Raw genomic sequence first — 47,347 nt, forward strand, 5'->3', positions numbered from 1 at the left:
GGCCCGTACCGGAACCTCCGGCAGCGGCGAAGCCGCTGGGCCCTGCTCGACCGCGCCGGTCAGGGCATTGAAGCGGCTGCCGTGGCAAGGGCAGGAGACGGCTGTGCCCTCAACGGTGTCCACCACGCACCCCGCGTGCGTGCAGACCGCGCTGAACGCCTTGTACGTCCCCTTGGTCGGCTGAGCGACGACAACCTTGTCGTCGCGGAACAGCATGGCGCCGCCGACCGGGATCTGGTCGGCGGATCCCAGCTCGGTGGGCGCGGTCGGAGCCGACGACGGCGTACCGCCGCCGGAGCAGGCGGTAAGGCCGAGGCCAGCTACCCCGGCGAGGGCTGCTCCCTGCAGCAGGGTGCGGCGGCAGGTGTGCTGTTCGGTCATGGTGAAGCTCTCCGCGCTCGGTACCAGGCCGCGCGCGGCAGCGTGCGCGCGTACTCGCCGACGCGCGGAACGCGTCACGTCGGCGAGTCGTACCCTACGCCTCGCGGCTGGGGGCCAGCGCTCAGCCCTTGCCGCCGTTTCCACCGGACCGCTTGCGCGGGGCGGGCACCTTCTTGGTCGCGGTGGCCACGGCCCGCCCGGCAGCCGCCTTCTTGGCCGAAGCGGCGGTCTTCGCCGCGCCCGTGGCTTTGTTCACGGCAGTGCTCTTCACCCGCCTGGCGTTCTTGGCGGAGCCGTCCTCCGCCGCGGACGCGCGCCGCCTGGTGCCCGTCCCGGACTGCGAGGCGCTGTCGCTCACCCGGTCCCCCAGGATCTCCCGGAGGAACTTGCCGGTGTGGCTGGACGGCACGCTGGCGACATCCTCGGGAGTGCCCTCGGCGACCACCAGGCCGCCGCCGCTGCCGCCTTCCGGGCCCATGTCGACGACCCAGTCGGCGGTCTTGATCACATCGAGGTTGTGCTCGATGACGATGACCGTGTTGCCCTTCTCGACCAGGCCGGACAGCACCTTGATCAGCTTGCTGATGTCCTCGAAGTGCAGACCGGTGGTGGGCTCGTCCAGTACGTAGACCGTGCGCCCTGTGGAGCGCTTCTGCAACTCGCTGGCGAGCTTGACCCGTTGTGCCTCGCCGCCGGAGAGCGTGGGCGCGCTCTGCCCGAGTCGTACGTATCCCAGGCCCACGTCGTGCAGGGTGCGCAGGTGTCGGGCGATGGCGGGCACCGCCTCGAAGAACTCCAGCGCCTCCTCGATGGGCATGTCCAGCACCTCGGAGATGGACTTGCCCTTGTAGTGGACCTCCAGCGTCTCGCGGTTGTAGCGGGCGCCGTGGCAGACCTCGCACGGAACGTAGACGTCCGGGAGGAAGTTCATCTCGATCTTGATGGTGCCGTCGCCGGAGCAGTTCTCGCAGCGGCCGCCCTTGACGTTGAAGGAGAAGCGTCCTGGCAGGTAGCCGCGGACCTTGGCCTCCATCGTCTCGGCGAACAGCTTGCGGATGTGGTCGAAGACGCCGGTGTAGGTGGCGGGGTTGGAGCGCGGGGTACGTCCGATCGGCGACTGGTCGACGTGGACCACCTTGTCGACCAGGTCGTCACCGTCGACCCGGGTGTGTCGGCCGGGTACCGCCCGGGCGCCGTTCAACTCGCGTGCCAGGTAGGTGTACAGGATGTCGTTGACCAACGTGGACTTGCCGGATCCGGAGACTCCGGTGACTGCCGTGAACACGCCGAGCGGGAACGACACCGAGATGTCGCGCAGATTGTTCTCCCGCGCGCCATGGACGGTCAGCTTCCGCTTGGGGTCGACGGGGCGGCGGACCTCCGGTGTCGCGATCTCCCGCTTGCCGGAAAGGTACTGGCCGGTCAGCGACTCCTTGTTGGTGAGCAGTTTGTCCAGCGATCCGGAGTGCACGACCTTGCCGCCGTGCTCGCCCGCGCCGGGGCCGATGTCCACGACCCAGTCGGAGGTGCGGATGGTGTCCTCGTCGTGTTCGACCACGATGAGGGTGTTGCCCAGGTCCCGCAGCCGGACCAGGGTTTCGATCAGGCGGTGGTTGTCCCGCTGGTGCAGGCCGATGGACGGCTCGTCCAGTACGTACAGCACGCCCACCAGGCCGGAGCCGATCTGGGTGGCCAGCCGGATGCGCTGTGCCTCGCCGCCGGAGAGGGTGCCCGCCGCCCGGTTGAGCGAGAGGTAGTCCAGGCCGACGTCGACCAGGAACCGCAGCCGCTCGTTGACCTCCTTGAGCACCCGTTCGGCGATGGTCTTCTCGCGCGGAGTGAGCTTGAGGGAGCGCAGGAACTCGGCGCAGTCGCTGATGGACATGGCCGAGACCTCGGCGATCGAGCGCTCGGCGACGGTGACCGCCAGCACGATCGGCTTCAGTCGGGTGCCGTCGCAGGTGGGGCAGGGCACCTCGCGCATGTAGCCCTCGAAGCGCTCCCGGCTGGAGTCGGTCTCGGCTTCGGAGTGCCGTCGCCGCACGAACGGGATGACGCCTTCGAAGGCGGTGGTGTAGGAGCGCTCGCGTCCGTACCGGTTCCGGTAGCGCACCGCGATCTGGGTCTTGTGCCCGTACAGCAGGGCTTTCTTGGCGCGTTGTGGCAGTCCGGCCCAGGGGATGTCGGTACGGAAGCCGAGTTCGTCGGCGAGTGCGCCGACGAGCCGGGCGAAGTAGTCCTTGGTGTGTCCGAGCGACCAGGGGGCGAGGGCGCCGTCGTCGAGCGACTTCTCCTCGTCGGGGACGATCAGCTCGGGGTCGACCTCCATGCGGGTGCCGATGCCGGTGCAGTCGGGGCAGGCGCCGAAGGGCGAGTTGAAGGAGAAGGAGCGCGGCTCCAGTTCCTCGAAGGATAGGTCGTCGTAGGGGCAGTAGAGGTGCTCGGAGAACATCCGCTCGCGCTGCGGGTCATCCTCGGGCAGGTCGACGAAGTCCAGGATCACCATGCCGCCGGAGAGCCCGAGCGCGGTCTCCACCGAGTCGGTCAGCCGCCGCTTGGCGCTCTCCTTGACGGTGAGGCGGTCGACGACCACCTCGATGGTGTGCTTCTCCTGCTTCTTGAGCTTGGGCGGGTCGGTGAGCTGGATAGTCGTTCCGTCCACCCGGGCCCTGCTGTAGCCCTTGCTCTGCAGGTCGGCGAAGAGGTCGACGTACTCGCCCTTGCGCTCTCGGACCAGCGGGGAGAGGACCTGGAAGCGGCTGCCCTCCTCCAGTTCGAGCACCCGGTCGACGATGGCCTGCGGGGACTGCCGGGAGATCGGGCGGTTGCACTGGGGGCAGTGTGGTTTGCCGATGCGGGCGAACAGCAGTCGCAGGTAGTCGTAGACCTCGGTGATGGTGCCCACGGTCGAGCGGGGGTTGCGCGAGGTGGACTTCTGGTCGATCGAGACGGCTGGGGAGAGTCCCTCGATGAAGTCGACGTCGGGCTTGTCCATCTGCCCGAGGAACTGCCGGGCGTAGGAGGAGAGCGACTCGACGTAGCGGCGCTGCCCCTCGGCGAAGATCGTGTCGAACGCCAGGGACGACTTACCGGATCCGGAGAGTCCGGTGAAGACGATCAGCGAGTCCCGTGGGAGGTCCAGTGAGACGTTCTTGAGGTTGTGCTCGCGAGCGCCGCGGACAGTGAGTCGATCGGCCACGCCGGTCCGTACCTTTCGTAGAAACGGAGGGGCAGCACCCCCCGATCAGCGTAGCCGGGGCGCCTTCCGTTCTTCCTGTCGTCTTCTTCGAGTCTGTCATCGATGTGCTTCCATCGAGCCTATAGCACGCGCATTCGATTTACGGCCGTCTCGCGCCATGTTCACCCGACCGAGTGAGCCGCGCTAGCGTCGTACGTGATCGGGATCGTTCCGTGCGGATCGTCCGTTGAAGATCGGCAGAGGGCGACGAAGATCGCAGAGCAGAGCCGACGAGCGGGAGGCCTCCGTGTCCGTCCAACGACCTGATCCCGTCAGCGACGCGGCCGCCGTGCGCGACGCCACGCGGCAGCTCATCGACGCGGTATCGGCACTCGACCCGCCAGCCGTCGCCGAGCCCTCGCTGCTCCCAGGCTGGACCCGCGGCCACGTACTGGCCCATCTCGCCCGCAACGCCGATGCCCTGGTCAATCTGCTGACCTGGGCGCGCACGGGCGAGGAGACGCCGATGTACGTCAGCGAGGAGGCGCGGGACAAGGACATCGAGGACGGTGCCGGACGCGCCCTGCCTGAGCAGTTGGACGACCTGCGGCGCAGCGCCGAACGGTTCGACGAGGCCGTCGCCGCGTTGCCGCCGCAGGCGTGGGCGGCCCAGGTCCACACCCGGCAGGGCGGGGTGCTCCCCGCCGCCGAGATTCCGGCGAAGCGGCTCGCCGAGATCCATCTGCACCACGTCGACCTCGGCATCGGCCGTACCTGTGAGGATCTGCCTGAGGACTTCGCGGCCCGCGAGGTCGCCTCGATCATCGACCGGCTCTCCGGTCATGAGGGGATCGCCGCGGTGCGGCTGCACGACACCCGCACCGGCGAGACCTGGGACATCGGCGCGGCCGAGACTCCCGAGCTCACCGTCAGCGGGAGCACCCACGCCCTGCTCGGCTGGCTCAGCGGCCGCGGCGGCGGGGAGTTGAGCCGCGATCCCGACGTGCCCCTGCCCACACTCCCACCGCTAGGGTGACGCCATGTCATACACCGGAGCAGTAAAGGTCGGCGGCCCGCCCGACGTGCACGAGCTCACCGACCTCATAATCTCCAAGGTCGCCGTGGGTCCGATGGACAACAACGCCTATCTGTTGCGCTGCCGTGCGACCGACGAGCAGCTGCTGATCGACGCCGCCGCCGAGCCGCACACCCTGCTGGCCATGATCGGCGACAGCGGCATCGCGTCCGTGGTCACCACGCACCGGCACGGCGACCACTGGGGCGCGCTGCGCGAGGTGGTGGATGCCACCGGCGCGCGTACGTATGCCGGGCGGTATGACGCCGAGGGCATTCCGGTTCCGACCGATGTGCTGGTGGACGACGGTGACACGGTGCTGGTCGGTCGGGTGGAGCTGACCGCGCGGCATCTGGTGGGGCACACCCCGGGCAGCATCGCGCTGGTCTACGACGACCCGCACGGTCACCCCCATGTCTTCACCGGTGACTGCCTGTTCCCGGGAGGGGTGGGCAACACGCACAACGATCCGAAGGCGTTCACCAGCCTGATCGAGGATGTCGAGACGAAGCTGTTCGGTGAGCTTCCCGACGAGACGTGGGTGTATCCGGGGCACGGTGGCGACACCACGCTGGGCGCGGAGCGGCCGCATCTGGCGGAGTGGCGCGCCCGGGGGTGGTGAGCTGCGCGGCTGGGGAGCCAGCCGCGCCGCGCGGAAGGGGTCGCTTACTTGAACCAGTAGCGGACGCCGCGGTGGTGTGAGCAGGTGCCGGAGAAGTGGGCGGAGTAGCTGAAGGTGCCGTCCTTGCACTGGGCGGTGGCGCCGCGCGGATGCCTGATCCAGGGGGCGCACTTCCCGGTGGTGTGGTGTGCGCAGTGGGCGACGGTGCGGGTGGTGGCCGCGTGCGCTTCGCCCGCTGGCAGCAGGAGGGCCGCTGCGGCCATGGCGGCCGCTGCGGCCTTTGTGAGTTTGCGTGCCCGGGGAAGGGCGCGGGTGGATATGACGGTGGATATGGCGCTTGGGTACGCGCGCTCAGACGGTGTGCTGGTGCGGCTCATGGCCATCCCCCTTCGGGTGGTGTCGAGGCACCGATCCTCGTCGCACCGCCAGGTCGAGAGTGGGGGAACTCCGCGGTTGTGATGGTTCGGTGACGGTGCCGCGACCGTGTTGTGCCCGGTTGAGGTCGCGGCGGTAAGGGGTTTGACTTGCAGCCGCGGCGCTGCGGGTTCCAGCCTCCGTCGGGGCAGGGCGCCTATCGGCGGCCGGTGTTGCGGCGGACGCGTGCGGCCACCTCGCCGCCCTCGGTTTCCCACCAGGGGCGGACCATCTCGGGGGCGGCGGCAGGAGCGGCCGCGCCCGCGGGGGTGGCGGTCGTCGTGGCGGCCGGGACGGTGACCAGTTCGCGGTCCAGCCGGGCGTCCAATTCCGCGGTCTTGGCACGTTCGGCGCGCCACCACTCGGTGAACACGGCGAACAGGAACGGCAGTCCGACCAGTTCGGCGATGGTCAGCATCAGTCCGCCGCCGATCTGCTGGTCCCGTTGCAGGGTGGGACCCCAGTTGCGGGGGTGGGTGGCGTACCAGTGGCCAGCCACCAGGGTGCCGCTGAGCATCACCACGATGCCGGGGATGGAGTCGAACAGTCCGTCGACGAACACCAGCAGCGCCCGTACCGGATGGGTGCACCAGCGGGGCAGCATCTCCTGCCGGGTGAGCATCGGCAGTACGAACAGGCAGCCGGTGACCAGCAGTTGAAGGTGCATGAGCTGGCGTACGACGTCATCGCGCAGCGCCGTCTGGAAGTACGGCGTGAAGTAGATGGACAGTTCGGAGGCGAGCACCAGGACCGTGCTGACGAACGGGAAGGTGAGCAGCCGCACCACCTTGCTGCCCATCGCGGCGTCCAGTCGGCGTCGTCCGGGTTCGGACAGTGCGCGTCCGGCCAGGGCCAGTGGGTCGCCGAGGGCGAGGCCGAGCGGGGCGATCAGGTCGAGCACGATGTTCTGCACGGCGGCGGGCCAGAACAGCACTCTGCTGTACACCATGAGGGCGCCCATGGTGGCGAAAGCGATCATGCCCAGGCCCATGATCGCGAAGGCGACCGTCCGGGCGAGCGGCCAGCTCTCGCCGCGCTGGCGCAGCCATACCAGCGCGGTCGCGTACAGCGCGCCGAGCAGCACGATGAACGCGAGCGCGACCGGGTCGAGTTCCCAGCTGCTCAGGAAGCGGGAGACCGTCAGTTCCGGCAGACTCCGCACCGCCACTGTGCTCACCGGCGTCCTCCTGCCCTCTTGTGGGATGTCTGATTCGGCTGGATTGCCGCATCCACGTTAGACGCTGGGCGGCGCCGCACTGTACGCGACCCTACGGTTGGGCGTCGGCTGCGTTCTTCTTGGAGGTCAGCAGGCTGGTGGCGGTGGTCACCGCGAGGACGACGATGATGACGCCGAGCGAGACGGGGACGGAGATCTCGGGTGCCGGTACCCCGGACTCGTGCAGGGCGTGCAGCACCAGCTTGACGCCGATGAAGCCGAGGATGACGGACAGCCCGTAGGACAGGTGCACCAGCCGCTTGAGCAGGCCGCCGATGAGGAAGTACAGCTGGCGCAGTCCCATCAGGGCGAAGGCGTTGGCGGTGAAGACGATGTACGGGTCCTGGGTGAGGCCGAAGATGGCGGGAATGGAGTCGAGGGCGAACAGGATGTCGGCGCTGCCGATCGCCAGGACGACGATGAGCATCGGCGTCATCAGCCGCTTGCCGTCCTGGACGACGAGCAGTCGGGTGCCGTGGTAGGCGCCGGTGGACGGCACCCGCTTCTCGATGGCCTTGAGGACCTTGTTCTCCTCGTACTCCTCGTCGGGCTTGTCGGCTCTGGCTTCCTGGATCAGCTTCCACGCGGTCCAGATGAGGAAGGCGCCGAAGATGTAGAAGACCCAGGAGAAGCTGGCGATGAGCGCGGCGCCCGCGGCGATGAACGCGGCGCGCAGCACCAGGGCGATCAGTACCCCGATGAGCAGGACGCGTTGCTGGTACCTGCTGGGCACGGCGAACTTGGCCATGATCAGGACGAAGACGAAGAGGTTGTCGACGCTGAGTGACTTCTCGGTGATGAAACCCGCGAAGAACTCTCCGGCTGATTGTCCGCCCTTGAAGGCCAGCAGACCGAACCCGAAGAGGACGGCGAGCACGGTCCACACCACGGACCAGATCGCGGCTTCCTTGATCGAGACCTCGTGCGGCTTGCGACCGATGAAGAAGTCGACCGCGATCAAGGCGCACAGCCCGAGGATGGTCGCGACCCACAGGCCGAGAGAGACGTCCATCCCCGAGACAGTACAGGAATCACCAAGTCAAGGTAAAGTAAACGCCAAATGCGCAGGTCATATGGCGCGTCGATGGTTCATCAGGCCACTCCGGCCTCCCGCATCTGCCGCAGTTCCTTCTTCAGCTCGCCCACCTCGTCGCGCAGCCGAGCCGCCACCTCGAACTGCAGGTCGGCCGCGGCGGCATGCATCTGCGCCGTCAACTCGCCGATGAGGTCGGCGAGTTCCTCGGCGGGCAGGCTCTTCTTCCCGGCGCGCTTCTCGCCGGCCCTCGCCGACAGACCAGGCACCGGGGACTTGCCGCGGGAGCGCTGCCGCCCGGATCCCAGAAGCTCCTCGGTGTCGGCGTCCTCGCGGGCGAAGGAGTCGAGGATGCCCGCGATCTTCTTGCGCAGCGGCTGCGGATCGATCCCGCGCTCCGTGTTGTAGGCCATCTGCTTCTCGCGGCGGCGGTTGGTCTCCTCGATCGCCCGCTCCATGCCCGGGGTGATCTTGTCCGCGTACATATGGACCTGTCCGGAGACGTTGCGCGCCGCACGGCCGATGGTCTGGATCAGCGACGTGCCCGAGCGCAGGAAGCCCTCCTTGTCCGCGTCGAGGATCGCCACCAGCGACACCTCGGGAAGGTCCAGGCCCTCGCGAAGCAGGTTGATGCCGACCAGTACGTCGAACTCGCCCGCCCGCAGGTCGCGCAGCAGCTCGACGCGGCGCAGCGTGTCGATGTCACTGTGCAGGTACCGCACCTGGATGCCGAGTTCCAGCATGTAGTCGGTGAGGTCCTCGGCCATCTTCTTGGTGAGCGTGGTGACCAGTACACGTTCGTCCTTCTCCGCGCGCACCCGGATCTCGTGGACGAGGTCGTCGATCTGGCCCTCGGTGGGCTTGACGATGACCTCGGGGTCGACCAGGCCGGTGGGGCGGATGATCTGTTCCACGACGCCGTCCGAGCGGGAGATCTCGTACGGCCCCGGGGTGGCCGACAGATAGACGGTCTGGCCGATCCGCTCCAAAAACTCCTCCCACTTCAGCGGCCGGTTGTCCAACGCGGACGGCAGCCGGAAGCCGTGCTCGATCAGGGTGCGCTTGCGGGACGCGTCGCCCTCGTACATCGCGCCGATCTGCGGCACGGTGACATGCGACTCGTCGATGACCAGCAGGAAGTCCTCGGGGAAGTAGTCGAGGAGGGTGTTGGGCGCGGAACCGGGCTCACGGCCGTCGATGTGCCGCGAGTAGTTCTCGATGCCGGAGCAGGTACCGATCTGCCGCATCATCTCGATGTCGTACGTGGTGCGCATCCGCAGCCGCTGGGCCTCCAGCAGCTTGTTCTGCTTCTCCAGCGTGGCGAGGGTGCCCTCCAGCTCCTGCTCGATCCCGGTGATCGCCCGCTCCATGCGCTCGGGCCCGGCCACGTAGTGCGTGGCCGGGAAGACGTACAGCTCCTGGTCGTCGGTGACGACCTCACCGGTGAGCGGGTGGAGCGTGGACAGCGCCTCGATCTCGTCGCCGAACATCTCGATGCGCACGGCGAGTTCCTCGTAGACCGGGAAGATCTCGATGGTGTCGCCGCGCACCCGGAAGGTGCCCCGGGTGAACGCCATGTCGTTGCGGGTGTACTGGATGTCCACGAAGCGGCGTAGCAACTGGTCGCGGTCGATCTCCTCTCCCACCCGCAGCCGCACCATCCGGTCCACGTACTCCTGCGGGGTGCCCAGGCCGTAGATGCAGGAGACCGAGGCGACCACCACCACGTCGCGCCGGGTGAGCAGCGAGTTCGTGGCGGAGTGGCGCAGCCGCTCGACCTCCTCGTTGATGGAGGAGTCCTTCTCGATGTAGGTGTCCGTCTGCGGGACGTACGCCTCCGGCTGGTAGTAGTCGTAGTAGGAGACGAAGTACTCGACCGCGTTGTTGGGCAGCAGCTCGCGGAACTCGTTGGCGAGCTGGGCGGCGAGCGTCTTGTTCGGGGCCATGACCAGGGTCGGCCGCTGGAGCTTCTCGATCATCCACGCGGTGGTCGCCGACTTGCCGGTGCCGGTGGCGCCGAGCAGCACGACATCCTTCTCTCCCGCGCGGATCCGCCGGTCCAGCTCAGCGATGGCCGCTGGCTGGTCCCCGCTGGGCTGGTAGGGGCTGACGACCTCGAAGGGCGCCACCTTGCGTTCGATATCAGATACGGGCCGCATGGATTCACCGTACGACCCACCACTGACAACGGGCGTACCAAGCCACTCGATTGTGATGCTGGTGGGGCTGAAGTGACGGAAGACAACGCGGCGGCCGTTGTCAGTGCCCGGTTCTAGGCTGGCCGCGTGACGGAATCGAACCGGACCGTGAGCTGGTCCGTGCAGGACACCCCGATCGGGCCGCTGCTGCTCGCCGCGACGCGGGAGGGCCTGGTCAACGTCGTCTTCCGGGCCGGGGAGGAGACGGCGCGGGACGCCGTGGCCCGGCTCGCCGCCCGGTTCGGCACCGAGCCGGTGCGCGACCGGTCCAGCCATCTGGACCAGGCGATAGGTGAGCTGCACGGATACTTCTCCGGCACGCTGCGCCAGTTCACGGTGGCACTCGACTGGTCGCTGTGTGCCGGGTTCAACCGCCGGGTGTTGCATGAGCTCGCCGACGGCGTCCCGTACGGCACGGTCGTCGGCTACCAGACGCTGGCCGACCGGGTGGGCGAGCCGGGCGCGGCCCGCGCGGTCGGCATGGCGATGGGCGCCAATCCGCTTCCGGTGGTCGTGCCGTGCCACCGGGTGGTGGAGAGCGACGGTGGGATCGGCGGCTTCGGCGGCGGCCTGGAGATCAAGCGGGCGCTGCTGGCGCTGGAAGGGGTGCTGCCGGAACCGCTGTTCTGAACGGCCGCGCGGCGGGCGACGGAGCGGGCGGGAGCGGACTCGGGGGCGTAGCCTGCCCCCGAGCCCTCGGAATGCCGCCGTACGTGGGCACACCGAACCGGTTGAGAGCGCGGATCAGTTTCATGTCGTCGTGTTCTGCCTTTGAACTACCACGCATCGTTGGCTGCGCGGGCCGGACTTGAACCGGCATCCGACGACCAAGCCCGGCTCGGTCGGTTCGGCGATCGGCGGCGAATGCTGAGTCTGGAGCGAGAGTCTGAGATTGATCGTGTTCCGGTTCGAGTGCCCGGAGCACGCCGTCACGACAAGCTTCAGCTTCAGCTTGCGCTCCTCGCGCACCCCAACCGCACTGGGGCGGCCGGGGAGTTCACCACGGTATACGAGGTGCTACCCGAAGAGGTAGCCGAATACCTTCTCGCCGACGCGCTGGTCGGTGACCTCGGTGCCGTTCGCCTCCTCTCGGGCGAACTTCACCGCCTGCTGCAACTTCTCCACCCGGGCCAGCAGTTCGTTGACCCGTCGGGCCGGGAGCGCGCCGGAGAACTTCACGGTGGTCCAGTAACCCACCGGCACGTCCTCGTAGTACACCTCCACCTGAGCCGGATGCTTGTCGGTGGCCTCGGCCTTGACGTGGTTGCGCGGCACCTTCTTCGTCCGCACGGTGCGCACCGGCTCGGTGCGCCACCAGTCGGTGGACGGGTCGAGCGACCAGGACTCGGCGCCGTCAAGCACCGGCAACTTGCGCAGGAAGGTGGCCAGTTCGGCCAGCTGCTTCTCCAGGAACAGCAGGTAGGACACGGGCACCTCGCGCAGCAGTACCTGTCCGTCGACGGTGATGTCGGCGCGCGCGGTGCGGTTGGCCCAGTCCTTGGTGGCGGTGATGTCGAACAGCCGGGTCAGCGTGGTCGCGGTGTCCCGCAGTACGTCCTCGGCCTTGACCTGCACCCGGGTGGACTCCGGCGGCAGTTGCTCGCCCTCCTCGTCCTTCGGCTGGTAGGTACGGGATATCCCGGCCAGCAACGCGGGCTTGGTGAGCCCGTGGTGAGCGGCCGCCAGATCCTGGTGGGAGCTGGCCTTGACGCCCTTCTCGACTGCGATGATCTGATTGAGTTTCGCCACGCCATGGACGGTAGCAGGCATGGCCGAAACGCATCGAACGGTTATCCACACGGTCGCCAGCCCGACGTCCGCACCGGAGGTCCGGGACTGCTCCTCGGCGGGTGCGCGGCAGCGGACCGGGTACTCGGCGCAGCGTCCGCCGCGACCCGTCCGCCTGGTATCCGATGCGCGACGGCGGCCCCGGCCCTGGCAGCGGGACGGATCGGCCGCCGTGTGGTAGCCGCCCGATCAGCTCTGTCCGCCGAACCCCGCCGCCTGCACGTACTCCGGTTTCGGGTCGAGGGCGGCGGCCAGGCGGAAGTGGCGTTTGGCCTGGTCGGCCCGGTTGGCGCGCTGCAAGGTACGGGCCAGGGCGAAGTGGGCGTAGGCGTTGGTCGGCTCGCGTTCCAGCACCATCTGGAAGTCCTCTTCGGCGGAACGCAGTTGGGCGGCCATGAAGTAGGCCCGGGCGCGCAGCAGCCGAGCGGAGATGCTTTCCGGATGGGCGGCTATGACCGCGTCCAGTAGCTTCACCGCCCCGCGCGGATCGCGGGCAGCCAGCAGCCGCTCCGCGGCGCGGAAGTCTATGACGTTGGTCTCCGGGGTGCGCTCGGGCACGTCCGCCTCCTTCCAGGGGCGCGGCCGACTGCCGTCCACCGTCCCAGCACTACCCAACATCGACTCGCACAACCGCATTCCCGGCCGACTGCCAGGGGTGCCCCATCTGGAGCAACGCCCACGACCGGCTCGCGGCGCCCGGCGCGGCCCGCTCCGGGGCGGGCCGCGACCGCCGTACCGCGCTACTAGCCGGTGCGAGGAGCTAGCGTCCGTCGCACGGTGGGCCCGTGAGCCTGAACGCACGGGTCACCGACTGCGCACATGAACATGCGCATCGTGGCCGGGTCGGATCGAGGAGCACCTCATGGGCGACGTGGGCTGGGACCGTCGACACTTCCTCGGGGCCGCGGCCGGCGTGGGCGTGGGGGCGCTGGCCGCCGGATGCATCACAGGTGGCAGCACGGGCGGCGGGTCGACGCGGCCGGGCCACGCGGACCCGCTGGCGGCGGAGAACGCACTGCCTGGCGACCACGACTGGGGGCTGGCCCGCCGGGGCACCGACCGGGCGGTGGAAGGCTACGCGGACCGGATCAGCGTGCTGCCCGGCGAGACGTTCCACCTCCATGTCTCCACCACCGCCAAGGGCTTTCGCGCCGAGGCGTTCCGGATGGGCTGGTACGGCGGTGCGCAGGCGCGCAGGGTATGGGCCAGCGAGCACATACCCGGCGGCGCCCAGCCGGTTCCGGCGGCACACGGCGACACCCGTACCGTCTCGGCGGGCTGGCAGCCGTCCCTGGCGATCAGCACCCGGGGCTGGCCAGAAGGTGCCTATCTGATCCGGCTCACCTCGGACTCCGGGGAGCAGCGGTACGTGCCCCTCACCGTCCGCTCCGCGTCCACCGCGGGCAAGCTGGTGCTGGTCAACGCGGTCGGCACCTGGCAGGCGTACAACACCTGGGGCGGACACAGCCTCTACCAAGGGCCCGGCGGCAAGTCCGACTACGACAACCGCTCGCTGGCGGTCAGTTGCGACCGTCCGTACGACCGGGACGGCGCGCCGCTGTTCACCACCTACGAGCAGCCCGCGATAGCGCTCGCGGAGAAGCTGGGCCTGCCGTTGGCCTATGTGACGAACATCGACATCGACCGCGACCCCCAACTGCTGTACGGCGCGAGGGCGATCGTCTCGCTCGGCCATGACGAGTACTGGACCCCGGCGATGCGGGACCGGGTGACCGCCGCCAGGGACGCCGGGTGCAACCTCGCCTTCCTGGGGGCGAACGCCTGCTTCCGCCGGATCCGCCTGGAGGCCACCCCGGCCGGCCAGCGCCACCTGGTGGTCTGCTACAAGACCGACTGGCCGCACGACCCGATGAACGGCAGGGACGACGCGGCCGTGACCACCGACTGGCGGGCAGCTCCGCACCCCCGGCCGGAGAACTCGATGACGGGCACGCTGTACGAGTCCAATCCGACCTCCGCGCCCTATGTGGTGGCCGATCCCGGGCACTGGCTGTTCGAGGGGACCGGCGCCAGCCGTGGCACGAGCTTCGCCAACCTGGTCGGCACCGAGTACGACCGGGTCAACTCCGGTCAGGACACACCCCGCCCGATGGAGATCGTCGCCCACTCCAAGCTGGTGTGCCGTGGAGTGCGCTCCTACGGGGATTCCGCTTACTACACCACGGCCAGCGGCTCCGGGGTGTTCAACACCGGCACCATGCGCTGGGTCGAGTCGCTCACCGACGACCCGGGGCACGGGATTCCGCCGCACACCGCCGAGTTCACCTCACGGGTCACCGCGAACCTGTTCCGCGTCTTCGCCGCGGGGCCCGCCGGGCACACTCATCCGGCGAGGGACACCGTGGAGCAGTACCACCCGTACGACGGTGATCCCACCTGGACCAAGCAGAACCTGTGGTGACACCTGGAATGAAGCGCTCACTAACTTAGCGTTCGCTGCTTTGACTTAGCGCTCGCTGCTTTCCGGAAAGTTGGCGTCTGTGCTCCAACGACCGTTATCCCGAAGCCCGTTGACACCTTTCGCGGTTCCGGCCACCGCGCGCGGCCTGGGAGTAGACCTCGGTGTTCAAGGTCAGTTGGGGCGGCTGGGGTTCCCGGCGCGCTCCCGCAACGCTTCCCAGACCTTGCGCACCTGCGGTTCCAGGGCTTCCAGCGGTCCGTCGTTGTCGATCACGAAGTCGGCGATGGCGAGCCGCTGGCCCCGGTCGGCCTGGGCGGCCATCCGGGAGCGGGCCTCGTCCTCGGCCATGCCGCGCAGCCTGACCAGCCGGTCGAGTTGGGTCTGCGGGGCGGCGTCCACCACGACCACCAGGTCGAAGAGGGGGGCGAGGCCGTTCTCGGTCAGCAGGGGGACGTCATGGATGACGATCGCGTCATCGGCCGCGGCGGCTTCCAGTTCGGCGGAGCGGTCGCGGACCAGGGGATGCACGATGGCGTTGAGCGCCTTGAGGCGGTCGGGATCGGCGAACACGATGCCGCCGAGCTTCGGGCGGTCCAGGCTGCCGTCGGCGGCCAGTACCGCTTCCCCGAACTCGGCCACCACGGCGGCCAGGCCGGGCGTGCCCGGCTCCACCACCTCCCGGGCGATCCGGTCGGAGTCGATCACGACTGCGCCGTATGAGGCGAACAGCCGCGACACCTCACTCTTGCCGGCGCCGATTCCGCCGGTCAGTCCCACCTTCAACACGACCCCAGCGTATTGCCCTTCCGGCGGATCTGGGGGGTCGGGGTGCGAAGACCCGGCCCCGCCGGACCCCCGAGGCCACCGCGGCCCAAGCGCCGCACCGCCGACCGACGTGTCAGCCGCCGTCCGCCTCACGCTCAGCGAGGAACCGCTCGAACTCCGCCCCCAGATCGTCGGCGGTCGGCAGATCCGTGGGCTCGGCGAGCAGGTTCTCTCGGGCCCCAGCGCCCGCCAGGGCGTCGTACTGGTTCTCAAGCCCGCGCACCACCGACGTCAACTCCGCGTCACCCTCGGCGATCTGCCGCTCGATCTCCGCCTGGACGGTGTATGCCTGGGCGCGCAGCGCGTGCGCCGGGCCGGGCAGCACCAGTCCGGTGGCGGCGATGATCGCCTCCAGCACCGCCAGCGAGGCGTCCGGATACGGCGAACGGGCCAGATAGTGCGGCACATGGGCGGCCAGGCCCAGCACGTCGTGACCGGCCTGAGCCAGCCGCAGTTCGATCAGCGAGTCCGCGCTGCCGGGCACCTGCGCCTCATCGAACCAACTGCGGTGCCCGGGTGTGAGATCGGTGCGGTTGCCGTGCGGAGTCAGCCCGACCGGGCGGGTGTGCGGCACACCCATCGGAATGCCGTGGAAGTTGATCGAAAGCCGCACCCCGAACCGCTCGACCAGCCCGCCGACCGCCTCGGCGAACCGCTCCCACTGCACGTCCGGCTCCGGCCCGGACAGCAGCAGGAACGGCGTGCCCGTGGCGTCCTTCATCAGCCGCAGCGCCAACTCGGGCGCCGCGTAGCCCGACCAGTGGTCGCGCTGGAACGTCATCAGCGGGCGGCGGGCCCGGTAGTCCAGCAACTGGTCCACGTCGAACCGAGCCACCACCTGGTGTTCGAGGTTCTCCAGCAGCTCGTCCACCAGTTGCTCGCCGGTGTCACCCGCGTCGATGAAGCCCTCCAGGTGGTAGAGCAGCACCAGCCCACCGGCGTCCGCGGTATCGACCGCGTGGACGCCGTCCGGCTCGAACTCGTAAAGGCTCTGCGGATCCAGCACCGTGACCGTCCCTTCCACTCTCCCCTGTCATCAACGTAAGACGCGGCACTGACATTCCCGGGCCGTCAAACCGCGGACCGTCAGCCTTAGTTGACGCGACCTTGACAGTGCAGGTCAGCGGGGCCGAAGATCCACCGAGCAGCTGTGCGCTACCCCGGGACTGACAACGTTGTCGCCATGAAGGGACGCCGAGCCTTGAGCCATCGACCGACGCACCGCGGCATCATCGGACCGTTCGCCGTCCGGCACGACAGAACCCCGCGCCGGACGAGATCCCCGCACAGCGTGAGAGCACTCGGCCGACACCTGAAGTCGCCTCTGGTCGCCGTCTTCGCGGCGGCCTTCTTCACAGGCACACTGATTCCCATGGCGCACGCCGCACCCCCCTCGCAGAGCCAACTCACCAATCTGGTCAACCCGTTCATCGGGACGCAGAACGCGGGGAACACCTTCCCGGGCGCCGCCGTGCCGTTCGGGATGGTGCAGCTCTCCCCCGACACCGGGCACGACACCGGCTACGACTACGACCAGAGCGCCATCCGCGGCTTCAGCGCGGTACACCTGTCGGGGGTGGGCTGCGGGATCGGCGGCGACCTACCGGTGCTGCCCACCACCGGAGACATCTCCTCCACCGACTACGCGAAATACGCCGCCTCGTACTCTCACGCCCAGGAGCAGGCCTCGCCGGGCTACTACCGGGTGGGCCTGTCCTCGTACGGCGGCATCACCGCGGAGTTGACGGCCTCCACCCGCACGGGGTGGCAGCGCTACACCTTCCCCGCCACCACCAAGGCCAATGTGCTGCTCAACAGCGGGCAGGCGCTGCACGCCGTCAGCACCAGCACGGTCACCGTGCTGGACGACCGCACGGTGGCCACGGCCATTACCGGCCATGGCTTCTGTCAGGACACCAGGCCCTACACCGTATACACGGTCACCCGCTTCGACCGGCCGTTCACCGCTCACGGCACCTGGAGCGGCGGTACGGTCACCGACGGCTCCAACTCCTCGTCCGGCGGCGGGCCGCGCGGCGCCTACGTGCGCTTCGACACCACGTCGCAGCGCACGGTGACCGCCACCACGGCGATCAGCTATGTGAGCGTCGACGGCGCCAGGCGCAACCTCGCGCAGGAGGGCCGCGGCACCTTCGACAGCACCGCCCAGGCGGCACAGCGGTCCTGGGAGCAATGGCTGGAGCGGGTACGGGTACAGGGCGGCAGCGACGAGCGGCGCCGTACCTTCTACTCCTCGTTGTACCGCGCGCTGCTGTCCCCCAACACCGGCAGCGACGTGGACGGTTCCTACACCGGCTGGGACGGCCGCGTACATAGAGCCGCTGGGTTCACGTACTACCAGAACTGGTCGCTGTGGGACATCTACCGCACCCAGGCGCAGTTGCTGTCCCTGCTCGCTCCCGCGGAGATGCGGGACATGGCCATATCGCTGCTGAAGGTGAACGAGCAGGGCGGCTGGCTGCCCAAGTGGGCCTACGCCACGGTCGAGACCAACATCATGACCGGCGACCCGGTCACCCCGTTCCTGGTGAACGCCTACAACCAGGGGCTGTTGGCGGGCCATGAACAGGAGGCGTACCAGGCGCTGAAGAAGAACGCCGATTCGGTACCGCCGGCCAGCTCCCCCTACGAGGGCCGTGGCGGCAACCCGCGCTACCTGGTGGACGGTTACGTACCGCTGGACCCCAACGCCCCCCACAAGCCAGGCGACTTCGACTACGACCACGGCCCCTCGGCCACCTTGGAGTACGCGTTGGCGGACGCCGCCCTGGGCACGATGGCGCACAAGCTCGGCCACGAGGCGGACGCCCGGCGCTACCTGGCGCGCGGCCAGAACTACCGCAATGTCTTCGACCCGCGCACCGGGTTCTTCCGGGCCCGCGACCCGCAGGGGGTGTTCACCGGTCCTGCCGACCCCAAGAAGAGCGTGGGATTCCACGAGGGCACTGCCTGGCAGTATCTGTGGCTGGTTCCGCAGGACATCCCGGGGCTGGCGAAGCTGGTGGGCGGCTCGGAGGCCACCAACAAGCGGCTGGACTCCTTCTTCGCCTACCCGCAGTTGCTCAAGGACCCGGCCGGAACCGCCCGCAATATCTGGGTGAACGGTCCCTACACCTACTACAACCAGGACAAGTACAACCCTGACAACGAGCCGGACATCGTCGCCCCGTACACCTATCTGTCCACCGGACAGCCGTGGAAGACCACGGACGTGGTGCACGCGGCGCTGACCCTGTTCAGCGACACCCCGGACGGTATCACCGGAAACGACGACCTGGGCACGATGTCCGCGTGGCACGTGCTCTCCGCGATCGGGATCTTCCCGGTGACTGCCGGGATGGACACCTGGGGCCTGACCACCCCGGTCTTCGCCCGGATCGACCTGGCCCTGGACCAGCGGTACTTCCCGCACGGACATCTCACCATCACCGCGCCGGGCACCTCGGACAGCAAGCGGTACATCCAGTCGGTGCGGATCGATGGTCGGGCGCATTCGGCGACGTATGTCACGACCGGTGAGCTACGGGCGGGACGGGATATCGCCTTCACCGTGGGAGGTACACATTCCGCCTGGGGGACCAAGCCCTCCGACGCTCCTCCGGCGATCGTCGGCCGCCCGGTCGACCAGCACCACCTGGCGCTGGGCCTCACCCCGCCGACCGCGACAACACCGGCGGGCGGCACCGTGACCCTGACCGCCGACGCGGTGTTCACCCAGCCCGGCACCGCGACCGGCACACTGACCGTCTCCCCCGGTGGCCCGCTCACCGCCGACCCGGCGCAGCGGCGGCTGAGCCTGCGCTCCGGCAATCTGCCCGCTACGGCCGAGGTGCCGGTTCAGGTGAGCGTCCCAGCTGACACGGCGCCCGGAACGTACCAGGTGGTGGCTCGGCTGAAGGACGGACAGGGCACGACCGTCGACCGTACCGTCACCATCACCGTCACCTGAACGGGCGAACAAATGACGAGGTCCCGCCTCCCTTTCCGGGAGGCGGGACCTCGTATCAGCTAGCCCTCAGAGAGAAGCTTCAGCTCTGGCCACCGGCGAGCTTCTCACGAAGCGCGGCGAGCGCCTCGTCCGAAGCCAGGGCGCCGGAGTTGTCGGCCGACTCCGAGGAGTACGAGCCGCCGGACGCCTGGCCGCCGCCCTGCGGAGCGGCCTGGCCAGCCTCGGCCGCAGCCTCGGCGTCGGCCTCGCGGGACTTGATGACCTGCTGCTGGTGCTGCTCGAAGCGGGCCTGCGCCTCGGCGTACTGGCGCTCCCACTCCTCGCGCTGCTTCTCGTAGCCCGGCAGCCAGTCGTTGGCCTCCGGGTCGAAGCCCTCGGGGTAGATGTAGTTGCCCTGGTCGTCGTAGGACGCGGCCATGCCGTAGAGGGTCGGGTCGAACTCGACCGAGGCCGGGTCGGCGCCGAAGGACTCGTTGGCCTGCTTCAGCGAGAGGCTGATGCGGCGGCGCTCCAGGTCGATGTCGATGACCTTGACGAAGATCTCGTCGTTGACCTGGACGACCTGCTCCGGGATCTCCACGTGGCGCTCGGCCAGCTCGGAGATGTGGACCAGGCCCTCGATGCCCTCGTCCACGCGGACGAACGCACCGAACGGCACCAGCTTGGTGACCTTGCCCGGAACGACCTGGCCGATCTGGTGGGTGCGGGCGAACTGCTGCCACGGGTCTTCCTGGGTCGCCTTCAGCGACAGGGAGACGCGCTCGCGGTCCATGTCGACGTCCAGGACCTCGACCGTGACCTCCTGGCCGACCTCGACGACCTCGGACGGGTGGTCGATGTGCTTCCAGGACAGCTCGGAGACGTGCACCAGACCGTCGACGCCGCCCAGGTCCACGAAGGCACCGAAGTTGACGATGGAGGAGACGACGCCGGAGCGCACCTGGCCCTTCTGCAGGGTGGTGAGGAAGGTCTGGCGGACCTCGCTCTGGGTCTGCTCCAGCCAGGCGCGGCGGGACAGGACCACGTTGTTGCGGTTCTTGTCCAGCTCGATGATCTTGGCCTCGAGCTCCTTGCCGACGTACGGCTGCAGGTCGCGGACGCGGCGCATCTCGACCAGGGAGGCGGGGAGGAAGCCGCGCAGGCCGATGTCGAGGATGAGACCACCCTTGACGACCTCGATGACGGTACCGGTGACGATGCCGTCCTCTTCCTTGATCTTCTCGATGGTGCCCCAGGCACGCTCGTACTGGGCGCGCTTCTTCGAGAGGATCAGGCGGCCTTCCTTGTCCTCCTTCTGGAGGACCAGGGCCTCGATCTCGTCACCGACGGCGACGACCTCGTTGGGGTCGACGTCGTGCTTGATCGACAGCTCACGCGAGGGGATGACGCCCTCGGTCTTGTAACCGATGTCGAGCAGGACCTCGTCCCGGTCGACCTTCACGATGACGCCGTCGACGATGTCGCCGTCGTTGAAGTACTTGATCGTCTCGTCGATCGCGGCGAGGAAGGCTTCCTCGGAACCAATGTCGTTGACCGCCACCTGCGGGGTGGTACGAGGGGCCTCGGTGCTGCTCGTCATTAGGGAAAGGACTCCGGTACGGACAGTAAGTCGTAGGTACTGCTACGCCGAGAGCCCGTATCGCCTCTGCCGATTCCGGACAGCTTCGAGGCGGGGATCCGAGATCTGGAATCTACGGACATCGCCTCAACAACCGAGAGGTCTACAACAGATGCGAGCGCGGCCTGCTCCGTCCGAGGCGCGCAGGCCCGCAGCGCAACTTGTAGCATACGGGGGCAGCCGGGCATGGTCAATGCGCGAAGAGGCATACCAGGGACGCAACGCCCCATACCCGGCGCAAACCGCCCAGCTGAAGCTTCCTCAGGCCCGCGACCTGCGGAGCCGAGAATCCTCCGATGAGAGTACGACGACCGCCGCGATGATCCAAGACTCCCCGTCCGACACCGTCGACGAGCCCGAACCGGAAGCGGTGCGGCGCACCGCGGACGCCGCCGAGAGCAGCCGGGCGAGCCGGGGCTGGTGGGACCGCAACGCCGACGAGTACCAGGCCGAGCACGGAGCGTTCCTGGGCGACGACCGGTTCGTGTGGGGCCCCGAGGGCCTGGACGAGGCCGACGCCGCGCTGCTCGGCCCGGCGCGGGAGCTGGCCGGACGGTCGGTGCTGGAGATCGGCTGCGGCGCGGCGCAGTGCTCGCGCTGGCTGGCCGGGCAGGGCGCGCGGCCGGTGGCGCTGGACCTGTCGTACCGGCAGTTGCGGCACTCCCGCCGGATCGGCGGCGGCTTCCCGCTGGTGCAGGCGGACGCGGGCGCGCTGCCGTTCGCGGACGGCTCGTTCGACCTGGCGTGCTCGGCGTACGGCGGGGTGCCGTTCGTGGCCGACTCCGCACGGGTGATGCGGGAGGTGCACCGGGTGCTGCGGCCGGGCGGGCGCTGGGTCTTCTCGGTCACCCACCCGATCCGCTGGGCCTTCCCCGACGAGCCGGGTCCGGAGGGGTTGACGGTCAGCGCGTCGTACTTTGACCGCACCCCCTACGTCGAGCAGGACGAGCACGGCGCCGCGGTGTACGTGGAGCACCACCGCACGGTCGGGGACCGGGTGCGGGAGATAGCGGCGGCCGGGTTCCGGCTGGTGGACCTGGTCGAGCCGCAGTGGCCGCGGTGGAACACTCAGGAGTGGGGCGGCTGGTCCCCGCTGCGTGGCGCGCTGCTGCCGGGCACCGCGATCTTCGTGTGCGTACGGGACTGACCGCGTGATCCGGACCGCGGCACTCGACCTGCCGGTACGCGAGGCGCTGCCCGCGCTGCTGGCCGCCTTGGACGAGCACGGCGGCGCGGTGCTGGCGGCACCGCCTGGCACCGGTAAGACCACGTTGGTGCCGCTGGTGCTGGCCGGGCTGCTGGACGGCGCCCCGGCGCGGCGGGTGCTGGTGGCCGAGCCCCGGCGGATGGCGGCCCGGGCGGCGGCCCGCCGGATGGCCTGGCTGCTGGGTGAGGACGTCGGGGACCAGGTCGGTTTCACGATTCGCGGCGAGCGGAGGGTTTCGCGCCGCACCGTCGTAGAAGTGGTGACGACGGGCGTGCTGCTGCAGCGGCTGCAGCGCGATCCCGAACTGCCCGGGGTGGACGTGGTGCTGCTCGACGAGTGCCATGAACGGCACCTGGACGCGGACACCGCCATGGCGTTCCTGCTGGACGTCCAGGCCGCGCTGCGGCCGCGGTTGCGCCTGGTGGCGGCGTCGGCGACGACGGACACCGCGGCCTGGGCGCGGCTGATGGGCGGGGTGCCGGTGGTCGAGGCGCGGGGGGTGCCGCACCCGGTGGACGTGGTGTGGGCGCCCCCGGCACGTCCGGTGCGGCCGCCGCACGGGATGCGGGTGGATCCGGCGCTGCTGGAGCACACGGCGGCCGTGGTACGGCGTGCGCTGCGGGAGCGCGAGGGGGATGTGCTGTGCTTCCTGCCGGGCGTCGGGGAGATCGCCAAGGTCGCCGCGGCGCTGGGGTCCGTCGAGGGGGTGGAGGTGTCGCAGCTGCACGGGCGGGCGCCCGCCGCGGTGCAGGACGCGGCGCTCGCGCCGGGCTCCCGGCGCCGGGTGCTGCTGGCCACCTCGGTGGCCGAGTCCAGCCTGACGGTGCCGGGCGTGCGGGTGGTGGTCGACTGCGGTCTGGCCCGTGAGCCGCGCACCGACCACGCGCGCGGCCTGGGCGCGCTGACCACCGTCCGGGTGTCGCACGCGGCGGCGCACCAGCGCGCCGGCCGGGCGGGGCGCGAGGGGCCGGGAACGGTGTACCGCTGCTGGTCGCAGGCCGACGACGCGGGCCGTCCGGCCCGGCCCGCGCCGGAGATCGCGGTGGCGGACCTGGCCGCGTTCGCGCTGCAGGCGGCGTGCTGGGGCGACCCGGACGCGTCGGGGCTGGCCCTGCTGGACGCCCCCGCGGCGGGCGCGATGGCGGCGGCCCGGGAGACGCTGCGGGCGGTCGGGGCGATCGGCGCGGACGGCCGGGTGACACAGCGCGGGCGGCGGATGGCCGCGATGGGTCTGCATCCGCGGTTGGCGCGGGCGCTGTTGGACGGCGCGCGGATGGTCGGCGTGCGCCGGGCGGCCGAGGTGGTGGCGCTGCTCAGCGAGGAGCCGCCCCGGGAGTACGGGGACGACCTGGCCGCGGCGTGGCGCTCGGCCCGCCGGGGCGGCGACGGCTACGCCGGCCGCTGGCGGGTGGAGGCCAGGCGCCTGGCGGCGGCGGTGGATCAGGACGTCTCCGCCGGGGAGCGCGAGGTCGTGGACGACCTCGCCGCCGGACTGATCGCCGCTTTGGCGTTTCCGGAGCGGGTGGCCAGGAAGCGTGGCGGCGGGTATCTGATGGCTTCGGGCACGGCGGCCGAACTGGCTGACGGCACCCGGCTGTCGGGGGCGGACTGGCTGGCGGTGGCGGTGGCGGACCGTCCGGTTTCGGCCGCTTCGGCGCGGGTGCGGCTGGCCGCGGTGATCGACGAGGAGACGGCGAGCACGGCGGCGGCGCCGTTGCTGTCCTCGTACCAGGAGGTGGCGTGGGACGGGGACGTGGTGGCGCGCGAGGTGCGGCGGCTGGGGGCGATCGAGTTGTCGTCGCGGGCGCTGCCCTCCCCCGCTCCACAGGCGGTGCGGACGGCGCTGCTCGACGGGCTGCGCCGGGAGGGCACCGGTGTGCTGCGGTGGACCCGGGAGGCTAAGGGGCTGCGGCAGCGACTGGCCTTCCTGCACCGGGAGTTGGGCGAGCCGTGGCCGGATGTGTCGGACGGGGCGCTGCTGGAGCGGGTCGAGGAGTGGCTGGGCCCGGAGTTGGCGGCGGCTCGGCGGCGCGCGGATCTGGAACGGGTGGACGCGGGTGCCGCGCTGTCCCGGCTGCTGCCGTGGGCGAGCGGGGACGCGGCACGGTTCGAGGAACTGGCGCCGGAGCGGATCGAGGTGCCCAGCGGGTCCCGGATCCGGGTGTCATACGGCGATGGCCAGCCGGTGTTGGCGGTCAAGCTCCAGGAGTTGTTCGGCTGGCAGCGGACACCGCGGATCGCGGGCGGCAGGGTCCCGCTGCTGGTGCATCTACTCTCCCCCGCTGGGCGTCCGGCGGCGGTCACCGCGGATCTGGCGTCGTTCTGGCGGGACGGGTACCGGTCGGTGCGGGCGGAGTTGCGCGGCCGCTATCCCAAGCACCCCTGGCCGGAGGATCCGTCGTCGGCGCGGGCGACCCGCCGGACGAACGGGCGGGCGTAGCGGCTGCCCGGCGGCGCCGAACCATCGGCGAGTCCACCGGGCCCTAAGCGGGCACCGGTTCGGGTGCGGGCTTAGCGGTCCTCGCGGCCCCGGGGCGGCCGCGGACCTCCAGCAGGAGGGCGGCGGTCAGCAGTGCGCCGCCGAGTCCCAGGAGTCCCCACGGCAGGTAGCTGGTGAGCGCGAGCACCAACTGCCGCTTTTCCTTGACGAGTTCGACGGTCGAGCCGACGTAGTCGGGTCGCATTTTGACGTCGCCCGCGAAGGCGACCAGCGGTTTCTTCTCCGGGTGGCCGATGTAGCGCATCTCCTCCTGGTGGATTTCCTCGCCGTTGACCGGTGCGCCGGTTACCGGGTCGACCCAGAACATCCGCTTGGTGGTGTACCAGCGCTCCATTCCGGCGGCGGTGACGACGGCTGGTGTGACGCCCAGCGGCATCTTCTTCGGCAGCGGCACCTTCGTCCACGGAACGGTCTGTTCGAAGTAGTAGACCTTCAGCCCGTGGAATTGCTCAGTGTCCCGGTAGTGGATGGGTGCCGAGGTGCGGGTCTGGGCGTCGAAGTAGTAGTAGTCGCGTTTCTGGGTGAGGAAGGGCCACTTGAACTCGATGCCCTGGCGGCGCACCGGGTCGCCGTCCACGCTCTCGCCACCGGCGTGTACGGGTGCCTGGGAGTGGGCGTCGAAGACGTAGCGTTCGGGGATTTCGGAGACCATGGCGCCGTGCGGGTCGGCGATGTAGGACAGCGCGTCCCAGACGACGACATCGCGGCCGGTTTCCTTCCTTACCTGTTTCGCGGCCGCCACATTGCCGCGCAGTGTCTGCACGATGCTCACTTCGGGAACGGTGACGTCCTTCATCCGCGTGTAGTCGAGCAGGGTGGGGTTCTTCGCCTGGAGGACGACGGCCTGGTATTCGTTGGCGGGGATCCTCGCCAGCCGGGGAAAGGCGTACCAGCGCAGCAGCGGTGACAACGCGGTGCAGAACGCGGCGATTCCGAGGAGTACCAGGCTGGCTTTGCGGCGCATTCTCCCGGCCCCCTTCACGGATGCCGCGGAACGGTGGTCAGCAGCGGCTTGGGCGAGGTGCTGCCGGTCGGCGCGCCGATCGCCGTGACCGTCAGGATCAGGGCCAGCGCTGCGGCGAGTCCGATGACCGCGGCGATCAGTGCGCGCATGGGCGGCCTCCCGGTGTGGGCTGGCTGGCCCGTCGCACGGTAGCAACCGGAACACCAAAAGAGAACACGTTCGCTGACGCAACGTCAGGAGGGCCGGGTCGTTTGGACCCGGCCCTCCTTATGTGCCCGTGCGTCAGTGCGCCGACTGGCTGGGCGCCGCGGAAGGGGACGGCGACGGGCTGGCGTCGCCGCTCGGCTTCGGGGTGGGACACAGGCCACCGCTCGGCGACGGTGACGGCGAGGGCGACGCGGACGCGCTGCCGCTCGGCGAGGGCGACGGGCTCGGCGACGGCGAAGCACTGGCGCTACCGGATGGCGAGGGCGACGGGCTGGGCGAACCGCTGGGGCACCCGCCAGAGGGCGAGGGGCTGGGGCTGCCGCTGCCGGACGGGTGCGGCGAGGGGCTGCCGCTGGGCCCGGGGCCGATGCTGCCGCTGGCTGAGACGGTAGGCAGCGGGCTGTGCGACGGGGGCGCTGACGGTCCGCCGCCCGGTCGGCCACCGCCGCTGGGCGATGCCGACGGCGACGGCTGCGCAGACGGCACCCGGCCGCCCCCGGCACCGGTCGCCGAGCCGCCACCGGAGCCGTCCGGGACCTCGTGCGTGCCGTTGAGGTAGTACTGGTACCAGTCCTTGACGGTGTTCAGATAGTCCTGGGAGTGGTTGTAGCCCAGGATCGCGCGGTCCAGGCCGTTCGGGTCGGCCAGGTCGCCGCCCGCCGCGCACAGGTAGCCGGCGGCGGCGAGCGACGCGTCGTAGATGTTGTTGGGGTCCTTGATGCCGTCGCCGTTGCCGTCCGCTCCCCACTGCGCCCAGGTGGACGGGATGAACTGCATGGGGCCGACCGCGCGGGCGTACGCCAGGCCGCCGTCGTAGTAACTGGTGCCGCTGGCCGCGATGTTGGCGTTGCCGCCGGTGCCGTCCAGCACCGGGCCCAGGATCGGGGTGCGGGTGGTTCCGTTGGCGTCCACGTTGCCGCCGTCCGCCTGGCCGGACTCCACCTCGCCGATCGCCGCGAGCAGTTGCCAGCGCAGCTGGCAGCCGGGGCTGCTGCTGCGGAGCGCCGCCTCGGCCCTCTGGTACGCGGCTAGTACCGTCGCGGGGATGCCCGCACCGCCCGCTCCGACACCCGTGCCAGGACCGGTGCCGGGCTGCCCGCTACCGCCGGGCCGCACCGGCGAGTTGAGCGGCGGCAGATTGGTGATGTACGGCTTTCCACCGTCGATCGGCGGTCCGGGAGGCGGGGCCACGGTACTGCCGTGTGCCACCCCCAGGGCCACGCCCGGGGCCTGTGAGGCGGTGAGCGCCGCCATCGCCAACGCCGCGATCGCGGTGCCCGCCGCCCCCTTGCGTATCCGTCGGCCGAACGGCACAGACATACGCCTTTTCCCTCCCGAATGGTGTGTCGTGTGCGCTCCCCAGCGCGACAACGAAACGGACACTACGGCAACTTGTGAACCGGAGCCACCGTCCGTGACGGAGATGGTGATGAACAGTGCGAAACACGGCGACGGGAGGCACGGATGCCCTTCACCTTCAGCCATCCCGCGGCGGTGCTGCCCCTGCTGCGCACCGACGCCTCGGGCACCGTACGGGGGCGTGGGCCGCTGCTGGCGGCGGGGCTGGTCGCCGGGTCGCTCGCCCCTGACGTGCCGTTCTTCCTCGACTCGTTGCTCCCCGGAACCGGCCAAAGCGGCCGTGCCACCCACGCGTTGGCCGGTGCGGTCGTGCTCGACCCACTGCTCGCGGTGGGGCTCGCGGGCGGCTGGTGCGCGGTGCGCGGGCCGTTGACCGCCCTGCTGCCGCCGCGGCTCGGCGGCCGAGCGGCGCTGCTGCTGGGCGTGGCGCCGGGCGGGGTGCGGATGCCGACGGTTCGGGACGCCGGATGGTTCTGGGTCTCGGCGGCGACCGGCGCGGCCACTCATCTGGGCTGGGACGCCTTCACCCATCAAGGGCGCGGCGGCGTACGCCTGTTGCCGGTGCTGGACCGCACGGCGTGCGGCGTACCGCTGTACCACTGGGCGCAGTACGCGGGTTCGGCCGCGGGGCTGGCCGCCCTCGGGCTGTGCACGGCACGGGCGTTGCGGCGCGCGCCGCGCGTACCGCCGCCCGCGGTGCCGCGGTTGACGGTGCGGGGCAGGCGGGCGGGCGGCGGGGCGCTTGCGGTGGGCGCGGTGGCGGGGGCGGCGCTGCGCTGCCGACGGGACCGGCCGCGTGACATGGCGTCGTTGATCGCCTCCGCCACCTTCGGCGCGGGCGCGGGCCTGGCGCTGGCCACGGCGGCGTTCACCGCGGTGGTCCGCGCCGGGCGAGTGCGCTCGCGCCGAAGGGGCGGTCAGTGCGCGGCGGACTCCCAGTCGGGGCCGTGGCCGACGGAGACGTCGAGCGGGGCGCGCAGCGGGTAGGCACCGGCCATCTCCCGGCGGACCAGTTCCTCCACCTGCTCACGCTCGCCGGGCGCCACCTCCAGCACGATCTCGTCGTGCACCTGCAGCAGAGTGCGGGACCGCAGCTGCTCCTTGGTCAGCGCCTCGTCCACCCGCAACATCGCGATCTTGACGATGTCGGCGGCCGAACCCTGGATCGGCGCGTTCAGCGCCATCCGCTCGGCCATCTCCCGGCGCTGCCGGTTGTCGCTGTTGAGGTCCGGCAGATACCGGCGGCGGCCCAGCAGCGTCTCGGTGTAGCCGGTGACCCTGGCCTCCTCCACCACCCGCTGCAGATAGTCCCGGACGCCGCCGAACCGCTCGAAGTAGGTGTCCATCAGCGCCCGCGCCTCGGCGGCCTCGATGCCCAGCTGCTGGGAGAGGCCGAACGCCGACAGCCCGTAGGCCAGCCCGTACGACATCGCCTTGATCTTGCGGCGCATCTCGGCGTCCACGTTCTTCCGCGGAACGTCGAACACGTACGAACCCACCGTGGTGTGCAGGTCCTCGCCGGAGGTGAAGGCGGCGATCAGGCCCTCGTCCTCGGACAGATGGGCCATCACCCGCAGTTCGATCTGGCTGTAGTCGGCGGTCAGCAGCGACTCATAGCCCTCCCCGACCACGAAGCCCCGGCGGATCGCCCGTCCCTCGTCGGTGCGCACCGGGATGTTCTGCAGGTTGGGGTCGGTGGACGACAGCCGTCCGGTGGCGGCCACCGTCTGGTTGAAGGTGGTGTGGATCCGGCCGTCGGGCGCGATGGTCTTGATCAGGCCCTCAACAGTGGAGCGCAGCCTGGCCTGTTCACGGTGGCGCAGCATGATCACCGGCAGCTCGTGGTCGGTCTGCCCGGCGAGCCAGGCCAGCGCGTCGGCGTCCGTGGTGTAACCGGTCTTGGTCTTCTTCGTCTTGGGCAGCCCCAACTCGCCGAACAGCACCTCCTGCAACTGCTTGGGCGAGCCCAGGTTGAACTCGTGCCCCACCGAGCGGTGCGCCTCGGCGACCGCCTGCTGAACGGCGGCGGCGAACTGCTGCTCCATCCGCTCCAGCCACTCGCGGTCGGCGCTGATGCCGTGCCGCTCCATCCGGGCCAGCAGCGCCGAGATCGGCAGCTCCACGTCCCGCAGCAGCTCCAGCGCCCCGTCCGCGGCCAGCCGGGCGCTGAACACCTCGCCCAGGTCAGCCACCGTACGGGCCTGGAGCATCAGCTCCTGCGCCTCGGCGCCGTCGTCCACGCCGAACGCCAACTGCCCGCCGTCGCCCTCGGAGATGCTCAGCTCACGGCCCAGGTACTCCACCGACAGCGCGTCCAGGGCGAACGAGCGCCGCCCGGGCTTGATCAGGTACGCGGCCAGCGCGGTGTCCATCACCACGCCGTCCACCGTCCAGCCGTGCTCGGCGAAGACCCGCATGGCGCCCTTGGCGTTGTGCAGCACCTTGGGACGGTCCCGGTCGGCGATCCACCGCGCGAACGCCTTCTCGTCGCCCTCCACCAGGTGCGCCGGATCGAACCAGGCCGCCGGTCCCTCCTCGGTGGCCAGCGCGATCTCGGTGACCGTCCCGGAACCCAGCGCCCAGGAGTCGACGGTCGCCACCCCGACCGTGCCCCGGCCGTGCTGCTCCAGCCAGCCGGCCAGCTCACCGGCGCCCAGTACCTGACCGTCGATCTCCACCCCGTCGGCGACCGCCTCCGCTGCCTCATTGGTGCCGGGGTCGGCCGCGTACAGCCGCTCACGGAAGTTGGCGTGCCGGAACTCCAGCGCCTCCAACACCACATCGAGCGAAGCCCGGTCGTAGGGTTGACGCCCAAGTCCCTCCGGACCCACCGGCAGTTCGACATCCCGCACCATCTCGGTCAGGCGGCGGTTCAGCTTGACCGCCTCCAGATGGTCGCGAAGGTTCTGCCCGACCTTGCCCTTGACCTCGTCGACCCGCTTGACCAACTCGTCGAACGAGCCGAACTGGATGATCCACTTGGCCGCGGTCTTCTCACCGACACCGGGAATGCCCGGCAGGTTGTCCGACGGGTCACCGCGCAGCGCCGCGAAGTCCGGGTACTGCCGGGGGCTGAGGCCGTACTTCTCCTCGACCTTCTCCGGAGTGAACCGGGTCAACTCGGACACGCCCCGGGTCGGGTACAGCACCGTCACATGCTCGCTGACCAACTGGAACGAATCCCGGTCACCGGTGACGATCAGCACCTCGTAACCCGCCTGCTCGGCCTGGGTGGCCAAGGTGGCGATCACATCGTCGGCCTCGAAGCCGTCCACGGCGAACCGCGGCACCCGCATCGCGTCCAGCAACTCGCCGATCAGCTCGACCTGGCTGCGGAACTCGTCCGGAGTCTTGGAACGGGTGGCCTTGTACTCCGGGTACTCCTCCATCCGCCACGTCTTACGGGACACATCGAACGCCACCGCCAGATGCGTCGGCTGCTCGTCACGCAACGTGTTGGCCAGCATCGAGGTGAACCCGTAGATCGCGTTCGTCGGCTGGCCGGTGGCGGTGTTGAAGTTCTCCACCGGCAGCGCGAAGAACGCCCGGTACGCCAAGGAGTGCCCGTCCAGCAGGAGCAGGCGCGGCCGCCCTCCCTTCTGGCCCCCGGTCGTCCCCGTGGTCGTCGCGGTCTTCTTCGCCGTCGTCTTCGATGCCTTTGCTGCCACGCCTCCGATCCTCCCACGGACCACTGACAGCCCCGCCCGCGACGCCGCCCCCGCCCCCACTGTCAGCGCTCCGTGGCAGGATCGACCCAGACAGCATCGAACACGCGCCGCCGGCCGCGGCCAGCGGCGTACCGGCACGCAGTGAAGGGGACGACGATGGCAGCCAAGCCGCCCGCAGGGGACCCGGTCCAGGACGCGCCCGACGTCACCGGGCCGCAGCACGCCGCCGCCGGGCTGCCCGCCATCGGGCACACGCTACGCATCGCACAACAGCAGATGGGCGTGCGCCGCACCACGCTGACCCTGCTCAAGGTCAACCAGAAGGACGGCTTCGACTGCCCCGGCTGCGCCTGGCCGGAGCCCGACAAGCGACACCGCGCCGAGTTCTGCGAGAACGGCGCGAAGGCCGTCGCCGAGGAGGCGACGCTGCGCCGCGTCACCCCCGAGTTCTTCGCCCGCCACTCCGTGCCCGACCTCGCCACCCGCAGCGGCTACTGGCTCGGCCAGCAAGGCAGGCTGACCCAGCCGATGTACCTGCCCGAAGGCGCCGACCACTACGAACCCGTGCCGTGGGAGCGCGCCTTCGAGATCATCGCCGAGGAACTGCGCCAGCTCGACTCGCCCGACGAGGCGGTGTTCTACACCTCGGGCCGCACCAGCAACGAGGCCGCGTTCCTCTACCAGTTGTTCGCCCGCGAACTGGGCACCAACAACCTGCCCGACTGCTCCAACATGTGCCACGAGTCCTCGGGCTCCGCGCTCACCGAAACCCTCGGCGTCGGCAAGGGCAGTGTGCTCCTCGACGACCTCCACCGCGCCGACCTGATCATCGTCGCCGGACAGAACCCCGGCACCAACCACCCACGGATGCTGTCCGCACTGGAGAAGGCCAAGGCCAACGGCGCCCGGATCGTCACCGTCAACCCGCTGCCCGAAGCGGGACTGGAACGCTTCAAGAACCCGCAGACCGCCCGCGGACTCGTCGGCTCCGGCACCCCGCTCACCGACCTGTTCCTGCAGATCCGACTCGGCGGCGACCAGGCGCTCTTCCGCGCCCTGAACAGGCTCATCCTGGAGACCGACGGAGCCGTCGACACCGAGTTCGTCGACCAACACACCCACGGCTTCGAGGAGTTCGCCAAAACCGCCCGCGCCACCGACTGGGACGAGGTGCTGCGCGCCACCGGCCTGGACCGCCAGCGCATCGAGCAACTACACGACATGGTCGTGAGCTCCCGCAGCATCGTGGTGTGCTGGGCGATGGGCCTCACCCAGCACAAACACGCCGTCCCCACCATCCGCGAAGTCGTCAACTTCCTCCTTCTGCGCGGCAACGTCGGCCGCCCCGGCGCCGGGGTCTGCCCCGTACGCGGCCACAGCAACGTGCAGGGCGACCGCACCATGGGGATCTTCGAACGCCCCGCGCCCGCCTTCCTCGACGCCCTGGAAAAGGAGTTCGGCTTCGCGCCACCGCGCGAACACGGTCTCGACGTCGTCCGGTCCATCCGCGCACTGCGCGACGGCACGGCAAAGGTGTTCTTCGCCATGGGCGGCAACTTCGTCGCCGCCACCCCGGACACCGAGGTCACCGAGGCGGCCATGCGCCGCGCCCGACTCACCGTCCACGTCTCCACCAAGCTCAACCGCTCCCATGTGATCACCGGAGCCCGCGCCCTGATCCTCCCCACCCTCGGCCGCACCGAGAAGGACGTCCAGGCCACCGGAGAGCAGTTCGTCACCGTCGAGGACTCCATGGGCATGGTCCACGCCTCCCGCGGCCAACTCGCCCCCGCCAGCACCCAGTTGCTCTCCGAACCCGCCATCATCTGCCGCCTCGCCCGCGCCACCCTCGGCCCGGACAGCGTCGTGCCCTGGACCGACTTCGAAGCCGACTACGACCTGGTACGCGACCGCATCTCCCGCGTCGTCCCCGGCTTCGCCGACTTCAACACCAAGATCCGCCACCCCGGCGGCTTCACCCTGCCGCACGCCCCCCGCGACAGCCGCCGCTTCCCCACCACCACCGGCAAGGCGAACTTCACCGCCGCCCCCATCGAGTACCCCCAGGTACCCGAAGGACGACTACTGCTGCAGACACTGCGCTCGCACGACCAGTACAACACCACCATCTACGGCCTCGACGACCGCTACCGGGGCATCAAGGGCGGCCGCCGCGTCGTCCTGCTCCACCCCGAAGACGCCCACGCCTTCGGCCTGACCGACGGCGCATACGCCGACCTGATCAGCGAGTGGTCCGATGGAACCCAGCGGCGCGCCACCGGATTCCGCGTCGTCCACTACCCCACCACCCGCGGCTGCGCCGCCGCGTACTACCCGGAGACCAACGTCCTGGTCCCGCTGGACCACACCGCCGACACCAGCAACACTCCAGCGTCGAAGTCCATCGTCATACGCCTGGAAGCCACACGTGATCAAAACCACCCCGCGACGGCCGCACCAGCCACCTGAACACCTGATAGGACGCTGCTGACGCACTCTCCCGGGGGCCGCGACCGGCGCCCCCGGGACCCACGGCGGTGCCGGTCCCGGAACAACCCGGAACCCCCACCGCGACCGACCGAAGACGATCGGAGCCGACCGACATGGGCGAGCAGGCCGCCACCCAGGCCCCCACCAAGTTCCCGCCGGAGATCATCGAACAGTACGCAGGACTCGGCATCGACCTGCCGTCCCTGTTCTCCGCCGGAACACTGGGCACCCGCATGGGCATCCAGGTCCTCGAAGCCTCCGCCGAGCGGGTCGTCGGCATCATGCCGGTCGAGGGCAACACCCAGCCCTACGGACTGCTGCACGGCGGCGCCTCAGCGGTACTCGCCGAGACCCTCGGCTCGGTCGGCGCCATGATGCACGCCGGACCCCACAAGATCGCCGTCGGCGTCGACCTCAACGCCACCCACCACCGCGGCATCCGCTCCGGCACCGTCACCGGCGTAGCCACCCCGGTCCACCGCGGCCGCTCCACCGCCACCTACGAGATCGTCATCACCGACGAACAACAGCGCCGCGTCTGCTCGGCCCGACTGACCTGCATGCTGCGCCCCTCGACACCCGGCGGCAACCAGACCGCCTGACCACCGCCTACCGCCCACGCGGGGCGATCGCCAAGATCGCCACATCGTCATGGAGCACCCGGGCATGCCGCGGCAGATCGGTGTCAAGAAAGTCGATCACATCCATGGGCGTGGGCACCGGCCGCCCCGCGAAACGGCTGCGCAACCGGTCCAGCAGCGGATAGAAGCCCCCGTCGTGATCACGGGCCTCTATCAAGCCGTCCGTGCACAACAACAGCACATCCCCCGGAGCGAGCCGGTGCTCATAGGCGACCGGACGCTCCGGGGCCAGCACCCCCAACCCCAACGGCAGCGCGGGCGGCCCGGTCAACTCGTTCACCTCGCCACCCGAGATCACCACCGGCTCGATATGGCCGTGGTTGACGATCGTCACGCGCTGCGCGAGCGGGTCATACTCGACCAAAGCGGCCGTGACGAACAACTCGTCGTCGAGGACCGCCTCCGCCTCCCGCGTGATCCGCCGCTCCATACTGACCGCGACCTGCCGCAGATCGCCCGGATCATAGGCAGCCTGCCGAAAACTGCCCAGCACATCGGCGACCGTACGCACCGCCTGCAAGCCCTTGCCGCGCACATCACCGATGATGGCCCGCTCACCCGCCGGGGTGGCGCAGATGTCGAACAGATCCCCGCCCACCATCGTCCCAGCCTCCGCAGGGTGGTACAAACTCGCCGCCAGCACATGCCCCACCTGGTGCGGAACCGGCCGCAGCAGCGTGTGCATCAGCGCCTCGGCCACCGAGTTGGCATGCAGCAGATGCGCCTCCTGCCGCTTACGGTGAGCGGACAGCGCGGTACCGATCAAACCGACGATGGCGGTGGAGACGTACGCGCCGACGTAGTGCTTCTCCCACAGGTCGTTCGCCATACGCCCCGCACAGCACGGAGTCCCGGCCAAGACCGCCTCGAACACCACCGCGAACAGCGTCACCGCGGCGACCCCCACCGGACCCTGGGTGTACGCGGCGATCACCGGCAGCGCGATCAACAGGAAACTCACCGGCCACTGCACCGGAGTCACCGGCTCCAGGACCAGCACCAGCACCACATACGCCACCGGCAGCCAGCGCATCCAGGCCGGTGCGGCAGGCATGTGCAAACCTGCATCACTCAACCTCGCCGCACGGCGGCGCTCGGCCTTGCCGGCCTCGCCGCGGTGTTGCTGGTTCACCTGTCACTCCAGCGGTGTGCAGCGGGTGTGCGGTGCCCAGGAGAGGAGGTGATGCGCGGCGTGGACGCCGATAACGCCGATAACGCCGACGGAACTCCTGGGCGGCGGCTACTGCCTCAGCGCCGGACGGACCAGCGCCGTCACCATCATCTTCCCCAGCACCCCGCCGCGCACGGCCAGCGCCCGCCGCCGGGCGACGCGGCTCAGCCCGACGTACCCTTCTCGGCGTTACCGCCGGTGACCTCCTCGATCACGGCCTGCGCCACCTGCTGCATCGACATCCGGCGATCCATCGACGTCTTCTGGATCCACCGGAAGGCGGCAGGCTCGCTCAGCCCGTACGCCGTCTGCAACGCGCTCTTCGCCCGGTCCACCAGCTTGCGGGTCTCCAGCCGCTGGGCCAGGTCCGCGACCTCCGCCTCCAGCGCGCGCAGCTCGGTGAAGCGGGAGACGGCCATCTCGATGGCCGGCACCAGGTCGCTCTTGCTGAACGGCTTGACCAGGTACGCCATCGCACCCGCCTCCCGCGCCCGGTCGACCAGTTCGCGCTGCGAGAAGGCGGTGAGCATCAGCACCGGGGCGATGCGCTGCTTGGCGATCCGCTCGGCGGCCGAGATGCCGTCCAGGACGGGCATCTTCACATCCAGGATCACCAGGTCGGGCCGGTGCTCCTCGGCCAGTTCCACGGCCCGCTGGCCGTCTCCGGCCTCGCCGACGACGGAGTACCCCTCTTCTTCGAGCATCTCCTTGAGGTCGAGGCGGATCAGCGCCTCGTCCTCGGCGATGACGACCCGCGTGGTGTGCGGCGGAACGTGCGACGGTTCGCCTTCGGCAACGGCGGCCGGGGGCGTGGTCCCATCGGGGGCGTCAGCGGCGGTCACTGGGCTTCGGCTCCTCATTTCGGTGCGGGGATGCATGCACGAGCCTACCTACGTCCTGTAGGTTTGAGTCATGGCGGGTATCCGCTATCCTTCATTTCGAAGGGGCCCCGGTAGCCCAACTGGCAGCAGGCAATGGATTCAAAACCCATACAGTGTCGGTTCGAATCCGACCCGGGGCACTCTCCTTTCTTTCCAAGGTCATCGAACCATTTGCGATCTTCACTGGTTAGAGTGAACAGCCCTTCGATTCGGCCATGGGTGGTTCACTCTCCGCCAGGATCGATCGGGTGTACGACCTTCCGACGCGCAAGCGCACCCTGGCCCTGGTCCACCAAGGCCGCAGTCTCAACTCGATCAGCAGGCAGACGGGTGTCTCCCGCTCCGCCATACGCGCCTGGTGAGCTCGCCTGGAGCCGCTGCGTCCAAGTGCCTGCTGCCGGTGCGGAGATCGACCCGCGCTCCCCCAACCCACCGACGCATACGCCTACTTGCTCGGCTTGTACCTCGGCGACGGCTGCGTCAGCCCGCACCCGCGCGGTGGCTGCTATCTCCGCATCGCCTGCGCCAACGGCTGGCCCGGTCTCATCGCCCTGGCAAAGGGAAGTGGTCAACGCTTACCCCCTGGGAGTTCGTCCGCGGGCTGGTCCACTCCGACGGCTCCCGCACCATCAACGGGACCGAGCGCACTATCGCGGGGCGGCGCAGACGCTACGAGTACCCCCGCTACTTCTTCACCAACAAGTCGGAGGACATCCGACGCCTCTACACCGACACCCTCGACCGCCTCGGCGTCGAGTGGAAACAGGCGAACGCCTGGAACATCTCCGTTGCCCGCAGGGCATCCGTGGCCATGATGGATCAACACATAGGTCCCAAGTACTAAGGCGGGAGCGGATGGTGCGGATCGACGTCGAGCGGGTGCGTGAGGATACGGCGGGCTGCGAAAGGGTTGCCCATCTCAACAACGCCGGGGCCGCCCTGCCGCCCCGGCCGGTGGTCGACGCCGTTGTCGAGCATCTGCGGCTGGAGGAGGAGATCGGCGGCTACGAGGCCGCGGCCGCGCGGGCCGAGCGCATCGAGCACACCTATGACGCGCTCGCCCGTCTGGTCGGAGCCGCCCGTGAGGACATCGCGGTGATGGAGAACGCCACCCGCGCCTGGGACCTGGCCTTCTACTCGCTGCCCTGGTCGGCGGGCGACCGTATCCTGACCGCCCGGGCCGAGTACGCCAGCAACGCCATAGCCTTCCTGCAGACCGCCCGCCGGCACGGCGTGCAGGTCGACGTGGTGCCCGACGACGAACACGGTCAGCTCGATGTGGACGCGCTGCGGCGGATGGTCGACGACCGGGTCAAGCTGATCGCCGTCACTCATGTGCCGACCCAGGGCGGGCTGGTCAACCCGGCTGCGGAGATCGGAAAGGTGGCCCGGGAGGCGGGAGTTGTGTATCTGCTGGACGCGTGCCAGTCGGTGGGCCAGATGCCTGTGGACGTGCGGGAGATCGGCTGTGATCTACTCACCGCGCCCGGCCGCAAGTTCCTGCGCGGCCCGCGCGGCACCGGGTTCCTGTACTGCTCACCGCGGGTCCGCGCCCAGTTGGAGCCGCCGTTCCTGGACCTGCACGCCGCCGAGTGGACCTCCGGCGACAGCTACCGGGTGCGGGAGGACGCCCGCCGGTTCGAGAGCTGGGAGACGTTCTTCGCTGGGAAGATCGGTCTGGGCGTGGCCGTCGACTACGCGCTCGACCTGGGTCTGGACGCCATTGAGGACCGCGTCACCCTGCTCGCCGACGCGCTGCGCCACCGGCTGAGTGCTCTGCCGGGAGTGCGCCTGCACGACCGGGGCGTGCGGCAGTGCGGCATCGTGGCCTTCACCGTCGACGGGCATGACAGCCATCGCGTGGCCGAGGAGCTGCGCGGGCAGCGGATCAACGTCTCGGTCTCGGTGGCCGGTTCGGCGCGCTGGGACTTCGATGCGCGTGGTCTGGAGTCCGTGGTGCGTGCCTCCGTGCACTACTACAACACCGATGGCGAGATCGACCGGCTGTGTGCCGCGCTGCTCCGCCCCTGAGCTCAGGGGCCCAACGGCTGTGCTACTTGGGCGAGTCGTCCTCGCCGATGTGGTGGACCCGGACCATGTTCGTCGTGCCGGGGACGCCGGGGGGTGATCCCGCGGTGATGACCACCACGTCGCCGCGGTTGCAGCGGCCGAGGCGGAGGAGGTGTTCGTCGACCTGCTCGACCATCTCGTCGGTCGTCTGGACCATTGGGCCGAGGAAGGTCTCCACGCCCCAGGTCAGGCTGAGTTGGGAGCGCGTCGCCGGTTCCGGGGTGAACGCCAGGACCGGGATCGGCGAGCGGTAGCGCGACAGCCGTCGTGCGGTGTCGCCGCTCTGGGTGAACGCCACGAGGAACCGTGCGCCGAGGAAGTCACCCATTTCGGCGGCCGCCCGGGCGACGGCGCCGCCCTGGGTGCGGGGCTTGCCGCGCTCGGAGAGCGGGGGTAGTCCGGCGGCGAGCATGTCCTCCTCGGCTGCGGCGACGATCCGGCTCATGGTCTTGACGGTCGCCACCGGGTACTTGCCGACGCTGGTCTCCCCGGAGAGCATCACCGCGTCCGCTCCGTCCATCACGGCGTTGGCGACGTCGGATGCCTCGGCGCGGGTGGGCCGGGAGGCCTCGACCATGGAGTCCAGCATCTGGGTGGCGACGATGGCTGGTTTGGCGTTCCGCTTGGCGAGTTTGACGGCGCGTTTCTGCACCATCGGCACGGTTTCCAGGGGCATTTCGACACCGAGGTCGCCGCGCGCGACCATGATGCCGTCGAAGGCGTCGACGATTTCGTCGAGGTGCTCGACTGCCTGCGGTTTCTCGATCTTGGCGATGACGGGGATGCGCCGCTGTTCCTCCGCCATGACGCGCAGTACGTCCTGCGCGTCGTGCGCGTTGCGTACGAAGGACAGGGCGATGATGTCGGCGCCGATGCGCAGTGCCCAGCGCAGGTCTTCGAGGTCCTTGTCGGAGAGCGCGGGGACGCTGACGGCGACGCCCGGCAGGTTGAGGCCCTTGTGGTCGGAGACGAGTCCGCCCTCGATGACCATGGTGTGGACGCGTGGGCCTTCGACGTCGGTGACTTCGAGGGTGACGCGGCCGTCGTCGACGAGGATGCGTTCGCCGCGGCTGACGTCGGCGGCCAGGCCCTTGTAGGTGGTGCCGCAGATCTGTCGGTCGCCTTCGATGTCCTCGACGGTGATGGTGAATTCGTCGCCGCGTTCAAGGAGTACGGGGCCTTCGGCGAAGCGGCCGAGGCGGATCTTCGGGCCTTGAAGGTCGACGAGCACGCCGACGCTGCGCCCGGTCTCGTCGGCGGCCTTGCGGACGCGGCGGTAGCGGTCCTCGTGTTCGGCGTGCGAGCCGTGGCTGAGGTTGAACCGGGCGACGTCCATTCCTGCTTCGACCAGGGCCTTGATCTGGTCGTATGAGTCTGTGGCGGGGCCCAGAGTGCAGACGATCTTTGCTCGGCGCATGCTTCCGAGCCTACGACCTACCTGCCGGTAGGGCGCCGTCTGGCGGAGAAGGGGGAACGTCCGCTTCGTTAAGGGTTGTTGACGTGAATCGCAACGGTGTACGCCACCCCCAAGGGCATTCAGTGTGACTCACGGTGTCCGTAGGTCTGGTGGGGTCATGGTGAAATGCGCGGTGACCTGGGCGTGCACGGTCTGGCGTTGGGGTTCGAGGGTGATCGCCGGGGTTTGGGCTCCGGCCGTGCCGCCGGGGGCGGCGGGGGCGAACGACCGGTTGTGGTGGGCGGCGCTCGATTCCACCCCGGTGTCGGCGAGTTCGAGGAGTGCGGTGACCTCGCCGCCGAGCGCTTCGGCGTACTCCCGGGCGCGCCGTACGGCGTCGTGTACCGCCTGGGTTCTGGCGGTGCGGTAGGCGGGTGAGTCGGGCCGCAGCGACCACCACGGGCCGTCGATGCGGGTGAGGTCGAGTTCGGTGAGGCGGGTGATGAGTTCGCCGAGTGCGGTGAAGTCGTTGAGGGTGACGTCGAGCTGGACGCGGCCGTGGTAGGAGCGGATGCGTTCGCCGCGTCCCTTGGCGAGTTCGGGGGTGATGACCAGGGCGCTGGTCTGGGTCTTCTCGATGGCTTCCGGGTGGGTTCTGATGAGGTCCAGGACGGTGTTGTTGCGCCGGGTGAGGTCGTCGAGCGCGGCGCGGCGGTCGGTGCCGCGGGCGTTGACGGTGATGGTGATGCGGGCGAGTTCGGGTTCGGCTTCGGTGTGGGCCTCACCGCGGACGCCGAGGCGTGGGGCGTTCTGGTGGGGTTGGTCCTGGGGTGCCGGTGGTGTTGTGGTCATGTCTCCACTGTGGCAGGTGGGTTGGCGCCCGAGGGCCGTGTGTCGGTGGTGTGCGGGGTGTCGCCTGGGGTGGCTGGTGGCTCAGCCGCGTGGGAGTGCGGCGGTTCTGATGGTGGGGGTGCCGGTGCCGGGGCGGTGTACGGCGGGGCGGGTGGGGCGGTGGGCGGGGTGGGGGTCCAGGCCGAAGGTGGTGAAGGCGGTGCGTTGCGGTAGGTCGTAGGCGGTGTCGCCGGTGAGGGAGTTGAGGATGACGGCGGAGCGCCAGGCGCCGAGTCCGAGGTCGGGGGTGCCCACGCCGTGGGTGTGGATTTCGGCGTTCTGTACGTGGATGGCGCCGTGGATGGAGGGGTCGAGGACGAGCCGGTGTCGTTCGTCGACGCGTGGGCGGCCGGCGGAGTCGCGGCGCAGGTACGGGTCGATGGGGGCGAGCAGGGGGTCCAGGGGCCGTTGCCGGTAGCCGGTGGCGAGGACGACGGCGTCGGTGGTGATGCGGCTCTGGGTGCCCTGCTGGATGTGTTCGAGGTGGAGTTCGACGCGGTCGGCGCCCATGCGGCCCGCGGTGCGCACGGAGACGCCGGGGGTGAGGGTGACGTCGGGCCAGGCTGGTTGTCCGGACTCGGTTGTCAGTGTGCGCTGGTACAACTCTTCATGGATGGCGCTGATGGTTTCGTGGTCGATGGCTTTGTGGAGTTGCCATTGGGTTGGGAGGAGTTGGTCGCGTACGGGTTCGGGGAGGGAGTGGAAGTAGCGGGTGTAGTCGGGGGTGAAGTGTTCCAGGCCGAGTTTGCTGTATTCCATGGGGGCGAAGGCCGCGGTGCGGGCGATCCAGGTGAGTCGTTCGCGGCCGTGGGGGCGGTGGCGCAGTAGGTCGAGGAAGATCTCGGCGCCGGATTGTCCGGATCCGACGACGGTGACGTGGCCTGCGGCGAGCAGTTGTTCGCGGTGGGTGAGGTAGTCGGCGCAGTGGTAGACGGGGACGTTGGGTGATTCGGCGAGTGGGCGCAGCCGTTCGGGTACGTGGGGGGTGGTGCCGATGCCGATGGCGAGGTTGCGGCTGTGGGCGCGGCCGACGGCGGTGGCTTCGCCGTCGGGGTCGAGGCGGGTGAAGTCGACCTGGAACAGTTCGCGTTCGGGGTTCCAGCGCACGGCGTCGATCTGGTGGCTGAAGTGGCAGGTGGGCAGTGCGTCGGCGACCCAGCGGCAGTAGGCGTCGTACTCGGTGCGGGGGATGTGGAAGCGCTCGGCGAAGTAGAAGGGGAACAGGCGGCCGCGGGCTTTGAGGTAGCGCAGGAACGACCAGGGGCTGGCGGGTTCGATGAGGCTCACCAGGTCGGCGAGGAAGGGGACTTGGAGGGTGGTGCCCTGGATGAGTTGGCCGGGGTGCCAGCTGAACGTGGGGCGCTGGTCGTAGAAGGCGGTGCGCAGGTCGGGCACGCCGTCGGCGAGGGCGGCGAGGGAGAGGTTGAACGGGCCGATTCCGATGCCGAGCAGGTCCAGGGGTTCGTCGGTGGAAGGGGTGTCGGCGGGCTCGACGGGGTTCATGGCGGTGTCCTTCCGTGGGTTACTGACCGGTCCGGGATGCGTTTCCGCCGGGCGGGTCTTGGCCGGTGGAGGGTTGCTGGCTGTTCGACGGCGGTCGGCTGGTCCGGGTGTCGCGGGCGGTGCGGGCGACGAGGTCGAGGAGGGCGGTGAAGTCGGTGGGTTCGGTGGTGGGGTTGAGCAGGGTGGCTTTGAGCCACAGGCGCCCGGCGGCGTGGGTGCGGCCGAGTACGGCGGTGCCGGAGGTCACCAACGCGCGGCGGGTGGCGGCCAGTTCGGTGTCGGTGGCGCCGCTCGGGCGGAACAGCACGGTGGTGATGGTGGGCCGGGCGTAGAGGGTGAGGTCGGGGTGGGCTTCGATGAGGTCGGCGAGTCGCTGGGCCTGCTGGCAGACGTTTTCCACGAGTTGGGCCATTCCGTCGCGGCCCAGGGCCCGCAGGGTGACGGCGATCTTGAGGATGTCGGGGCGGCGGGTGGTGCGCAGTGAGCGGCCGAGCAGGTCGGGGAAGCCCGCCTCGACGTCGTCGTGGGCGTTGAGGTAGTCGGCGTTGGTGGCCAGTGGCCGTAGCGCGGTGGTGTCCGGTACGGCGAGCAGTCCGGCGGCGATGGGTTGCCAGCCGAGTTTGTGCAGGTCGATGCCGACGGAGGTGGCGGACTGCAGGCCGTTGAGCAGGTCGCGGTGGTGTCTGCTGAACAGCAGCGATCCGCCGTAGGAGGCGTCGATGTGGAGTTCGGCGTCGTGTGCGGTGGTGACTTCGGCGATGCCGGGCAGGGGGTCGATGGCGCCGGTGTCGGTGGTTCCGGCGGTGGCGACGACCAGGGCTGGGCCGTGGAGTTCGGCCAGGGCGCGGTCGACGGTGGCGGGGTGCAGGGTGCCGTCGTGGGTGGGCAGGGTGTGTGGTTCGGGCAGGCCGAGCAGCCAGGCGGCGCGGTGGACGCTGTGGTGGGCGTTGTCGCCGCACACGATGTGCACTGCGGGTGCTCCGCAGGCGCGGGCGCGTTCCCGGGCGAGCAGCAGGCCGAGTTGGTTGGATTCGCTGCCGCCGGTGGTGACCAGGCAGTCGGGTTGCGGTAGGTCGGGGTAGACCAGGGCGGCGAACGCGGCGGTGGTCTCGACCTCCAGGGCGGTGGCGGCGGGGGCCTGGTCCCAGGAGTCCATGGAGGGGTTGAGCGCGGACGCGGCGAGGTCGGCGGCGACCGCGAGGGCGAGCGGCGGGCAGTGCAGGTGTGCGGCGCAGTACGGTTCCGCGGGGTCGGCGGAGCCTTCGGTGACGGCGCGTACCAGGGTGCGCAGCGCGTCTTGGGCGCCGGTGCCGTTGGCGGGCAGTACGGGGGCGGCTTGGGCGCGCAGCCGGTCGGCGACCGAGCGGGGGCCGCCTGCCGGGATGGGTCCGCCGCGGGCCGTGGCGCCTTGGGCGAGGGCGCCCAGCACGGTGTCGATCAGTGGCCGCAGTTGGCTGGGGCCAACCGCGCCCCCGGCGAGTGCGGGCGGGTCCCCGGGGTCGTTCGGCGTCGGCATGGCTGCGGTGCCCTTCGGGACGGCGGCTTGAGGAGGCACAGACGTCCCCAAGTCTTGTGGCGTTCAGGTGCGTTCACCTGACGAGCACAACGATCTCGACCCGAAAGGGGTATTGCATCGGAATGTATGTCCATATCCTGGACCGCGGTGGCGGCGGTTCCGCGTCGTGGGTTCAGTCCGGGCCGGTCGTCGGCGGGTGGTCCGGGCCCGGGACGCGGTCGCTCCAGCCTCCGGGGAGCGTGCGGTGTTGTTGGGCGCGGAAGCGTATCGGTGCGACGCCCACCCGGCGGGTGAACAGTCGGCTGACGTAGGCCGGGTCGTGGTATCCGACCCGGCGGGCCACCACGGATCCAGGCCGTCGGGGTGAGCCGTCGCTGCTGGTGTCGGCGCGGGAGCGGCGCAGGGTCGCCAGGAATTCGTGGACGGCGGCGGATGTCTCGACTTCCAGCAGCTGGCGGGATGCCCCGGCGGCGCCGGTCAGCGCCCGGTGCGGGTGCCGGGGAGGGTTTCGGCAGGTGGGGTCACGCGTGCCGGTCGGCGTGCGCGACCACCGCCTCGTGCGGGGTGACCGGGGTGATCAGCTGCGGTCGTGCCGTCGCGGCGGACTGGGGGCCGGGCTCGGCGACGGGCCGCGGCGGTGTGCCGGAGGTGGTGGGTTCGACGTCGGTCACCGAGGAGCAGACGTGGGTGCCGTCGGCGCGGGATATCGATATCTCGACCGCGTCGTGCGGGCGCGGCCGGGGCAGCCCATGGAAGGCGGCCCGGTCACCGGTGATCACCGAACGTCCCGGGTCACCGGGGGCGGCGCTGGCGGCGTGCCAGCCCGCGCAGCCGGGCGGCAGCGCGGCCGGGGTCCCGCCGAGGGGGGGGCCGTCGTGGCATGGACATCCCCACGCGGGATGTCGATCCGCACCGGTGCGCCGCCGGTGCTGGCGGCCGTCGCGCGTATCCGCCGTGCGCCCGGGTGCCGGAGCCGTCCGGGCTGGACAGCGGCGCCCAGGCGACGAGGGCGGCCGAGATCAGGAGCAGCGCGACGGCGGCTTTCGTTGACACGGAGCTCGGAGGAACGGGCGGAGGCGCTGCGCACACCGTTGACGCTACGTGGCCGCGCGGGAGGCCGCGTCCGCCTTGTGGCCACCGTGCCATCGTCCGAAAGGACGATGGCGCCGTAGGCTGACGGTATGCGTCAACTCGCGCACCGCTGGCTGGAGTCCGTGGCCCGCACGCCCGGCGGGGACTTCGCGGCCTCACCCGCGGGCTTGTGGCTCGCCCTGGCCACGGTCTCGGTGGGGGCGCGCGGCCGGACCGCCGCCGCGTTCGAGGACGTGCTGGAGACCGGCCAGGAGCCCGCCGCCGCGGTCGCCGCGGCGGTGCGCGCGCTGGAGAAGACCGACGCCCTGACCATGGCGACCGGGGTGTGGAGCCGCTCGCCGCTGCGCGAGGGGTTCCGCGGCGCGCTGCCGGACGTCGACTTCGGGGTGCTGGACGACGCCTCCCCGGCCGTGATCGACGCCTGGGTGCGCGACGCCACCGGTGGGCTGATCGAGCGGCTGCCGGTGCGGATCGCGGCGCGAACCCGTCTGCTGCTGGTCAACGCGCTGGCTTTGAAGGCGCGTTGGGCCGATCCGTTCGACACGGTGAACACCCGTGACCGCCGGTTCACCGACGCGGCCGGGGCCGTGCACCAGGTGCCGACGATGTCCAAGACGTTCTCGGCGCACTCCGCGTGGACCGTACCGGAGCTGTCCGGCGGCCTGACCAGGGTGGTCGAACTGCGGTGCGCGGCCGAGGGGTTCACCCCGGCCGTCGTGCGGTTCGTCATCGGCTCGCCGGAACGGGGTGCGACCGAGGTGCTGCCCGCGGCGTGGGCGCCGAGCGGGATGCGCGGCCGGATCGACGCCGACCAGGTGCGGGTGCTGCTGCCGCGGCTCGCGCTGCGCAGCACGATCGAGGTGACCGAGCACCTTGGGGCGCTGGGCCTGGAGATCGCCACCGGGGACCACGCCGATTTCTCCGGGCTGTCGCCGGATCCCCTCACCATCGACCAGGTGGTGCAGGAGGCGGTGGTCAAGGTGGCCGAGGAGGGCATCGAGGCGGCCGCCGCCACGGTGGTCAGGATGAGGTACGCGAGCATGGTCACCTCGCGGCCGCGGGTGGTGGAGATCGCGTTCGACCGGCCCTTCGGGCTCGTGGTCCTCGACTCGACCGGGGAGCTGCCGCTGTTCACCGCCTGGCAGGCGAGCGCGCCACGCTTTGCCGAGTAGCTACGGCGACACCGCGCGCAGCGCGTCCCCCGCCCCTTGCAGGATCGGTTCGCCATGGCCGAAGCAGGCGATGTCCACGTCGAGTTCGGCGATCCTGCGGAATGACTGCGCCGCCTGCTCGCGGTCGACGTTGAACACGCCGAGCATCAGCCGCTCCACGTTCGCCACCGTGTCGCCGGTGAACACCACCCCGGCGTCCGGCAGATGGACGGCGACGCTGCCCGCCGTGTGCCCGGGGATGTGCAGGACCCGGGCCGCAACGCCCCAGTCGAGCAGGTCGCCGTCGGCCAGCTCCCGGTCGACGCGGCACGGCGGCATGGGCGGGACGGTGGCCGCGACGCTGTCGAAGATCGGGCGCTCCCAGTCCAGCAGTACCGGTGGCGGTTCGGGGACGGTGCCGCGGATGACCGGTGCGTCGGCGGCACCGGCGGCGACCGTGGCGCCGGTGGCGGCGACCAGCGCGGCGGCCGAGCCCGCGTGGTCGTTGTGGGAGTGGGTCAGCACGATCTGTCGCAGGTCCTGCGGGCGGGCGCCGAGTCCGCTCAGCGCGGCGAGGATGTCCCGCTCCGCACCGGCCGCGCCGCAGTCCACCAGGGCGAAGCCGTCGGCGATGCGCACCGCGTACGCCTGGCCCACGGCGAAGCGCAACATCCAGATGTCAGTGGTGAGTTGTACGGTCTCCATGACGCAGACGGTAGATCGCGGAAGGGGGTGGTGCGGCGTGGTTGAGCCGAGGGCGAAACATGGCGGCGGCACGTAGGCTCGTAAGGGCGACAGCCCTGGGGAGGTGCCCGTGACGCGTCATGCCGTACCCGAGGACCGGTCAGGACCGGACTCCGGGCCGATCGTGCACGGTTTCCCGCACCTGGAGACCATCCAGGCGTCCTTGACCGCGCTCTACCGGAGACTGTCGTACGACACCATCAGCACGTTCGCGGTCAGCGTACTGCCGGACGAGGTGCGGGTGCCGCCGGACACCGACATCTACCTGGGCACCCAGCAAGTGGCGCGCAGCATCGTGCAGCACCTGCGGCTGCCGGACGCGCGGATGATCGTGGCGTTCCGCGACATGGTGCACGCCGGGAACGTCGAGCTGGAGGCCGGGCCGGAGTACTTCATCGAGCTCAACTCGCGGTTCAAGGAGGACCGGCGGGACATCGGGGCCTGTCTGGCGCACGAGGTGATGCACGTCTACCTGCACCGGCTGGGGCTGGAGTTCGCCGGTACCCGGGACAACGAGATCCTCACCGACACCGCGTCCGCCTATCTGGGGGCGGGGTGGCTGCTGCTGGACGCCTACCGGGAGGAGAGCAACGTACGCGGGGACCGGCTGGTGCGGCAGGCGTGCAAGCTGGGGTATCTGACTCCGGAGGAGTTCGGGTACGTGCTGGCCAAGCGGGCGCTGGCGTTCGGGGACGACATCGAGCCGTGGTTCTCCAGCGCGCAGGCGCGGGACGCGTACCGGGCGGGGATGGCGCGGGCCCAGGCCGATCTGCGGCAGCCGCCGCTGGCGCGGTGCGGGTGGGCCGGTCGGCGGCGGTATGCGGCGGACCGGCGGATCGTGCAGCGGGGGGACGGGGTCTCGGCGGTGCGGGCGGGGGGGTACGCGTTCGAGGGTGGGTCGCCGTTGCGGGTGTCGTTTCCGTGTCCCACGTGTCATCAGCGGATTCGGGTGCCGGTGCGGGGGAGGTTTACGGCGCGGTGTGGGGTGTGTGGGTCGGAGCTCCAATGCGACACGTAACCCATCCGCCCGCCCTTCCGGGGCTCCGCCCCGGCACCCCGTCTGGGGTGCGCCCCCGGGGCGGGGTTTTCGCCCACCCGCCCGCACTTTTGGGGCTTCGCCCAAGCCCTGGTGGGGGCGCTTGTGGTGGGCTGGGGT

The 47,347-nt window shown here is 70.2% G+C and carries 36 protein-coding genes, 1 tRNA gene and 2 pseudogenes; 15 read left to right on the plus strand and 24 right to left on the minus strand.

Annotation, left to right across the window (positions count from 1 at the left end):
- Together NON19_RS29805 and uvrA are read right to left on the minus strand one after the other, a co-directional pair.
- On the minus strand, positions 1–381 hold a 381-nt coding region (locus NON19_RS29805; protein ID WP_255932272.1), incomplete at its 3' end, for a Rieske (2Fe-2S) protein.
- A gap of 121 nt (positions 382–502) precedes the next feature.
- On the minus strand, positions 503–3,580 hold the full coding sequence (uvrA, locus tag NON19_RS29810; protein ID WP_255932273.1) for an excinuclease ABC subunit UvrA: 3,078 nt from the start codon (positions 3,578–3,580) through the stop codon (positions 503–505).
- A gap of 286 nt (positions 3,581–3,866) precedes the next feature.
- Here uvrA and NON19_RS29815 point away from each other — a divergent pair, with 286 nt between their 5' ends.
- Both NON19_RS29815 and NON19_RS29820 read left to right on the plus strand, forming a co-directional pair.
- Positions 3,867–4,595, plus strand: coding sequence for a maleylpyruvate isomerase family mycothiol-dependent enzyme (locus NON19_RS29815; protein ID WP_255932274.1), 729 nt, complete (start codon positions 3,867–3,869; stop codon positions 4,593–4,595).
- Between the two features lie 4 nt (positions 4,596–4,599).
- Entirely contained in the window at positions 4,600–5,256 is a 657-nt protein-coding gene (locus tag NON19_RS29820) for an MBL fold metallo-hydrolase (RefSeq protein WP_255932275.1), read from the plus strand.
- A gap of 44 nt (positions 5,257–5,300) precedes the next feature.
- Here the strand turns inward: NON19_RS29820 and NON19_RS29825 are convergent, their stop codons facing one another.
- The 4 genes from NON19_RS29825 to uvrB form a co-directional block, all read right to left on the minus strand.
- Positions 5,301–5,633: a DUF3761 domain-containing protein gene (locus NON19_RS29825; RefSeq protein ID WP_255932276.1), complete on the minus strand. Its 333-nt coding sequence runs from the start codon at positions 5,631–5,633 to the stop codon at positions 5,301–5,303.
- Positions 5,634–5,827: 194 nt separating this feature from the next.
- On the minus strand, positions 5,828–6,838 hold the full coding sequence (locus tag NON19_RS29830) for a cytochrome c oxidase assembly protein (protein WP_372514345.1): 1,011 nt from the start codon (positions 6,836–6,838) through the stop codon (positions 5,828–5,830).
- Between the two features lie 100 nt (positions 6,839–6,938).
- Positions 6,939–7,898: a TerC family protein gene (locus NON19_RS29835; RefSeq protein ID WP_255932278.1), complete on the minus strand. Its 960-nt coding sequence runs from the start codon at positions 7,896–7,898 to the stop codon at positions 6,939–6,941.
- 80 nt (positions 7,899–7,978) lie between these two features.
- Positions 7,979–10,078, minus strand: coding sequence for an excinuclease ABC subunit UvrB (gene uvrB / locus NON19_RS29840; protein WP_303654497.1), 2,100 nt, complete (start codon positions 10,076–10,078; stop codon positions 7,979–7,981).
- A gap of 126 nt (positions 10,079–10,204) precedes the next feature.
- On the opposite strand from uvrB, the gene NON19_RS29845 reads away from it, so the two are divergent.
- Positions 10,205–10,747, plus strand: coding sequence for a methylated-DNA--[protein]-cysteine S-methyltransferase (locus NON19_RS29845; RefSeq protein WP_255932279.1), 543 nt, complete (start codon positions 10,205–10,207; stop codon positions 10,745–10,747).
- Positions 10,748–11,134: 387 nt separating this feature from the next.
- Here NON19_RS29845 and NON19_RS29850 read toward each other — a convergent pair whose 3' ends face one another.
- Together NON19_RS29850 and NON19_RS29855 are read right to left on the minus strand one after the other, a co-directional pair.
- On the minus strand, positions 11,135–11,866 hold the full coding sequence (locus NON19_RS29850; protein WP_255932280.1) for a DUF7873 family protein: 732 nt from the start codon (positions 11,864–11,866) through the stop codon (positions 11,135–11,137).
- 228 nt (positions 11,867–12,094) lie between these two features.
- A complete protein-coding gene (locus NON19_RS29855) occupies positions 12,095–12,463 on the minus strand; it encodes a tetratricopeptide repeat protein (protein WP_255932281.1) in 369 nt (122 codons plus the stop codon).
- A gap of 304 nt (positions 12,464–12,767) precedes the next feature.
- On the opposite strand from NON19_RS29855, the gene NON19_RS29860 reads away from it, so the two are divergent.
- Positions 12,768–14,327, plus strand: a complete 1,560-nt coding sequence (locus NON19_RS29860; protein ID WP_255932282.1) for a N,N-dimethylformamidase beta subunit family domain-containing protein — start codon at positions 12,768–12,770, stop codon at positions 14,325–14,327.
- A gap of 171 nt (positions 14,328–14,498) precedes the next feature.
- On the opposite strand, the gene coaE is transcribed toward NON19_RS29860, so the two are convergent.
- Both coaE and NON19_RS29870 read right to left on the minus strand, forming a co-directional pair.
- Positions 14,499–15,113, minus strand: a complete 615-nt coding sequence (gene coaE, locus NON19_RS29865; protein ID WP_255932283.1) for a dephospho-CoA kinase — start codon at positions 15,111–15,113, stop codon at positions 14,499–14,501.
- Positions 15,114–15,225: 112 nt separating this feature from the next.
- Positions 15,226–16,158, minus strand: coding sequence for a PAC2 family protein (locus NON19_RS29870; protein WP_255932308.1), 933 nt, complete (start codon positions 16,156–16,158; stop codon positions 15,226–15,228).
- 366 nt (positions 16,159–16,524) lie between these two features.
- Between NON19_RS29870 and NON19_RS29875 the strand changes: the two genes are divergently transcribed.
- Positions 16,525–19,122: a GH92 family glycosyl hydrolase gene (locus NON19_RS29875; RefSeq protein ID WP_255932284.1), complete on the plus strand. Its 2,598-nt coding sequence runs from the start codon at positions 16,525–16,527 to the stop codon at positions 19,120–19,122.
- A 79-nt stretch (positions 19,123–19,201) separates the two neighbouring features.
- Here the strand turns inward: NON19_RS29875 and rpsA are convergent, their stop codons facing one another.
- Positions 19,202–20,701, minus strand: coding sequence for a 30S ribosomal protein S1 (gene rpsA / locus NON19_RS29880; RefSeq protein WP_255932285.1), 1,500 nt, complete (start codon positions 20,699–20,701; stop codon positions 19,202–19,204).
- A gap of 358 nt (positions 20,702–21,059) precedes the next feature.
- Between rpsA and NON19_RS29885 the strand changes: the two genes are divergently transcribed.
- Positions 21,060–21,887 carry a class I SAM-dependent methyltransferase gene (locus NON19_RS29885; protein WP_255932286.1) on the plus strand — a complete coding sequence of 276 codons (828 nt, stop codon included), beginning with the start codon at positions 21,060–21,062 and terminating at the stop codon, positions 21,885–21,887.
- A 4-nt stretch (positions 21,888–21,891) separates the two neighbouring features.
- A complete protein-coding gene (gene hrpB, locus NON19_RS29890) occupies positions 21,892–24,387 on the plus strand; it encodes an ATP-dependent helicase HrpB (protein ID WP_255932287.1) in 2,496 nt (831 codons plus the stop codon).
- A 43-nt stretch (positions 24,388–24,430) separates the two neighbouring features.
- Here hrpB and pgfA read toward each other — a convergent pair whose 3' ends face one another.
- The 3 genes from pgfA to NON19_RS29905 all read right to left on the minus strand — a co-directional run bounded on the left by pgfA (position 24,431) and on the right by NON19_RS29905 (position 26,938).
- On the minus strand, positions 24,431–25,411 hold the full coding sequence (gene pgfA / locus NON19_RS29895) for a cell envelope lipid trafficking protein PgfA (protein ID WP_255932288.1): 981 nt from the start codon (positions 25,409–25,411) through the stop codon (positions 24,431–24,433).
- A 14-nt stretch (positions 25,412–25,425) separates the two neighbouring features.
- On the minus strand, positions 25,426–25,560 hold the full coding sequence (locus NON19_RS29900) for an SPW_0924 family protein (protein ID WP_255932289.1): 135 nt from the start codon (positions 25,558–25,560) through the stop codon (positions 25,426–25,428).
- 133 nt (positions 25,561–25,693) lie between these two features.
- A complete protein-coding gene (locus NON19_RS29905; protein ID WP_255932290.1) occupies positions 25,694–26,938 on the minus strand; it encodes a lytic transglycosylase domain-containing protein in 1,245 nt (414 codons plus the stop codon).
- Positions 26,939–27,082: 144 nt separating this feature from the next.
- On the opposite strand from NON19_RS29905, the gene NON19_RS29910 reads away from it, so the two are divergent.
- Positions 27,083–27,964, plus strand: coding sequence for a DUF4184 family protein (locus NON19_RS29910; protein WP_255932291.1), 882 nt, complete (start codon positions 27,083–27,085; stop codon positions 27,962–27,964).
- On the opposite strand, the gene polA is transcribed toward NON19_RS29910, so the two are convergent.
- On the minus strand, positions 27,895–30,645 hold the full coding sequence (gene polA, locus NON19_RS29915) for a DNA polymerase I (RefSeq protein WP_255932292.1): 2,751 nt from the start codon (positions 30,643–30,645) through the stop codon (positions 27,895–27,897). The genes NON19_RS29910 and polA overlap by 70 nt on opposite strands.
- A gap of 156 nt (positions 30,646–30,801) precedes the next feature.
- Between polA and NON19_RS29920 the strand changes: the two genes are divergently transcribed.
- Positions 30,802–33,114 carry an FdhF/YdeP family oxidoreductase gene (locus tag NON19_RS29920; RefSeq protein ID WP_255932293.1) on the plus strand — a complete coding sequence of 771 codons (2,313 nt, stop codon included), beginning with the start codon at positions 30,802–30,804 and terminating at the stop codon, positions 33,112–33,114.
- Between the two features lie 134 nt (positions 33,115–33,248).
- Positions 33,249–33,737 (plus strand): PaaI family thioesterase, encoded by a 489-nt coding sequence (locus NON19_RS29925; RefSeq protein ID WP_255932294.1) that lies wholly within the window; start codon positions 33,249–33,251, stop codon positions 33,735–33,737.
- 7 nt (positions 33,738–33,744) lie between these two features.
- On the opposite strand, the gene NON19_RS29930 is transcribed toward NON19_RS29925, so the two are convergent.
- The gene (locus tag NON19_RS29930) at positions 33,745–34,830 is read right to left on the minus strand and encodes a PP2C family protein-serine/threonine phosphatase (RefSeq protein WP_255932295.1); all 1,086 of its coding nucleotides are present in this window, start codon (positions 34,828–34,830) and stop codon (positions 33,745–33,747) included.
- A gap of 281 nt (positions 34,831–35,111) precedes the next feature.
- Positions 35,112–35,789, minus strand: coding sequence for an ANTAR domain-containing response regulator (locus NON19_RS29935; protein ID WP_255932296.1), 678 nt, complete (start codon positions 35,787–35,789; stop codon positions 35,112–35,114).
- Between the two features lie 104 nt (positions 35,790–35,893).
- Here NON19_RS29935 and NON19_RS29940 point away from each other — a divergent pair.
- The 3 genes and pseudogenes from NON19_RS29940 to NON19_RS29950 all read left to right on the plus strand — a co-directional run bounded on the left by NON19_RS29940 (position 35,894) and on the right by NON19_RS29950 (position 37,859).
- Positions 35,894–35,968: transfer RNA gene (locus NON19_RS29940), tRNA-Leu, on the plus strand.
- A 108-nt stretch (positions 35,969–36,076) separates the two neighbouring features.
- Positions 36,077–36,672: pseudogene (locus tag NON19_RS29945) on the plus strand (helix-turn-helix domain-containing protein).
- An 11-nt stretch (positions 36,673–36,683) separates the two neighbouring features.
- Positions 36,684–37,859, plus strand: coding sequence for an aminotransferase class V-fold PLP-dependent enzyme (locus tag NON19_RS29950; RefSeq protein ID WP_255932297.1), 1,176 nt, complete (start codon positions 36,684–36,686; stop codon positions 37,857–37,859).
- A 22-nt stretch (positions 37,860–37,881) separates the two neighbouring features.
- On the opposite strand, the gene pyk is transcribed toward NON19_RS29950, so the two are convergent.
- From pyk to NON19_RS29980, 6 genes and pseudogenes are all read right to left on the minus strand, one after another.
- The gene (gene pyk, locus NON19_RS29955) at positions 37,882–39,315 is read right to left on the minus strand and encodes a pyruvate kinase (RefSeq protein WP_255932299.1); all 1,434 of its coding nucleotides are present in this window, start codon (positions 39,313–39,315) and stop codon (positions 37,882–37,884) included.
- Between the two features lie 129 nt (positions 39,316–39,444).
- A complete protein-coding gene (locus tag NON19_RS29960) occupies positions 39,445–40,146 on the minus strand; it encodes an SIMPL domain-containing protein (RefSeq protein WP_255932300.1) in 702 nt (233 codons plus the stop codon).
- 81 nt (positions 40,147–40,227) lie between these two features.
- Positions 40,228–41,688: a lysine N(6)-hydroxylase/L-ornithine N(5)-oxygenase family protein gene (locus NON19_RS29965; protein WP_255932301.1), complete on the minus strand. Its 1,461-nt coding sequence runs from the start codon at positions 41,686–41,688 to the stop codon at positions 40,228–40,230.
- Positions 41,689–41,707: 19 nt separating this feature from the next.
- Positions 41,708–43,204, minus strand: a complete 1,497-nt coding sequence (locus NON19_RS29970) for a pyridoxal phosphate-dependent decarboxylase family protein (protein WP_255932302.1) — start codon at positions 43,202–43,204, stop codon at positions 41,708–41,710.
- Between the two features lie 172 nt (positions 43,205–43,376).
- Positions 43,377–43,706 (minus strand): annotated as a pseudogene (locus NON19_RS29975) (helix-turn-helix domain-containing protein); the annotation flags it as partial.
- Positions 43,707–43,725: 19 nt separating this feature from the next.
- Positions 43,726–43,983 (minus strand): hypothetical protein, encoded by a 258-nt coding sequence (locus tag NON19_RS29980; RefSeq protein WP_255932303.1) that lies wholly within the window; start codon positions 43,981–43,983, stop codon positions 43,726–43,728.
- Between the two features lie 402 nt (positions 43,984–44,385).
- On the opposite strand from NON19_RS29980, the gene NON19_RS29985 reads away from it, so the two are divergent.
- On the plus strand, positions 44,386–45,468 hold the full coding sequence (locus NON19_RS29985; protein ID WP_255932304.1) for a serpin family protein: 1,083 nt from the start codon (positions 44,386–44,388) through the stop codon (positions 45,466–45,468).
- On the opposite strand, the gene NON19_RS29990 is transcribed toward NON19_RS29985, so the two are convergent.
- Positions 45,469–46,152 (minus strand): MBL fold metallo-hydrolase, encoded by a 684-nt coding sequence (locus tag NON19_RS29990; RefSeq protein WP_255932305.1) that lies wholly within the window; start codon positions 46,150–46,152, stop codon positions 45,469–45,471.
- 109 nt (positions 46,153–46,261) lie between these two features.
- Between NON19_RS29990 and NON19_RS29995 the strand changes: the two genes are divergently transcribed.
- The gene (locus NON19_RS29995; RefSeq protein WP_255932306.1) at positions 46,262–47,209 is read left to right on the plus strand and encodes a hypothetical protein; all 948 of its coding nucleotides are present in this window, start codon (positions 46,262–46,264) and stop codon (positions 47,207–47,209) included.
- Positions 47,210–47,347 lie beyond the last annotated feature (138 nt).

It is taken from the genome of Streptantibioticus rubrisoli, from assembly GCF_024436055.1.
Classification (GTDB): domain Bacteria; phylum Actinomycetota; class Actinomycetes; order Streptomycetales; family Streptomycetaceae; genus Streptantibioticus_A; species Streptantibioticus_A rubrisoli.

Coding starts and splice junctions, on each gene's coding strand:
- NON19_RS29905 (WP_255932290.1), bottom strand. CDS start 26,938: ATGTCTGTGCCGTTCGGCCGACGGATACGCAAGGGGGCGGCGGGCACC.
- NON19_RS29825 (WP_255932276.1), bottom strand. CDS start 5,633: ATGAGCCGCACCAGCACACCGTCTGAGCGCGCGTACCCAAGCGCCATA.
- NON19_RS29925 (WP_255932294.1), top strand. CDS start 33,249: ATGGGCGAGCAGGCCGCCACCCAGGCCCCCACCAAGTTCCCGCCGGAG.
- NON19_RS29990 (WP_255932305.1), bottom strand. CDS start 46,152: ATGGAGACCGTACAACTCACCACTGACATCTGGATGTTGCGCTTCGCC.
- pgfA (WP_255932288.1), bottom strand. CDS start 25,411: ATGCGCCGCAAAGCCAGCCTGGTACTCCTCGGAATCGCCGCGTTCTGC.
- rpsA (WP_255932285.1), bottom strand. CDS start 20,701: ATGACGAGCAGCACCGAGGCCCCTCGTACCACCCCGCAGGTGGCGGTC.
- NON19_RS29965 (WP_255932301.1), bottom strand. CDS start 41,688: ATGAACCCCGTCGAGCCCGCCGACACCCCTTCCACCGACGAACCCCTG.
- pyk (WP_255932299.1), bottom strand. CDS start 39,315: ATGCGCCGAGCAAAGATCGTCTGCACTCTGGGCCCCGCCACAGACTCA.
- NON19_RS29970 (WP_255932302.1), bottom strand. CDS start 43,204: ATGCCGACGCCGAACGACCCCGGGGACCCGCCCGCACTCGCCGGGGGC.
- NON19_RS29910 (WP_255932291.1), top strand. CDS start 27,083: ATGCCCTTCACCTTCAGCCATCCCGCGGCGGTGCTGCCCCTGCTGCGC.
- NON19_RS29820 (WP_255932275.1), top strand. CDS start 4,600: ATGTCATACACCGGAGCAGTAAAGGTCGGCGGCCCGCCCGACGTGCAC.
- NON19_RS29985 (WP_255932304.1), top strand. CDS start 44,386: ATGCGTCAACTCGCGCACCGCTGGCTGGAGTCCGTGGCCCGCACGCCC.
- NON19_RS29900 (WP_255932289.1), bottom strand. CDS start 25,560: ATGCGCGCACTGATCGCCGCGGTCATCGGACTCGCCGCAGCGCTGGCC.
- NON19_RS29920 (WP_255932293.1), top strand. CDS start 30,802: ATGGCAGCCAAGCCGCCCGCAGGGGACCCGGTCCAGGACGCGCCCGAC.
- NON19_RS29860 (WP_255932282.1), top strand. CDS start 12,768: ATGGGCGACGTGGGCTGGGACCGTCGACACTTCCTCGGGGCCGCGGCC.
- NON19_RS29835 (WP_255932278.1), bottom strand. CDS start 7,898: ATGGACGTCTCTCTCGGCCTGTGGGTCGCGACCATCCTCGGGCTGTGC.
- NON19_RS29875 (WP_255932284.1), top strand. CDS start 16,525: ATGGCGCACGCCGCACCCCCCTCGCAGAGCCAACTCACCAATCTGGTC.
- NON19_RS29930 (WP_255932295.1), bottom strand. CDS start 34,830: ATGCCTGCCGCACCGGCCTGGATGCGCTGGCTGCCGGTGGCGTATGTG.
- uvrB (WP_303654497.1), bottom strand. CDS start 10,078: ATGCGGCCCGTATCTGATATCGAACGCAAGGTGGCGCCCTTCGAGGTC.
- NON19_RS29885 (WP_255932286.1), top strand. CDS start 21,060: ATGATCCAAGACTCCCCGTCCGACACCGTCGACGAGCCCGAACCGGAA.
- NON19_RS29950 (WP_255932297.1), top strand. CDS start 36,684: ATGGTGCGGATCGACGTCGAGCGGGTGCGTGAGGATACGGCGGGCTGC.
- NON19_RS29960 (WP_255932300.1), bottom strand. CDS start 40,146: ATGACCACAACACCACCGGCACCCCAGGACCAACCCCACCAGAACGCC.